The organism is Paraburkholderia sp. RL17-380-BIE-A, from assembly GCF_046028085.1.
GTDB lineage: Bacteria > Pseudomonadota > Gammaproteobacteria > Burkholderiales > Burkholderiaceae > Paraburkholderia.
This window is the reverse complement of sequence record NZ_JARESQ010000009.1, coordinates 1-55,941: the sequence shown is the minus strand read 5'-3', so window position 1 is coordinate 55,941 and position 55,941 is coordinate 1. Positions and strand designations below refer to the sequence as shown.

The 55,941-nt window shown below is 63.0% G+C and carries 56 protein-coding genes (1 of these 56 only partly in view); 43 read left to right on the top strand and 13 right to left on the bottom strand.

The genetic code is table 11. The features are described 5' to 3' along the window. The 9 genes from P0D68_RS16815 to P0D68_RS16775 form a co-directional block, all read left to right on the top strand. Positions 1-84: the 3' end of a hypothetical protein gene (locus tag P0D68_RS16815; RefSeq protein WP_408298555.1), read on the top strand. It extends 252 nt beyond the left edge of the window; only the last 84 of its 336 coding nucleotides appear in the window; its start codon lies beyond the left edge, outside the window; it ends in the stop codon at positions 82-84. Positions 85-97: 13 nt separating this feature from the next. Next, positions 98-883 (top strand): glycerophosphodiester phosphodiesterase, encoded by a 786-nt coding sequence (gene ugpQ, locus P0D68_RS16810; protein WP_408298557.1) that lies wholly within the window; start codon positions 98-100, stop codon positions 881-883. 102 nt (positions 884-985) lie between these two features. Next, entirely contained in the window at positions 986-2,101 is a 1,116-nt protein-coding gene (locus tag P0D68_RS16805; protein ID WP_091796882.1) for an ABC transporter substrate-binding protein, read from the top strand. A gap of 146 nt (positions 2,102-2,247) precedes the next feature. Next, positions 2,248-3,186: an ABC transporter permease gene (locus P0D68_RS16800; RefSeq protein WP_091796881.1), complete on the top strand. Its 939-nt coding sequence runs from the start codon at positions 2,248-2,250 to the stop codon at positions 3,184-3,186. After that, a complete protein-coding gene (locus P0D68_RS16795; protein ID WP_091796880.1) occupies positions 3,183-3,974 on the top strand; it encodes an ABC transporter permease in 792 nt (263 codons plus the stop codon). Before P0D68_RS16800 ends, P0D68_RS16795 begins: the two co-directional genes overlap by 4 nt. A 59-nt stretch (positions 3,975-4,033) precedes the next feature. Continuing rightward, a complete protein-coding gene (locus tag P0D68_RS16790; protein ID WP_408298559.1) occupies positions 4,034-5,104 on the top strand; it encodes an ABC transporter ATP-binding protein in 1,071 nt (356 codons plus the stop codon). A 406-nt stretch (positions 5,105-5,510) separates the two neighbouring features. Continuing rightward, the gene (locus P0D68_RS16785) at positions 5,511-6,791 is read left to right on the top strand and encodes a dicarboxylate/amino acid:cation symporter (RefSeq protein WP_091796878.1); all 1,281 of its coding nucleotides are present in this window, start codon (positions 5,511-5,513) and stop codon (positions 6,789-6,791) included. A gap of 55 nt (positions 6,792-6,846) precedes the next feature. Beyond that, positions 6,847-8,847 (top strand): sensor histidine kinase, encoded by a 2,001-nt coding sequence (locus tag P0D68_RS16780; protein WP_091796877.1) that lies wholly within the window; start codon positions 6,847-6,849, stop codon positions 8,845-8,847. Positions 8,848-8,864: 17 nt separating this feature from the next. Further along, complete coding sequence (locus P0D68_RS16775; RefSeq protein ID WP_177205036.1) at positions 8,865-10,217, top strand: sigma-54-dependent transcriptional regulator; 1,353 nt, start codon at positions 8,865-8,867, stop codon at positions 10,215-10,217. Positions 10,218-10,296: 79 nt separating this feature from the next. On the opposite strand, the gene P0D68_RS16770 is transcribed toward P0D68_RS16775, so the two are convergent. Further along, on the bottom strand, positions 10,297-10,827 hold the full coding sequence (locus tag P0D68_RS16770) for a TlpA disulfide reductase family protein (RefSeq protein WP_408298562.1): 531 nt from the start codon (positions 10,825-10,827) through the stop codon (positions 10,297-10,299). A gap of 182 nt (positions 10,828-11,009) precedes the next feature. On the opposite strand from P0D68_RS16770, the gene P0D68_RS16765 reads away from it, so the two are divergent. Further along, on the top strand, positions 11,010-11,687 hold the full coding sequence (locus tag P0D68_RS16765; protein WP_408298564.1) for a hypothetical protein: 678 nt from the start codon (positions 11,010-11,012) through the stop codon (positions 11,685-11,687). 343 nt (positions 11,688-12,030) lie between these two features. Here the strand turns inward: P0D68_RS16765 and P0D68_RS16760 are convergent, their stop codons facing one another. Then, on the bottom strand, positions 12,031-13,623 hold the full coding sequence (locus P0D68_RS16760; protein ID WP_408298566.1) for a YifB family Mg chelatase-like AAA ATPase: 1,593 nt from the start codon (positions 13,621-13,623) through the stop codon (positions 12,031-12,033). A gap of 123 nt (positions 13,624-13,746) precedes the next feature. Next, entirely contained in the window at positions 13,747-14,001 is a 255-nt protein-coding gene (locus tag P0D68_RS16755) for an accessory factor UbiK family protein (protein WP_012431591.1), read from the bottom strand. A gap of 398 nt (positions 14,002-14,399) precedes the next feature. Between P0D68_RS16755 and P0D68_RS16750 the strand changes: the two genes are divergently transcribed. The 7 genes from P0D68_RS16750 to ptsP (P0D68_RS16720) all read left to right on the top strand — a co-directional run bounded on the left by P0D68_RS16750 (position 14,400) and on the right by ptsP (P0D68_RS16720) (position 22,155). Next, on the top strand, positions 14,400-14,738 hold the full coding sequence (locus tag P0D68_RS16750) for a P-II family nitrogen regulator (protein ID WP_006048089.1): 339 nt from the start codon (positions 14,400-14,402) through the stop codon (positions 14,736-14,738). 44 nt (positions 14,739-14,782) lie between these two features. Further along, positions 14,783-16,291 carry an ammonium transporter gene (locus tag P0D68_RS16745; protein WP_408298568.1) on the top strand — a complete coding sequence of 503 codons (1,509 nt, stop codon included), beginning with the start codon at positions 14,783-14,785 and terminating at the stop codon, positions 16,289-16,291. Between the two features lie 236 nt (positions 16,292-16,527). Next, entirely contained in the window at positions 16,528-17,817 is a 1,290-nt protein-coding gene (gshA, locus tag P0D68_RS16740) for a glutamate--cysteine ligase (protein WP_408161807.1), read from the top strand. Between the two features lie 102 nt (positions 17,818-17,919). Further along, entirely contained in the window at positions 17,920-18,876 is a 957-nt protein-coding gene (gshB, locus tag P0D68_RS16735; RefSeq protein WP_408298570.1) for a glutathione synthase, read from the top strand. Positions 18,877-19,216: 340 nt separating this feature from the next. Continuing rightward, positions 19,217-19,747, top strand: coding sequence for a PTS sugar transporter subunit IIA (locus P0D68_RS16730; protein ID WP_091796871.1), 531 nt, complete (start codon positions 19,217-19,219; stop codon positions 19,745-19,747). 94 nt (positions 19,748-19,841) lie between these two features. Continuing rightward, the gene (locus P0D68_RS16725; protein WP_007179472.1) at positions 19,842-20,111 is read left to right on the top strand and encodes an HPr family phosphocarrier protein; all 270 of its coding nucleotides are present in this window, start codon (positions 19,842-19,844) and stop codon (positions 20,109-20,111) included. Positions 20,112-20,406: 295 nt separating this feature from the next. Continuing rightward, entirely contained in the window at positions 20,407-22,155 is a 1,749-nt protein-coding gene (gene ptsP / locus P0D68_RS16720) for a phosphoenolpyruvate--protein phosphotransferase (RefSeq protein ID WP_091796870.1), read from the top strand. A 65-nt stretch (positions 22,156-22,220) separates the two neighbouring features. Here the strand turns inward: ptsP (P0D68_RS16720) and P0D68_RS16715 are convergent, their stop codons facing one another. The 3 genes from P0D68_RS16715 to gpmA form a co-directional block, all read right to left on the bottom strand. Next, the gene (locus P0D68_RS16715; RefSeq protein WP_091796869.1) at positions 22,221-22,979 is read right to left on the bottom strand and encodes a HesA/MoeB/ThiF family protein; all 759 of its coding nucleotides are present in this window, start codon (positions 22,977-22,979) and stop codon (positions 22,221-22,223) included. A gap of 162 nt (positions 22,980-23,141) precedes the next feature. Continuing rightward, complete coding sequence (locus P0D68_RS16710; protein ID WP_408298573.1) at positions 23,142-24,728, bottom strand: S41 family peptidase; 1,587 nt, start codon at positions 24,726-24,728, stop codon at positions 23,142-23,144. 342 nt (positions 24,729-25,070) lie between these two features. Beyond that, positions 25,071-25,817: a 2,3-diphosphoglycerate-dependent phosphoglycerate mutase gene (gene gpmA / locus P0D68_RS16705; protein WP_091796867.1), complete on the bottom strand. Its 747-nt coding sequence runs from the start codon at positions 25,815-25,817 to the stop codon at positions 25,071-25,073. A 137-nt stretch (positions 25,818-25,954) separates the two neighbouring features. Here gpmA and P0D68_RS16700 point away from each other — a divergent pair, with 137 nt between their 5' ends. The 5 genes from P0D68_RS16700 to P0D68_RS16680 all read left to right on the top strand — a co-directional run bounded on the left by P0D68_RS16700 (position 25,955) and on the right by P0D68_RS16680 (position 28,506). Further along, complete coding sequence (locus P0D68_RS16700; RefSeq protein WP_408298575.1) at positions 25,955-26,380, top strand: rhodanese-like domain-containing protein; 426 nt, start codon at positions 25,955-25,957, stop codon at positions 26,378-26,380. Then, entirely contained in the window at positions 26,377-26,640 is a 264-nt protein-coding gene (grxC, locus tag P0D68_RS16695) for a glutaredoxin 3 (protein WP_007179466.1), read from the top strand. Before P0D68_RS16700 ends, grxC begins: the two co-directional genes overlap by 4 nt. A 151-nt stretch (positions 26,641-26,791) precedes the next feature. After that, positions 26,792-27,262, top strand: a complete 471-nt coding sequence (gene secB, locus P0D68_RS16690; RefSeq protein WP_007179465.1) for a protein-export chaperone SecB — start codon at positions 26,792-26,794, stop codon at positions 27,260-27,262. 22 nt (positions 27,263-27,284) lie between these two features. Continuing rightward, the gene (locus P0D68_RS16685) at positions 27,285-28,283 is read left to right on the top strand and encodes an NAD(P)H-dependent glycerol-3-phosphate dehydrogenase (RefSeq protein ID WP_408298577.1); all 999 of its coding nucleotides are present in this window, start codon (positions 27,285-27,287) and stop codon (positions 28,281-28,283) included. Positions 28,284-28,380: 97 nt separating this feature from the next. Then, positions 28,381-28,506, top strand: coding sequence for a hypothetical protein (locus P0D68_RS16680; RefSeq protein WP_408298579.1), 126 nt, complete (start codon positions 28,381-28,383; stop codon positions 28,504-28,506). Here P0D68_RS16680 and trmL read toward each other — a convergent pair. Beyond that, on the bottom strand, positions 28,479-28,949 hold the full coding sequence (trmL, locus tag P0D68_RS16675) for a tRNA (uridine(34)/cytosine(34)/5-carboxymethylaminomethyluridine(34)-2'-O)-methyltransferase TrmL (RefSeq protein ID WP_408298581.1): 471 nt from the start codon (positions 28,947-28,949) through the stop codon (positions 28,479-28,481). The genes P0D68_RS16680 and trmL overlap by 28 nt on opposite strands. Before the next feature lie 18 nt (positions 28,950-28,967). After that, positions 28,968-29,753, bottom strand: a complete 786-nt coding sequence (locus P0D68_RS16670; RefSeq protein WP_408298583.1) for a phosphoribosyltransferase family protein — start codon at positions 29,751-29,753, stop codon at positions 28,968-28,970. A gap of 84 nt (positions 29,754-29,837) precedes the next feature. Here P0D68_RS16670 and P0D68_RS16665 point away from each other — a divergent pair, with 84 nt between their 5' ends. The 8 genes from P0D68_RS16665 (at position 29,838) to P0D68_RS16630 (ending at position 37,057) form a co-directional block, all read left to right on the top strand. Continuing rightward, positions 29,838-30,803, top strand: a complete 966-nt coding sequence (locus P0D68_RS16665; protein WP_091796863.1) for a methyltransferase domain-containing protein — start codon at positions 29,838-29,840, stop codon at positions 30,801-30,803. Positions 30,804-31,116: 313 nt separating this feature from the next. After that, positions 31,117-31,590 carry a DUF2244 domain-containing protein gene (locus P0D68_RS16660; RefSeq protein WP_091796862.1) on the top strand — a complete coding sequence of 158 codons (474 nt, stop codon included), beginning with the start codon at positions 31,117-31,119 and terminating at the stop codon, positions 31,588-31,590. Positions 31,591-31,656: 66 nt separating this feature from the next. After that, entirely contained in the window at positions 31,657-33,258 is a 1,602-nt protein-coding gene (gene coxB / locus P0D68_RS16655; protein ID WP_408298585.1) for a cytochrome c oxidase subunit II, read from the top strand. A gap of 44 nt (positions 33,259-33,302) precedes the next feature. Continuing rightward, the gene (gene ctaD / locus P0D68_RS16650) at positions 33,303-34,916 is read left to right on the top strand and encodes a cytochrome c oxidase subunit I (protein ID WP_091796860.1); all 1,614 of its coding nucleotides are present in this window, start codon (positions 33,303-33,305) and stop codon (positions 34,914-34,916) included. 115 nt (positions 34,917-35,031) lie between these two features. Continuing rightward, entirely contained in the window at positions 35,032-35,166 is a 135-nt protein-coding gene (locus P0D68_RS16645; RefSeq protein ID WP_091796859.1) for a cytochrome oxidase small assembly protein, read from the top strand. A 42-nt stretch (positions 35,167-35,208) separates the two neighbouring features. After that, positions 35,209-35,823: a cytochrome c oxidase assembly protein gene (locus P0D68_RS16640; RefSeq protein ID WP_091796858.1), complete on the top strand. Its 615-nt coding sequence runs from the start codon at positions 35,209-35,211 to the stop codon at positions 35,821-35,823. A gap of 35 nt (positions 35,824-35,858) precedes the next feature. Beyond that, complete coding sequence (locus P0D68_RS16635) at positions 35,859-36,068, top strand: DUF2970 domain-containing protein (RefSeq protein WP_091796857.1); 210 nt, start codon at positions 35,859-35,861, stop codon at positions 36,066-36,068. A 131-nt stretch (positions 36,069-36,199) separates the two neighbouring features. Then, complete coding sequence (locus tag P0D68_RS16630; protein ID WP_091796856.1) at positions 36,200-37,057, top strand: cytochrome c oxidase subunit 3; 858 nt, start codon at positions 36,200-36,202, stop codon at positions 37,055-37,057. A 163-nt stretch (positions 37,058-37,220) separates the two neighbouring features. Here P0D68_RS16630 and P0D68_RS16625 read toward each other — a convergent pair whose 3' ends face one another. Continuing rightward, the gene (locus tag P0D68_RS16625) at positions 37,221-37,430 is read right to left on the bottom strand and encodes a twin transmembrane helix small protein (RefSeq protein WP_007179452.1); all 210 of its coding nucleotides are present in this window, start codon (positions 37,428-37,430) and stop codon (positions 37,221-37,223) included. Positions 37,431-37,541: 111 nt separating this feature from the next. On the opposite strand from P0D68_RS16625, the gene P0D68_RS16620 reads away from it, so the two are divergent. The 5 genes from P0D68_RS16620 (at position 37,542) to P0D68_RS16600 (ending at position 41,656) form a co-directional block, all read left to right on the top strand. After that, positions 37,542-38,258 (top strand): SURF1 family protein, encoded by a 717-nt coding sequence (locus P0D68_RS16620; protein ID WP_408184542.1) that lies wholly within the window; start codon positions 37,542-37,544, stop codon positions 38,256-38,258. A gap of 69 nt (positions 38,259-38,327) precedes the next feature. Then, positions 38,328-38,990: an SCO family protein gene (locus P0D68_RS16615; RefSeq protein ID WP_091796854.1), complete on the top strand. Its 663-nt coding sequence runs from the start codon at positions 38,328-38,330 to the stop codon at positions 38,988-38,990. 22 nt (positions 38,991-39,012) lie between these two features. After that, a complete protein-coding gene (locus P0D68_RS16610; protein WP_408298589.1) occupies positions 39,013-40,122 on the top strand; it encodes a COX15/CtaA family protein in 1,110 nt (369 codons plus the stop codon). Positions 40,123-40,128: 6 nt separating this feature from the next. Continuing rightward, positions 40,129-41,034 (top strand): heme o synthase, encoded by a 906-nt coding sequence (cyoE, locus tag P0D68_RS16605; protein WP_091796852.1) that lies wholly within the window; start codon positions 40,129-40,131, stop codon positions 41,032-41,034. A gap of 4 nt (positions 41,035-41,038) precedes the next feature. Beyond that, positions 41,039-41,656: an SCO family protein gene (locus P0D68_RS16600; RefSeq protein WP_408184544.1), complete on the top strand. Its 618-nt coding sequence runs from the start codon at positions 41,039-41,041 to the stop codon at positions 41,654-41,656. Between the two features lie 66 nt (positions 41,657-41,722). Here the strand turns inward: P0D68_RS16600 and P0D68_RS16595 are convergent, their stop codons facing one another. Then, positions 41,723-42,013 carry a YciI family protein gene (locus P0D68_RS16595; protein ID WP_091796850.1) on the bottom strand — a complete coding sequence of 97 codons (291 nt, stop codon included), beginning with the start codon at positions 42,011-42,013 and terminating at the stop codon, positions 41,723-41,725. Positions 42,014-42,266: 253 nt separating this feature from the next. Here P0D68_RS16595 and P0D68_RS16590 point away from each other — a divergent pair, with 253 nt between their 5' ends. After that, positions 42,267-44,096: a methyl-accepting chemotaxis protein gene (locus tag P0D68_RS16590; RefSeq protein WP_408298592.1), complete on the top strand. Its 1,830-nt coding sequence runs from the start codon at positions 42,267-42,269 to the stop codon at positions 44,094-44,096. A gap of 253 nt (positions 44,097-44,349) precedes the next feature. Further along, positions 44,350-45,162 carry a MetQ/NlpA family ABC transporter substrate-binding protein gene (locus P0D68_RS16585; RefSeq protein WP_091796848.1) on the top strand — a complete coding sequence of 271 codons (813 nt, stop codon included), beginning with the start codon at positions 44,350-44,352 and terminating at the stop codon, positions 45,160-45,162. Between the two features lie 12 nt (positions 45,163-45,174). On the opposite strand, the gene P0D68_RS16580 is transcribed toward P0D68_RS16585, so the two are convergent. Continuing rightward, positions 45,175-46,101 (bottom strand): GNAT family N-acetyltransferase, encoded by a 927-nt coding sequence (locus P0D68_RS16580; RefSeq protein ID WP_408298594.1) that lies wholly within the window; start codon positions 46,099-46,101, stop codon positions 45,175-45,177. Positions 46,102-46,473: 372 nt separating this feature from the next. On the opposite strand from P0D68_RS16580, the gene P0D68_RS16575 reads away from it, so the two are divergent. The 6 genes from P0D68_RS16575 to P0D68_RS16550 all read left to right on the top strand — a co-directional run bounded on the left by P0D68_RS16575 (position 46,474) and on the right by P0D68_RS16550 (position 55,499). Then, positions 46,474-47,208: a GntR family transcriptional regulator gene (locus P0D68_RS16575; protein ID WP_091796846.1), complete on the top strand. Its 735-nt coding sequence runs from the start codon at positions 46,474-46,476 to the stop codon at positions 47,206-47,208. A gap of 102 nt (positions 47,209-47,310) precedes the next feature. Then, positions 47,311-48,414, top strand: coding sequence for an N-acetylglucosamine-6-phosphate deacetylase (nagA, locus tag P0D68_RS16570; protein ID WP_408184549.1), 1,104 nt, complete (start codon positions 47,311-47,313; stop codon positions 48,412-48,414). Continuing rightward, positions 48,407-49,414, top strand: a complete 1,008-nt coding sequence (locus P0D68_RS16565; RefSeq protein ID WP_408298621.1) for an SIS domain-containing protein — start codon at positions 48,407-48,409, stop codon at positions 49,412-49,414. The genes nagA and P0D68_RS16565 overlap by 8 nt, the downstream gene beginning before the upstream one ends. A gap of 38 nt (positions 49,415-49,452) precedes the next feature. Then, positions 49,453-52,017 carry a phosphoenolpyruvate--protein phosphotransferase gene (gene ptsP / locus P0D68_RS16560; protein ID WP_408298597.1) on the top strand — a complete coding sequence of 855 codons (2,565 nt, stop codon included), beginning with the start codon at positions 49,453-49,455 and terminating at the stop codon, positions 52,015-52,017. A gap of 124 nt (positions 52,018-52,141) precedes the next feature. After that, positions 52,142-53,929, top strand: a complete 1,788-nt coding sequence (gene nagE, locus P0D68_RS16555; RefSeq protein WP_408298599.1) for an N-acetylglucosamine-specific PTS transporter subunit IIBC — start codon at positions 52,142-52,144, stop codon at positions 53,927-53,929. A gap of 247 nt (positions 53,930-54,176) precedes the next feature. Beyond that, positions 54,177-55,499 carry a DUF1996 domain-containing protein gene (locus tag P0D68_RS16550; RefSeq protein WP_408468706.1) on the top strand — a complete coding sequence of 441 codons (1,323 nt, stop codon included), beginning with the start codon at positions 54,177-54,179 and terminating at the stop codon, positions 55,497-55,499. 128 nt (positions 55,500-55,627) lie between these two features. On the opposite strand, the gene cydX is transcribed toward P0D68_RS16550, so the two are convergent. Together cydX and P0D68_RS16540 are read right to left on the bottom strand one after the other, a co-directional pair. Continuing rightward, entirely contained in the window at positions 55,628-55,744 is a 117-nt protein-coding gene (cydX, locus tag P0D68_RS16545; RefSeq protein ID WP_091796841.1) for a cytochrome bd-I oxidase subunit CydX, read from the bottom strand. Between the two features lie 28 nt (positions 55,745-55,772). Next, positions 55,773-55,941: cytochrome d ubiquinol oxidase subunit II (locus P0D68_RS16540; protein WP_408468734.1), on the bottom strand; the 169-nt coding region annotated here is incomplete at its 5' end.

Genomic DNA, 55,941 nt, shown 5'->3' with positions numbered 1-55,941 from the left:
CTAGAGACCTGCGTGGATCATGATGGTCAAGGCGGCAGTGACGGCTGGGAACGTGTCGAGAGCATGGTCAACCGCTCTATCTGAAAGGTAGCGAGACGTGGGAAACGGGATTAATCGCGCTTTATCCGCAGACTGGCCTTATCCGCGACTAGCCGCGCATCGCTGCGGCGGCACGCTGGCGCCGGAGAACACGCTCGCCGGTTTCGACGCCTGCGTGCGCTATGGCTACCGCATGGTCGAGTTCGACGCCAAGCTTTCCGCCGACAACCAACTCTTTCTGCTGCACGACGACACCCTCGAGCGCACCACCAACGGCCATGGCGCCGCTGCGGAACACACTTGGCAGCAACTGGCCGCACTCGACGCCGGTGCATGGTACGGGCCGCAATTCGCCGGCACGCGTTTGCCGACGCTCGCCGAGGCGGCGGGGCGCTGTGCGCGCGACGGCATTGCCGCCAACATCGAAATCAAACCGTGCCCCGGCCGTGACGAGATCACCGGGACTCTGGTCGCAAGCGGCGCGCTGACACTATGGCAAGGCCAGACGCCGCCGTTGCTGTCGTCGTTTTCATTCGAGGCGCTCGCCGCCGCGCGTGAGGCGGCGCCGTCATTGCAACGCGGCATGCTGTTCGACGAGGTGCCGGCGGACTGGCTGCGCGTGGTGCGCGAACTCGACTGCGTGTCCTTTCACGCGAACCACCGGTACCTGACCGAGCCGCTGATCGGGGAGATTCATGCCGCCGGCCTGCGCGTGCTCGCCTACACCGTCAACGATCCGGCGCGCGCGCAACTGCTCGCGCAATGGGGCGTCGACATGATTTGTACAGATCGCATCGATACACTGCGACACGACATGTTCTCCATGCCGGCCAACCCGGCCTGAACATGGCGAGGCCGCGCAAGTGCAAGGGTGCACTGGCGCGTCCTGAGGCTCGAAATAGAAATTTTCCAAACGTAGCAATTTCGGCAGAGGATGGGGAAGACTATGAACCGCACCGCGTTAGCTCGCATACTCTCGATGTCGGCCGTTGCGGGTGTCACCGCCGCCGGCGTCAGCAGCAGCGCTTCGGCCGCGCCGCTCGATGCACTGATCGCCGCCGCCAAGCAGGAAGGCCAACTCACCGTGATCGCGTTGCCCCACGACTGGTGCAACTACGGTGAACTGGTCGCCGGCTTTCAGAAGAAGTACGGCATCAAGATCAACGAACTGAATCCGGATGCGGGTTCGGGCGACGAAGTCGAAGCCATCAAGGCGAACAAGGGCAACAAGGGCCCGCAAGCGCCCGACGTGATCGACGTGGGCCTCTCGTTCGGTCCGTCCGCGAAGGCCGAAGGGCTGCTGCAGCCGTACAAGGTCGCCTCGTGGAACTCGATCCCGAAAGAGTCGAAAGACGCCGACGGCTATTGGTATGGCGATTACTACGGCGTGCTCTCGTTTGAAGTGAACGCCGACATGATCGACAAGGCGCCGTCCGACTGGAGCGATCTGCTCAAGCCGGAGTACAAGAACGCCGTCTCGCTGGCGGGTGATCCGCGCTCGGCCAATCAGGCAATCCAGGCCGTCTATGCCGCGGGCCTCTCGCAAAGCAAGGGCGATGCGAGCAAAGCCGGACAGGCCGGCCTCACTTATTTCGCCAACCTGAACAAGAACGGCAACTTCGTGCCGGTGATCGGCAAGGCCGCCTCGCTCGCGCAAGGCACCACGCCGATCGTCGTGCGTTGGGATTACAACGCGCTGGCCGATCGCGACACGCTGAAGGGCAACCCGAAGGTGCAGGTGGTGATTCCGAAAACGGGCGTGGTCGCGGGTGTGTACGTTCAGGCGATCAGCGCGTATGCGCCGCATCCGAACGCAGCCAAGTTGTGGATGGAATATCTGTACTCGGACGAAGGTCAGATTGGCTGGCTGAAGGGCTACTGCCATCCGATGCGCTACAACGAACTGGTGACCGGCAAGAAAGTGCCGCAGGCATTGCTGGACAAGCTGCCGCCGCCTTCGTCGTACAAGAATGTCGTGTTCCCGACGCTCTCGCAACAGGACGCGTACAAGGAAACCATTACGAAGCACTGGGACGAAACGGTCGGCGCGAACGTCAAGTAAGCGGCGTAGTGGATGTCGCGGCCGCAGGGGAACACGCGCGCCGCGACGCCGAACAGTAGCGTGAAGTTTTGCCGCTCCGGCGCGCCGCTCTTCGTCATGAGCGCGGCGTGCCAGGTGCGTTTGCCAGATTGCCCCAAGGGTGAGCTATGAGCGCTTCATCGGATGCTGGATCGGTGCAGCCGGAATTGCTGGTTCCGCCTGTACCCACCCCAACGCCTCGCGTCGACGGTCCGGGCCGCGCGTCGCAGTTCCTCGCCTGGATCGGCGTGGTGCCGTTTTTTACTTTTGCGCTGCTGTTCCTGATTCTGCCGACCGGCTTCCTGATGGTCGGCGCGTTTCAGGATTCGCAAGGCCACTTCACGCTCGCCAACTTTCGCGACCTGCTCCAGCCGACCGTGCTGGACGCGTACTGGATCAGCTTCAAGGTGAGCGCGGCCTCGTCGCTCGGCGGCGCGGTGATCGGCTCGCTGCTCGCATGGGCGGCGGTGCAGGGCAAGCTGCCCGGCTGGATTCGCCCGACCCTGATGACGTTTTCCGGCGTCGCGTCGAACTTTGCCGGCGTGCCGCTCGCATTCGCTTTCATCTGCACGTTGGGACGCGTCGGGCTCGTCACCGTATTGCTGAAGAAATACCTCGGCTTCAATCTGTACTCGACGGGTTTCAGCATCCTGAGCTTTTCCGGGCTGACGCTGACCTATCTGTATTTCCAGATTCCCTTGATGGTGCTGATCGTCACGCCCGCGCTCGACGGTCTGAAGCGCGAGTGGCGCGAGGCCTGCGACTGCCTCGGCGGGACCTCGTATCAATACTGGCGCTACGTCGCGCTGCCGGTGCTGTGGCCGAGCGTGCTCGGCGCCGCGCTGCTGCTGTTCGCCAATTCGTTCGGTGCGGTCGCCACGGCTTATGCGCTGACCGGCAGTTCGCTGAACATCGTCACGATCCTGCTGTATGCGCAGATTCGCGGCGACGTCATGCATAACCAGAATCTCGGTTATGCACTCGCGCTCGGCATGGTGCTCGTCACCGGTCTGTCGAATGGCGGCTACATCTGGCTGCGCTCGCGCGCTGAAAGGGGGCGTCGATGAAAAGCCAATCGCGCGTGGGTGCGTGGACCGCGATGATCGTCGGTTCGCTGTACTTTCTCATTCCGTTGATCGCGACGTTCGAATTCAGCCTGCGCATGAAGCGCGGTACCTACAGTTTCGAAGCGTATAGCGTCGTACTCGGCGATCCGCGCTTTCAGGCCTCGTTCGGCTACTCGATTCTGATGGCGCTGCTGACGATCGTGGTCGGCGTGCTGCTGGTGGTGCCGACGGCTTACTGGGTGCAGTTGCGCTTGCCGAAGCTGCGGCCGGTCGTCGAATTCATCACGCTGTTGCCGTTGGTCGTGCCGGCCATCGTGATCGTATTCGGTTATCTGCGCATCTATAACAGCAGTTCGATTCTGCCGCTCACCGGCAATGAGCGCGCCACGGATCTATTGCTGGTGTTTGGCTACGTCACGCTCTCGCTGCCGTACATGTACCGCGCCGTCGACGCCGGCTTGCGCGCGGTCGACGTGCGGTCGCTCACCGAAGCCGCCGAGTGTCTCGGCGCGAACTGGCCGACGATTCTCTTCAAAGTGATCTTCCCGAATATCCGCTCGGGCATTCTGTCCGGCGCGTTTCTCACCTTTGCGGTGGTGATCGGCGAGTTCACGCTGGCGAGTCTGCTGGACCGTCCGGCGTTCGGCCCGTATCTGCAATTGATCGGCGCGAACCGCGCGTATGAACCCTCGGCGCTCGCGATCATCGCGTTCGTGATCACGTGGGCGTCGATGGGTTTGATACAGGTGTTCGGCTCGGCCCGCGCCATGAGCGGCCAGAAAGTGTGACCAACGAGTTTGGCCGATAAGTTTGATCCAATGAGTTTGACGGACTGGGGCAGCGAATCATGGCATTCCTGGAAATCGAAAATCTGCATAAGTCCTTCGGGGCGAACACGGCGCTGCATCACTTCGATATGAAGATCGAACGGGGCGAGTTCATCACTTTCCTCGGGCCGTCCGGCTGCGGCAAGACGACGGTGCTGCGCATGATCGCCGGCTTCGAAACGCCCACGCGCGGCATCATCCGGCTGGACAACAAGGACGTCACGCACCTTCGCACGCGGCAACGCAAGGTCGGCATGGTGTTCCAGTCGTATGCGCTGTTTCCGAACATGACGGTGGCCGAGAACATCGGCTTTGGGCTGAAGATTACGCATCGGCCGCAGGCGGAGATCAATCAGCGCGTCGACGAGATGCTGCAACTGATCAAGCTGCCGCACCTGGGCGGCCGTTATCCGTGGCAATTGTCGGGTGGCCAGCAGCAACGCGTGGCGCTCGCGCGGGCGCTTGCCGGCAAGCCGCAAGTGTTGCTGCTCGACGAACCGCTTTCCGCGCTGGATGCCAAGATCCGCATTTCGTTGCGCCAGGATATTCGCGCGTTGCAGCGCGAGTTGGGTATCACGTCGATCTTCGTCACCCACGATCAGGAAGAAGCGCTGTCCATTTCCGATCGCATCGTCGTGATGAACGAGGGCCGCGTCGAGCAGATCGGTACGCCGTCCGAAATCTATAACTATCCGCGCACCCGCTTTGTCGCGTCGTTCGTCGGCACGCTGAACATTCTGGCCGGACATGTGGTCGATCCGGCGACCGGCAAGATGGTGGTGGACGGTCAGGAGTTGATCACCACGCAGGAGTTGCCGTCGGACGATGCGGGCAAGAAGCGTTTGCTCGCGCTGCGTCCCGAGGCCATCGTGCTGGAGCCGGCCGCGCCTGGCCGCAACACGTTGAACGCGACCGTCGAAGAAGTCAATTTCCTCGGCGCGGTGGTGCGCATCAGAACGCGCGTGAAAGACGCCGTGATTTCTCTCGACGTGTTCAACGACCCGAATCGCGGTTTGCCCGAACGCGGGCAGCCCGTGTCGCTGGGGTTCTCGCACGAGAATCTGCTGGTGTTGGAAGAGGGCGCAGTTTAGAGGCCGCACGTTGGACGGCGCGCAGGCTTCTGGCCAGCGCGCGTCGTCGTAGAAAGCCTTACGGGTTATCCCGTAGCCGCCGCCGCGTTCGATTCCGGATTCCCCGACACCCCTCGTCCGGATTTCCGGAATCCCGGACGGCGCATCCCGTGTGGCGCCAAAAAACCCATATAAATCAAAGTCCCGAGCCCGGCTTTGAGCTGGCATCGACCTTGCGAAATAGATATCGCGGCCGCAACGGTCCGACAACTAAAGCAAGGAGACAACGATGTCCGATTTCCCTTCCCGGTATTTCTGAATTCGTCCCTTGTCGCGGCCTAATGCCGTGCTCAGGCGTGACGACTATTCGTTCGCATGATGCGCAGCGTGGCAGGCCATTGAGCTCATCCACATCGCAGGAACCATCGTGAAGAAACCTATCCACAAAGTACTGTACGTCCAGGTGATCGTGGCGATCCTTATAGGTATCGCGCTCGGACATTTCTATCCGAATCTCGCCGTCGACATGAAGCCGCTCGGCGACGGCTTCATCAAGCTGATCAAGATGGTGATCGGACCGATCATCTTCTGTACGGTGGTGACGGGTATCGCCGGCATGGAGGACATGAAGAAGGTTGGGCGCGTCGGCGGCAAGGCGTTGCTGTACTTCGAAATCGTCTCGACCTTCGCACTGGTGCTCGGCCTGATCGCCACGCACGTGCTCAAACCGGGCGTCGGCTTCAACATCGACCCGGCCACGCTCGACGGCAAGGCGGTCGCCTCGTATGCCGCGAAAGCGCACGGGCAGACCACGGTCGACTTCCTGATGCACCTCATTCCGGACACGCTCGTGTCAGCGTTCGCGCAGGGTGAAATCCTGCAGATCCTGCTGATCGCGCTGCTGTTCGGCGCGGTGCTCGCGACCGCCGGTGAGAAAGGCAAGGTCGTAACGAGCTTCATCGACGGGCTCTCGCATGTGCTGTTCGGCATTGTGCGCATCATCACGAAGCTGGCGCCGATCGGCGCGTTCGGCGCAATGGCGTTCACGATCGGCAAGTACGGTATCGGCTCGTTGCTGCCGATGCTCAAGCTGATCGGCACGTTCTATCTGACCTCGATCGTGTTCGTGGTGGTCGTGCTCGGCATCATTGCGCGTGCGGTGGGTTTCAACATCCTGCGCTTCGTTGCGTACATCAAGGAAGAGATGCTGATCGTGCTCGGCACGAGCTCGTCCGAAGCCGCGCTGCCGCAACTCATGCTGAAGCTCGAAAAGCTCGGCTGCTCGCGCTCGGTGGTGGGCCTCGTGGTGCCGACCGGTTATTCGTTCAACCTCGACGGCACCAACATCTACATGACGATGGCCGTGCTGTTCATCGCGCAAGCCACCAACACCGACCTCACCTGGACGCAGCAGCTCACGCTGCTGGCGGTGACCATGCTCACCTCGAAGGGCGCGAGTGGCGTGACGGGCGCGGGCTTCATCACGCTGGCCGCGACGCTTGCGGTGGTGCCGACCATTCCGCTGTCGGGCATGGTGCTGATTCTCGGTATCGACCGCTTCATGAGCGAATGCCGCGCGCTGACGAACATTGTCGGCAACGGCGTGGCGACGGTGGTCGTGTCGGCATGGGAAAAGGAACTGGATCGCAACAAGCTGAACGCCGCCTTGCGTGGCGACGTGGCGATCAAAGAGCCGGCCGGCGTCTGAACCGCGCATCGGCAACGCCTTTTAACGTCATCCTCACAGCCGCGGACACCAGCGTATGAAACCGGTGTCCGCGCGCCAAACCCCCGCCTCGTCGGCCGACGAGGCTGACGCCGGCGACGCGTCGCCTTATGCCACAATAAACGATCCTTACCGATCGGATATTGCCAACGTGACGCGACGCCTGCTGATCCTCTTCGCGCTCGTCGCCGGGCTCGTCGCAGCATGCGGGCTCACGTACAGCATCGCTTGGCAAAGCGGCATCGACCATTTGCGGCGCAACGCCTCAGTGCGGGTCGACCGTACGACCAGCGCGCTGAAGAGCACGCTCGAACGCTACGAATCGCTACCTTATCTGCTCGCGGAACATCCGATCGTGCAGGACGTGCTGGTCAATCCCAGTGCGGCCAATGTTGCGCGCGCCAATCTTTATCTCGAAGACCTGAACCGCCACGCGCGCGCCACGGTCACCTACATCATTCCACTCGACGGCTTTTGCGTCGCGGCGAGCAACTGGCGCGGGCCGGGCAGTTTCATTGGCGCCGGCTATCAGTTCCGGCCGTATTTTCTCGACGCGGTGAAAGGCGGCGTGGGCCGCTTCTTCGGCATCGGCACGATCTCGCAAGCGCCGGGTTATTACATCTCTCAGCCGGTGCGGCGCGACGGCAAGATCGTCGGCGCGGCGGTCGTCAAACTCGATCTCGAATGGTTTCAGGGCGCGGATGCGTCCGAGCCGCTTGTCGTGACCGACGACCACGGCGTGATTTTCCTGTCGTCGATGCCGGCGTGGAAATACCACACGATCCGGCCGCTGTCGGGGCCGGTCGCGGATTCGATCTACCAGGCGCGTCAATACGCGCAGCAGCCGATCGCGCCGCTGCCGGTGACGATCGAACGCACGCTCGAAGGCAACGCGCAGATCGTGCGCATCGGCGGCGGCCGCTATGCACCGCGCTATCTCGCGTCGCGCCGCGGCATGGGCGAGCCGGACTGGCATCTGATCACCATGTCGCCCGTCGATCCGGTCGACGCCGACGCGCGCAAGGCGACCATCGTCACCGGCTTCGGCTACGTGTCGCTCGTGTTGCTGGCGTTCTACTGGAGAATGCGCCGGGCTCGCGTGCGCGAAGTGATGCGCAGCCGGGCGCTGCTGCAAAAAGCCTACGCGGAATTGAACCGGCGGGTCGCCGAGCGCACGGCGGATCTCTCAGAGGCGAACGAACAGTTGCAAAAGGAAGTGGCCGAACGAACCCGCGCCGAACAGGAATTGCGCGCGGCGCACGACGAACTGATTCAGGCGAGCAAGCTTGCCGCGCTCGGTCAGATGGCCGCCGGCATCACGCATGAGCTGAACCAGCCGCTCGCCGCGTTGCGCGGTTTCTCGGACAACACGCGAGTGCTGCTCGAACGCGGCGACCAGGCGTCGGCGCGCGAAAATCTCGAAGCGATCGCGGCGCTCACGGAGCGCATGGGCAAGATCACCAACCAATTGAAGCTGTTCGTCGGACGCGCGCGGCCGCGCAGTGCGCGAGCGCCGATCATGCGGGCGTTGCGCAACGTGGTCGCGCTGTTGCAGAAGCGCCTGGCAGGCGTCGAGGTGGAGTTCGCTCTGCTCGACGCGCAAAGCGGCACGCGCACGCCGCTGAGTCTCGCCGACGACCATCCGGAACTGATTGCGCATTGCGACGATTTGCGGCTCGAACAGGTGCTGATCAACCTGCTCGGCAACGCCCTCGATGCGACGGCCGACATCAGCGCGCCGCGCATTTCGATCGAGATCGAAGTCGCCGATGCGAATCTGTCGTTCGCCGTGAGCGACAACGGCCCCGGCATTGCCGAGGATGTTCTGCCGCGGCTGTTCGAGCCGTTCTTCACCACCAAAGAAATGGGCCAGGGTTTGGGGCTTGGCCTCGCGATATCGTCGTCTATCGCGCGCGACTGCGGTGGCTCGCTGGTGGCGCGCAACGCGCCGCACGGCGGTGCATTATTCGTGTTGACGCTGCGCCGCGCGCGCGTGCAGACGAGCCACACACCGGACCCGCTGACAACGGGCTCCTGAATCACACGGAAAACGCCATGCTGAACCACGGCCTGCAAGTGCTGTATATCGAAGATGACGAACTGGTGCGGCGCGCCAGCGTGCAGAGTCTGCAACTGGCGGGCTTCGACGTGATCGGCCATGCGTCGGCGGAGTCCGCGGCGAAGATGATCGGCGCGGACTTCTCCGGCGTGATCGTCAGCGATATTCGCTTGCCGGGCGCAAGCGGCCTCGAACTGCTTGCGCAATGCCACGAGCGCGCGCCCGATGTGCCGGTGATTCTGGTGACGGGTCACGGCGACATTTCAATGGCCGTTCAGGCCATGCGCGACGGCGCGTATGACTTCATCGAAAAGCCGTTCGCGTCCGAACGTCTGATCGAAACCGTGCGGCGCGCGTTGGAGCGCCGCAAGCTGGTGCTGGAGAACCTCGCGTTGCGCCGCGAACTGGCGGAGCAGAACTCGGTGGCGCCGCGGATCATCGGCAGAAGTCCGGCTATCGAACAGGTGCGGCGGCTAATCGCCAATATCGCGCCGACGGATGCCTCTGTGCTGATCAACGGCGACACCGGCGCGGGCAAGGAGCTGATCGCGCGCAGCCTGCATGAACTGTCGCCGCGGCGTGACAAGCCGTTTATCGCGGTGAATTGTGGCGCACTGCCGGAGCCAATGTTTGAGTCGGAAATGTTCGGCTACGAGCCGGGCGCTTTCACGGGCGCTGCGAAACGGCGCATCGGCAAGCTCGAGCATGCGTCGGGCGGCACGCTGTTTCTGGATGAAATCGAAAGCATGCCGCTCGCGTTGCAGGTCAAGCTGCTGCGCGTGCTACAGGACGGCGTGCTGGAACGGCTCGGCTCGAATCAGCCGATTCGCGTGAATTGCCGCGTGGTCGCGGCCGCCAAGGGCGACATGGCCGAGCACGTCGCGGACGGCTCGTTCCGGCGCGACCTGCTGTATCGGCTGAATGTGGTGACGATCGCACTGCCGCCGCTCGGCGAGCGTCGCGAGGACATCGTGCCGCTCTTCGAACACTTCCTGCTGGACGCGGCGGTGCGTTATCAGCGTCCCGCGCCGATCCTCACCGATCGTCAACGCGCCGGCCTGATGCAGCGCGACTGGCCGGGCAACGTGCGGGAGCTGCGCAATGCCGCCGACCGCTTCGTGCTCGGCGTCGCCGACGATCCCGTCATGTCTTTCGGCGACGACGGCGCGGCCACGCAGCCTTTGAAAGAGCGCGTCGAACAATTCGAGCGGGCGGTGATCGCGGAGGCGCTGGAGCAGGCCGGCGGCGCGGTCGCGGTCGCGGCAGACAAGCTGCAGCTCGGCAAAGCCACGCTCTACGAGAAAATCAAGCGATATGGCCTCGCGGCCAAAGGGGAAGCGGAGCGGTGAGGATATGAAAACGCCGGCGTCGAAGTGCGACGCCGGCGTGTTTGAATCAGTATGAATCCGGTCGGGCGACGCCGCGCGTTCAGGCCGGTTTCAGCGCCTTTTCCAGCAGCTGGTCGAGTTCCGCGAATTGCGGCTCGCCGACATAGCGCTTGAGGATCCGGCCGTCCTTGTCGATCAGGAAAGTGGTCGGCGTGAGCTGGACGTTGCCGAACTGCTTGGCGGCGGAGCCGTCGTCCATGGCAACCTTGAACGGCAACTGGCGGGTTTGCGTGTAGTTGGCCACGTACATGGGCGCGTCGTAGTTCATCGCCACGGCGACGAATTCGAGGCCCTGGTCCTTGAAGCGGTTATATGTCTGGACCATCTGCGGCATTTCCTTCATGCAGGTATCGCAGCTCGTCGCCCAGAAGTTGACGAGGTAGACCTTGCCTTTCAGGTCGGCAGTCGAGACTTTCTGGCCGGACAGCAACGTGAAGGTCGCATCGGGCACACGCTGCTGGCCGGCAAAGGCGAAATAACCGGCGACGGCGATAGCAAGGGCCACGGCGGCAATGATGAGGTAGCGAAGCGGATTCGCGCGCCGCGCTGCGGTGGTCGGAGTGGAACTCATGAACGGAACCTCGAGAGTCGCGCGGAACGCGCGGAACAGTGCGTCGCTTCGGGCTTTCGGCCCTGTGCTGGAGGCGGCGCGACAGCGTCGCTATTGTAGCCCCATTCCGGCGGCACGGCAGGAGCCGCGCCGGGAGCGGATAATAGGGTTTTACGTCCCCGTCCGTCCGATCTTCTGTCCCCATGCTCCAAACCGTTTTTTGCCTTGATCAAATCCGTCCCTTCCTTGCACGAATTCTGTCTCGCAGTCCCCGGGCGGGCCGCTCGCTGAGCCGGCTTTCGAGCCAAGCTGCGGCCGTTGACGCTTCCCGGACGCAAAGCGCGCGGGCAGTGTTGAGCACGCTGGCTTGCAGTATCGCGTTGGGCTGCGCGTTGAGCGCATGCTCGCCGACCTTCGACTGGCGTACCATCACGAACAACGACAACGGCTACACCGTCGACCTGCCGGCGAAACCGGGCAACGATCAGCGTGCCGTCCAGATCGACGGTACGCCGATGCAGATGGCGATGCAGACGGCCGAAGCCGGCGACGCTGTCTTCGCGGTCGGCACGGTGATGTTGCCCAACGACAAGGAAGCCACCCAGCGCGCCGCACTCGAATTCCTGCGCAACGGTCTTGCCCGCAACGTGGGCGCCGCGCCGGAAGCTCGCGCGGTGCAGATCCCACTGGCGGCCGGCGGCCAGGTGCTCGGTCTGGAAATGAAGTTGAGCGGTGAGGCGGGCTCGCAGCATGAAGCCCGCACTGTCTACGCCCGGCTGGTGGCGCGCGGGCGGCATGTCTACCAGGCGGCCATCATTTCACCCAAGCCGATGCAGCAGGAACAGGTCGACCAATTTTTTTCGTCGTTTCAACTGTATTGAGAGCGGTATTTTTGGCCGATTCGGCGCCTGATGGATCGCGGTGCATGCGCGCCGCACAGTGAAAGTTCCTTCGCAGAATTGCACGCTAATTCACGGTTTACGTTGAAGTTTTTCTATTACTCACAGAGCCTGTGGATAACTCTGTTGAGAACTCGCCCGAATCGCTCGGAGATGCCCATTCTATGGGCACTCTGTCAGATTCGCCCGGTTCGACGCCGCTGAAAAAAGCCAGTCAAATCAATGCCTTTTGGATGCTGCTCGCGGTGGACCTTTCAGATGTATCAAAATCTGTCTGGAACGTGAGCATGTGCATAAGTCAAGTCTTGACAGCAAGTTTTTCGCCTCATAGAGAGCCAAAAGCCCGCCGATATTGGATCGCTTCGCCGATCTGCGCGGCGTTCGGCATGGCTGTGCCGGCAAGGTCGGCAATGGTGCGCGCCACCTTCAGAACCCGGTAGTACGCACGCGCGGACCATCCGAAGCGCTCTCCGGCTTCGCGTAGCAAACCTTCGCCCGCTGCGTCGGGGCGGCAGACCTCGTCTACTTCCCGTCCTCCCAATTCCCGATTGGTTTTGCCCTGGCGGCTCAACTGGCGCTCGCGTGCGCGGTTCACGCGCATGGCAATGGCCGCGCTTGTCTCCCCGGCGGCTGTCGAACGGGCGGACAGTTCCGACGGTGTGAGCGCCGGAATTTCGAGTTGGATGTCGATCCGGTCGAGCAGGGGCCCGGAGAGCTTGCGCAAGTAACGCGCGGCGATCTCGGGTGTGCACCGGCAGCGGCCTTGGGGATCGCCGCGCCAGCCGCACGGACACGGATTCATGGCGGCGATCAACTGGCAGGCAGCCGGAAAGTCCACCTGCAAGGCAGCGCGTGAAATCGTGATGCGGCCCGCTTCGAGCGGCTCACGCAGCGTTTCGAGCACGTCGCGGTGGAACTCGGGTAGCTCGTCCAGAAACAGCACGCCAAGGTGCGCCAGCGTGATTTCACCGGGCTGCGGCGGATTGCGCCCGCCCACCAGCGCTGCGGCGCTAGACGAGTGATGCGGAGCGCGAAACGGCCGTCGACGCCATTGCGACGGCGTAAAACCGGCCCGGCTGGCAGACAGCAAAGCGGCGGAGCTGAGCGCTTCGTCGTCGGTCATGGGGGGCAACAGGCTCGGCAGGCGGGCGGCGAGCATCGATTTGCCCGCACCGGGCGGCCCGACCAGCAGCACGTGATGCCCGCCGGCCGCAGCGACTTCGAGTGCCCGGCGCGCGCCGCGCTGACCGATCACGTCGCCCATATCCGGAACGACGGCGGTGGCGCACTCGGCGAGATCCGGCGCGGCGAGCGGATAAAGCCGCGCGTCGGGCGCACCGGCCAGGTGAGCGCACAGCGAAGGCAGATCGGCGGCGCCGTAGACGTCGACGCCGGGCACGAGCGCCGCTTCCGCCGCGCTCGCGGCGGGCAGATAGAGCTGTGGAGTGGAATGAGCAGGCGGCCCGGATGCAGCAAGCTCGCCAGACATACCAGACGAAGTTGCTCCGGCGTGAGCCACGCCGCCGCGCGCGGTTCCGCAGGCCATGGCGAAGGCGCCGCGCATTGGCCGGAGCGCGCCCGTCAACGAGAGTTCGCCCGCGAATTCGCGATGCAGCAAGGACTCCGCGGGAATCTGGCCGCTCGCCGCGAGAATGCCCAAAGCGATCGGCAGATCGAAGCGGCCGGATTCCTTCGGTAAATCGGCCGGCGCGAGATTGACGGTAATGCGCCGCACAGGAAAGTCGAAGTTGCAGTTCTGCAGCGCCGCGCGCACGCGCTCGCGGCTTTCGCGCACTTCCAGATCAGGCAGGCCGACAATCGAAAAAGAGGGTAATCCGTTCGCGAGGTGGACCTCGACGGTTACTTCGGGCGCGCGGCCAGCGGCCGGCGCGCGACTGCGCACCACGGCAAGCGACATGTTTTCTCCCGTCGGACGGCGCGCCAGCGGCGCGCGCAAGTCCCCTAAAACGCTGATGACGTCACGGCTCGCTTGCCTGTGATGTGCAGCACTGCGCGGCGGATGAGCCGCGAGCAGACCTATTTAGGGTGTTTGCGTGACCGGCAGCTTCTGTTCGAGCTCGGCGACGCGCCGCTCCAGTTCTTCGAGGCGCGCGCGGGTGCGCACCAGCACCTGGGTCTGCGTATCGAATTCTTCGCGGGTGACCAGGTCGAGCTTCGAAAAGCCCTGCGACAGCATGGCCTTCACGTTGCGTTCGACATCTTTGGCCGGCGAGTTCTTGAACAGCTCGCTCATGCGGGCCTGAAAGTCGTTAAAAACATCATTCGGTTGTTTCATGGTGTTCCCTTTGTTGCACAAAAAGTGTGCATGTTTCGTTGCGTCTGTGCTTTGTCGCGTTAAATGGGCGCTGTTGGTGCATGACCCGTTGCGCGCCGCGGCCGTATGGGCCCCTTTGGTGCGCGCCCATGCGTTCAGAACCTTCGAACACTCTAGCAACGATCCATAAGCCGCGCCAGCTTGCCCCGCCAGCGCTGGCCTTCCGGCCAGGGCCCTTTGCGCCCCTTTTGCGAGGCCTGCGGTGCGGAGTCTGACACAACATGGCATGCGAGTTGCTGTTACTGCCCCGCGCGCTCTGCCGGCACCTGTTTGCCGGCAGCGAAACGAGACCACGCGAACGGGTTACGGGTACGCAAAACGGGTTACGCAACGGGTTACGCAACTAAGCGAGGGATTTCATGAAACTCATTACCGCAATCATCAAGCCGTTCAAGCTCGATGAGGCGCGCGAAGCCTTGTCGGCCATCGGCGTCTCGGGCATCACGGTGACCGAAGTCAAAGGTTTTGGTCGCCAGAAAGGCCACACGGAGCTGTATCGCGGCGCTGAATACGTCGTCGATTTCCTGCCGAAGGTGAAGATCGAGGCTGCGGTCTCGGACGACATCGTCGACCAGGCGATCGAGGCGCTCGAGCGCGCGGCACGCACCGGCAAGATCGGCGACGGCAAGATCTTCGTCACGCCGATCGAGCAAGTGATTCGGATTCGCACCGGGGAGACCGGCGCGGACGCTCTGTAATACCAAAAGATAGCGACACAGATAGCGACAAGAGGAAACGAAAGATGCGCAAATTAATGATGTCCTTGCTGATGGCCGGTTCGCTGCTCGCGGGCGGTATCGGCGCCGCCCTCGCGGACGACGCTTCCGCCCCCGCAGCCGCTTCGGCCGCTGCTCCCGATACGACGGCGAGTGCGCCGGCGCCGGACGCTTCGGCCGCACCCGCTGCCGCCGCGGCTTCGGCACCGGCCGCGGACGCGTCCGCCGCACCGGCTGCCAGCGCGGCCGCCGCCGCACCTGCAGCATCGGACGCTGCGCCGGCTGCCCCGACCGCGCCGTTCTCGGTCGATTCGTCGAAGATCAACTCCGGCGATACCGCCTGGATGCTGACCTCCACCGCGCTCGTGCTGTTCATGACGATCCCGGGTCTGGCACTGTTCTACGGCGGCATGGTCCGCAAGAAGAGCGTGCTCGCGATCCTGATGCAAAGCTTCGCGATCACCTGCCTCGTGTCGATCATCTGGGTCGTGGTGGGCTATACGCTCGCCTTCACGCCGGGCAATTCGTTCATCGGCGGTTTCTCGCGCTTCTTCATGGCGGGCATGAACTACATCAAGGGCGACAAGGCCACGACGCTGACCGTCAGCCACCTCGCGCCGACGATCCCGGAAACGGTCTATGTCGTCTATCAGATGACGTTCGCGATCATCACCCCGGCACTGATCACGGGCGCGTTTGCCGACCGTATGAAGTTCTCGGCGATGCTCGTTTTCATGACGCTGTGGTCGATCATCGTCTACTCGCCGATCGCGCACATGGTCTGGGAACCGACCGGCTGGCTGGCTAGCGCGGGCGTCCTCGACTTCGCGGGCGGCACGGTGGTGCACATCAACGCCGGTATCGCGGCGCTGGTCTGCGCGCTGGTGCTCGGCAAGCGCGTCGGCTACGGCAAGGAAGCCATGGCGCCGCACAACCTGACGCTCACGCTGATCGGTGGCGCCATGCTGTGGGTGGGCTGGTTCGGCTTCAACGCGGGTTCGGCAGTGGCGGCAGACGGCCGTGCCGGTTTCGCGATGTTCGCAACGCAAGTGGCAACCGCAGCAGCAGCACTCGCATGGATGTTCGCCGAATGGGCAACCAAGGGTAAGCCGTCGGTACTCGGTATCGTGTCGGGTGCCGTGGCCGGTCTGGTGGCGATTACGCCGGCTTCGGGCTTCGTCGGTACGGCGGGTTCGCTGGTGATCGGTATCGCGGCAGGCGTGATCTGCTTCTGGTCGGCAACGTGGCTCAAGCACAAGCTCGGTTACGACGACTCGCTCGACGCGTTCGGCGTGCACTGCATCGGCGGTATCGTGGGTGCGATCCTGACCGGCGTGTTCGCGGTCAAGGACATCGGCGGCGCGGACGGCAGCGTGATCCTGCAGGCCAAGGGCGTGCTGACGACGCTGATCTACAGCGGCGTGGTGAGCTTCATCCTGCTGAAGATCATCGACATGGTGATGGGCATCCGCGTGACGGAAGAACAGGAACGCGAAGGTCTGGACGTGAGCCTGCACGGCGAACACGTCGAGTAAGCAACGTATCGCGAGCCCGCGCTCCCGGGCTCGCCGGTTCAGAAATAAGCACAGCGACTTTGGCCCGCCTTCATGGCGGGCTTTTTTCTTGCGCGCTATCTTGTAAACGGTAGTTTTCCCTGCCTATCATGGCGATAGCGAGAATGCATTCGCGTCCGCTTGCGAATGGAGAAACCGTCCCCAAATGGACAAAGCATTTGCTCTACAATCTTTTTTCTCCAGTCTGCGAGTGATCAATGGTTCCGCACCTAGTTACGGCGTTAAACGGCCCGCTGCTCGATCTTGAGCGGAAGATCCTCGACGCCACACCCGCCATCGAACGCTGGTTCCGGCTCGAATGGCAGGAGCACACGCCGCCGTTCTACTGTTCCGTCGACCTGCGCAACGCGGGCTTCAAGCTCGCGCCGGTCGACACCAATCTGTTTCCTGGCGCATTCAACAATCTGCCGCAGGAAGTGCTGCCGCTCGCCGTGCAGGCCGCCATGGCCTCGATCGAAAAGATCTGCCCGGACGCCAAGAATTTGCTGGTGATTCCCGAGCGCCACACGCGCAACGCGTTTTATCTCGAGAATGTCGCCCGTCTCGCTGCGATCATGCGCCAGGCCGGCTTGAACGTGCGTTTCGGCACGCTCGACGAAACCATCAACGGGCCGGTCACGATCGCGCTTTCCGACGGGCAGAAGCTCGTGCTCGAACCGCTCGAGCGCTCGCAGCGTCGTCTTGGTCTGAAGAATTTCGACCCGTGCTCGATTCTGCTGAATAACGATCTGTCGGGCGGCATTCCGCCTGTGCTCGAAAATCTGCACGAACAATATTTACTGCCGCCGCTGCATGCCGGCTGGGCCGTTCGCCGCAAATCGACGCATTTTTCCTGTTATGACGACGTCGCGAAGAAGTTCGCGAAGATGGTCGAGATCGATCCGTGGATGATCAATCCGTATTTCGCGCATGTGGAAGGTGTCGATTTCCAGGAACGCACCGGTGAGGAAGCGCTAGCGGATGCGATCGACGGCGTGCTGAAGAAGATTGCCAAGAAGTATCGCGAGTACGGCATCTCCGAGAAACCGTACGTCGTCATCAAGTCGGATGCGGGCACTTATGGCATGGGTGTGATGACCGTGCACGACGCGTCGGAAGTTGCCGCGCTCACCAAGCGCGAACGCGCCAAGATGGCGGCGACCAAAGACGGCCTGGAAGTGCACGACGTGATCGTGCAGGAAGGCGTGTACACCTTCGAGCGCATTGGCGAGGAAGTGGCGGAGCCGGTCGTGTACATGATCGACCGATATGTCGTGGGCGGCTTCTACCGCGTGCACGGCAGCCGCGAGCGCGATCAGAATCTGAACGCACCCGGCATGCACTTCGTGCCGCTCGGCTTCGAGCACACGGCGCTGCCCGACGCGCACGCCAAACCCGGCGCGGCGCCGCCGAACCGCTTCTATATGTACGGTGTGGTGGCGCGGCTGGGGCTGCTGGCCGCCTCGGTCGAACTGGAAAAGACCGATCCGGAAGCGATTCAGGTCTAAGCAACCTTGGGTGGTCGATGGCGGCATGCGTGCCGCCATCGCCATTTTCAACGACTATATTTACGATCAACGCCAAGCCCATCAGGGCGCACCGGGACCTTCATGGACATTCTTTTCATCGCCGACCCGCTCTCGCAATTCAAGATCTACAAAGACTCGACCTACGCGATGATGGCCGAGGCGGCGCGCCGCGGTCATGTGGTCTACACGTGCGAGCCTAAGCATCTGGCGTGGACGGGCGGCGACGTCGAGGCGAACGTGCAGCGCGTGGCGATTGTCGGCGACGGCGCCGATCTCCATCGCGACGTCTGGTACGACGCGGAAGCGGCCACCCCGCGCGCGCTCAAGACATTCAGCGCGGTGGTGATGCGCAAAGACCCGCCGTTCGACATGGAATATGTCACGTCGACCTGGCTGCTGGAAATGGCCGAACGCGCCGGCGCGCGCATTTTCAACAAGCCGCAATCGATTCGCGACCACTCGGAAAAACTCGCCATCGGCGAATTCGCGCAGTTCGTCGCGCCTACGCTGGTCACGCGCGACGCGACCCGCTTACGTGCCTTCCACGAGGAACACGGCGACGTGATCCTGAAGCCGCTCGACGGCATGGGCGGCATGGGCGTGTTCCGCGTGAAAGCCGACGGCATGAACCTCGGCTCGATCATCGAAATGCTGAGCCACGACGGCGCGCGTTCGGTGATGGCGCAGAAATTCATTCCTGAAATCAAGGAGGGCGACAAGCGTATTTTGCTGATCGGTGGCGAAGCCGTGCCTTATTCGCTGGCCCGTATTCCTCAGGGTAATGAAGTGCGCGGCAACCTCGCGGCCGGCGGCCTTGGGGTAGCGCGTCCGCTGACCGGGCACGACCGCAAGATCGCCGATACGCTGGCGCCGGTGCTCGCCGCGCGCGGTCTGCTGCTGGTCGGGCTGGACGCGATCGGCGACTGGCTGACCGAAGTGAATGTGACCAGCCCGACATGTTTCCGCGAGATCATGGATCAGACCGGTTTCGACGTCGCCGCCATGTTCATCGACGCATTGGAGCGGGCGGCAGGTTGATGATCTGGGCCGATTTGCGCTCTTGAATGGCCGCCATGATCCCCAAACTGTGTATTAAATCCGCATCAGGCAGCACGCCGGCTTTGGCGCGAAAATGAGCCTGATACAATGCCCGCTCTCGCGCGCCAAGCCGTTTCGATGGCACCTCGACGGTGTCATGGAGATGGATCGCGGGCAATGAGCGGGCAGGTTTTCGCTAGCGTCGGCTCTGTGCCGCGCGGCGGGGCGCTCGTCGATTCACGCGTTCCGGCCCTCATGGCCCACGGCCGGTCGAGGGCGCTGACGAACCGGGCTTCGTCCCGGTCCACGGTTGGGGCCGTTCTTTTGCAGTAAGGCTGACATGGCAGGCATTCTGATCATTGCGCACGCTCCGTTCGCCACCGCGTTGCGCGATTGCATTTCGCACATCTATGGTGGCTTGCCGGCGCGCATCGGCGTGATCGACGTATCGCCGGATTGCGATCCCGCGCAGCAGGTTGCGTTCGCGCACGCCGAGATCGAACGTCTGAAGGAAGAAAACGGCGCGCTCGTCCTTACGGATATGTTTGGCGCCACGCCGGCGAATATCGCCGGCCGGCTCGCTTCAATACCGGATGTGCGCGTGCTGTGCGGCGTCAACCTGCCGATGCTGGTGCGCGCGGTCTGTTATCGCGCCACACCGCTCGACACGTTGGTCGACAAGGCGCTCGCCGGCGCCACCAAGGGCGTGCACGCCATCGGACCGGCCACGCCGGCACCCGTCGCGCCCACCGCGGAGTCCGGCGACTGTTTGCCCGCACTGCCGCCCGATGCGGCATCCGGCGGCGCGTGTTTGCCGGCCTTGCCGGTCGACGCCGATCTGACGCAAAAAGCCGACTCAGCCGGCTTGTAAGCGGATCGCCCGGTTGCCGGGTTTTCGCCCGCAATGCCACTGGTTTGCAGATTCACCTTTCATAACCACACTTACCCGCGCTTCGGACCATCACATGCTGCAACAGGAAACGACTATCGTGAACAAGCTGGGGCTGCACGCGCGCGCGTCGGCCAAGTTGACGCAACTCGCAGGCAACTACCAGGCGGAAATCTGGATGAGCCGTAACGGCCGCCGTATCAATGCCAAGAGCATCATGGGCGTGATGATGCTGGCTGCGGGCATCGGCAGCACGGTGCTGATCGAAACAGAAGGCGCTGACGAAAAAGAAGCGATGGACGCATTGCTGAAACTGATTGCCGATAAATTCGGCGAGGGTCAGTGAGCGCCTCCACGTTGCGATATGCGCAAACGCCGCGGCTGTCCGCGGCGTTTTTTTTAGCGCGTGACAATGGTCGGGCGAAAGCGCGTGAGGGCGCGCACATCGACATTCGCATACGGTTCACGTTGCCGGAACGCGAGTCAGATGAAGGCTCGTTGGCAGCTCGCTTACGGTAATTCGTGCTGCGCTGCACACAGGCCCGACATACCGGCGAAGGGCGCGGAATTTATAATGGCGCAGAGTGTCTGAGAGCATTGCAGCGGTTTGCCGCGGCATCACACAACTAGAGGAGGTGCGCGTGTCCTTCACGCTGCATGGAATTCCCGTGTCACGCGGTATCGCCATCGGGCGGGCTTATCTGATCGCCCCGGCTGCACTCGACGTAGACCACTATCTGATCGAGCCCGCCCAGATCGAAGGCGAGGTCGAGCGCTTTCGCGCGGCCCAGCAACACGTGCATCACGAGCTCGACGCGTTGCGCGCCGATCTCGCCGTCGACGCACCCAGCGAGATGGGCGCGTTTATCAACGTTCATTCAATGATCCTGAACGATGCGATGCTCGTGCAGGAAACCATCGACCTGATCCGCACGCGCCGCTACAACGTGGAATGGGCACTGACCGAACAACTCGAGCGCCTGTCGCGCCATTTCGACGATATCGAAGACGAGTACCTGCGCGAGCGCAAAGCCGACATCGAACAGGTGGTGGAGCGCGTGCTGAAGGCGCTCGCGGGCGCGTCGGTGGCGCTCGTGGACGGCGTGCACGGCGCCTGCGACGAGATGATCGTGGTCGCGCACGACATCGCGCCGGCCGACATGATGCAGTTCAAAACGCAAACGTTTCAGGGTTTCGTCACGGATCTGGGCGGCCGCACGTCGCATACGGCGATCGTCGCGCGCAGTCTCGGTATTCCGGCCGCGGTCGGCGTGCAGCACGCGAGCGCGTTGATTCGCCAGGACGACCTGATCATTGTCGACGGTGATCACGGCATTGTGATCGTCGATCCCGCGCCGATCGTGCTGGAGGAGTATTCGTACCGGCAAAGCGAAAAAGCGCTCGAGCAGCGCAAGCTGCAACGGCTTAAGTTTTCGCCCACTCAAACGCTGTGCGGCACGCGTATCGAGTTGTGCGCGAATATCGAGTTGCCGGAAGACGCGAGCGCCGCGCTCGACGCGGGAGCCATGGGCGTGGGTCTGTTCCGCTCCGAATTCCTGTTCATGAATCACAAGGACCGTTTGCCCGAAGAGGAAGAGCAATTCGCCGCGTACCGTCGCGCGGTCGAATTGATGAACGGCCTGCCGGTCACGATTCGCACGATCGACGTGGGCGCCGACAAGCCGCTCGATTCGATGGGCGGGGGCGATGGTTATGAAACCGCCGCGAACCCGGCCTTGGGTCTGAGAGCGATTCGCTGGAGCCTCTCCGAGCCGCAGATGTTTCTCACGCAGTTGCGCGCGATACTGCGCGCGTCTGCGTTCGGTACGGTGAAAATTCTGATTCCGATGCTCGCGCATGCGCAGGAGATCGATCAGACGCTCGACCTGATTCGCGAAGCCAAACGTCAGCTCGACGACGCCGGCATGGCCTACGATCCGAACGTGCAGGTCGGCGCGATGATCGAGATTCCGGCCGCCGCCATCGCCTTGCCGCTGTTTCTCAAGCGGCTCGATTTCCTGTCGATCGGCACGAACGATCTGATCCAGTACACGCTGGCGATCGATCGCGCGGACAACTCCGTCGCGCATCTGTACGACCCGCTGCATCCGGCGGTGCTGCACCTGATCGCGTTCACGCTGCGCGAGGCGAAGCGCGCGGGCGTGCCCGTCTCGGTGTGCGGTGAGATGGCCGGCGACCCGGCGTTGACGCGTCTCTTGCTCGGCATGGGTCTCACCGAGTTTTCGATGCATCCGAGCCAACTGCTGGTGGTCAAGCAGGAAGTGCTGCGCGCGCATTTGAAGACGCTCGAGAAGCCGGTGGCCGATGTGCTGGCTTCGTTCGAACCCGAAGAAGTGCAGGCTGCGTTAAAGCGCGTGTCGCTGGCCTGAGTTCACGTCTTTGAATGAGAAACGCCGCCTCACGGGCGGCGTTTTTTTAGCCTTACGGCAGCAGATCAAGCCGGGTGCGTCTGCCCACATACCGGGCAATCCGGCTGCCGCGCAATACGCATCGTGTTCCACTCCATGCGCAGCGAATCGAGCATCATCAGGCGGCCGAGCAACGGCGTGCCGATTCCGCCGATCACCTTGAGCGCCTCGGCGGCCTGCATCGAACCGACGATACCGACTGTCGGCGCGAACACACCCATGGTCGAACACGCGACTTCCTCGAACGGCTGGTCTTCGGGAAACACACACGCATAGCAGGGCGACGCTTCGTCGCGGAAGTCGAAGGTGCTGATCTGGCCGTCGAAGCGCAACGCCGCGCCCGACACGAGCGGCACGCCGTGCTTCACGCACGCGCGGTTGATCGCATGGCGCGTCGCGAAGTTATCCGTGCAGTCGAGCACGACCGTGGCATGCGGCACTTGTGCGTCGAGCCACGCGTCGTCCACGCGCTCGGCCACCGCATTCACCACCACCTCGGGATTGATCCGCGCGATTGCCTCGCGCCCGGACTCGACCTTCTTGCGCCCGATAGATGCGGTCACATGCAGGATCTGGCGCTGCAGATTGGTCAGGTCGACCGTATCGGCATCAACCAGCGTCAAACGGCCGACACCCGCGGCAGCGAGATACATCGCGGCCGGCGAACCCAGGCCACCCGCGCCGACGATGATCGCGTGAGCGTCGATAAAGCGCTGCTGAGCCTCGATGCCGATTTCGTCGACGAGGATGTGGCGGGAATAGCGAAGCAGTTGATCGTCGTTCATGGCGGGGCGCGTGAGTGTGTCGCGCGTTGAGATGCAGGACCGAAGGGTCTGCCGTGCGCGGTTTCTTTATTTTAATCGCGCGGGGAGCGGGTGTTCTGGCTGATGCCCGGTATGGCAGCGTGTCTTCGCAGCAGCTTGCGCTGCGAAGACACGCTTTGATGCTTACTTGCTTTGCGTAGCAGGCGTCGAGGCCGGCGCAGGGCCCGACGCGCCCGGCACCGGTTGCGTCGGCTTGACCGCGACCGGCGCGGACGCCGACGCGGCCGGCTTGTTCTGCGCGAGACGACGCTCGGTCAGCGACTTCGATTCCTGCACCGGCTTGCCTTCCAGCTTGTTCAGCGCCTGTTGCAGCATGAAGTCGTCAGTCGAACCGAATTCCACCGGCTTGCGCTCACGATCCTTCTGACGCTGTTCCGGCGTCTTCTTGTCGTTCTGCTCTTCAAGCAGGCGCAACTGGTCCATGCGTTCCTGCTCGCGCTGTTCCGCTTCCTTCTTCTCGTTCGGATCCTGCGTGTTCGCAAGGTGATTCGAGTAGTCGACTTCGCGGGTCACGAGTGCGTCGTCCGGATCGCCTTCCGCGTATTGATCGACCGCGATATCAGGACGGATGCCCTTGTTCTGGATCGAACGGCCGCTCGGCGTGTAGTAGTACGCCGTGGTCAGACGCAGTGCCGTGTCCGCCGTCATGGGTCGCACGGTCTGCACCGAACCCTTGCCGAAGGTGGTCTTGCCGACGATCAACGCACGATGCTGATCCTGCAGCGCGCCCGCGACGATTTCCGACGCCGACGCGGAGTACGCGTTGGTCAGCACGATCATCGGCACGGTCTTGAAGATCGGCGCTTCGTCCTTCAGCGGATCGCTGTCGAAGGACTGCAGGCGGTAGTTGTCGTAGGTGTCGCGATAGACCTGCTTCGAATCCGGAATCTGGCCATTGGTGGACACCACAACCGAATTCGGCGGCAGGAACGCGCCAGCCACGCCGACCGCGCTTTGCAGCAGGCCGCCGCCGTTGTTGCGCAGGTCGAGCACGAGACCCTTCAGATTCGGCTGCTGACGCGCGATATCTTGCAGCTTCGCGGCGAGGTCAGGCGTGGTGCGTTCCTGGAAGCTCGTGATCCGCACATAGGCGTAGCCTGGCGCGAGGATCTTCATCTTGACCGACTGGACCTTGATGACCGCGCGCGTGACGGTGAGCGGGAAGGTGCGGTCGTCGGTCTTGCGGAAGATCGTGAGCGTGACCTTGGTGCCCGGCTCGCCGCGCATCTGCTTGACCGCCTGGTCGAGCGTCATGCCGCGCACGGGCTTGTCATTGATACGCGTGATCAGGTCGCCCGGACGGATGCCGGCGCGGAACGCGGGCGTGTCTTCGATCGGCGAGATCACTTTGATCAGGCCGTCTTCCGACGAAATTTCGATACCGAGTCCGGCGAAGCGACCCTTGGTCTGCTCCTGCAGTTCCTCGTAATCGGTCTTGTCGAGATATGACGAGTGCGGGTCGAGGCTCGACACCATGCCTTTGATGGCGGCGGTGAGAAGCTTTTTATCGTCGACGGGTTCGACGTACTCGTGCTTGATTTGCCCGAACACTTCGGCAAAGAGCCTGAGCTGGTCCAGCGGCAGCGGGGCGACAGCGTTGGACGCTGCGCTGGCCGGTTGCTGCGCCGAAGCGGAAAGTTGCAGGGTGGCAAATACACCGGTAGCAAGGCCCGCGGCAATCAGGCCGATATTTTTCAGGTTCTTTCGCATAGAGTCTGTTGCGGTCGGAAGCGCGTGGCAGCGTCGATAGAGATGGGGACGGACAAGTATAACTGCACACCCGCCGAGTCAGGGCGTAGCGCAGGCAATCGTGATTCGACAGCGCGAGCCGGGCCTGGTTCGTGAGATGCGGCCCGCGACGCTGAAGTAATGTGCGGTAAGGGATTGATGGCGCGAGAATGGCGCGCTTGACAGACTTGACAGGCGCGAGCCGCGCCGACCGGTATGTCTTGCCGGTCGGCGCGGCCATTAGCCGCCATGTGTCACCAATCTGCGCCAGTAGCCGCCGTTGCGCTGTATTGATGGCGGCAGCATGGCGGCGCGATGGCGGAATCAGCCGGCTTTGCCTTGCTTGGCGACTGCGGCTTGCGCCTTGGCGATCGCGTCCTGATCGCCCAGATAGTAGTGCTTGAGCGGCTTGAGATTTTCGTCGAGCTCATAGACGAGCGGCACGCCGTTCGGAATATTCAGACCGACGATGTCGTTGTCCGAAATATTGTCGAGGTATTTCACCAGCGCGCGGATCGAATTGCCGTGGGCGGCGATCACGACCTTGCGGCCCGACTTGATCGCCGGCGCAATCGACTCGTTCCACAGGGGCAGAACGCGCGCCACCGTGTCTTTCAGGCATTCGGTGAGCGGCAGTTGCTCGCGCGGCACCTTGGCATAGCGCGGATCGCTGTAGGGCGCGCGTTCGTCCGTCGGCTCGAGTGCGGGCGGCGGCGTGTCGTAGCTGCGGCGCCAGACCAGCACCTGCTCGTCGCCGAATTTGGCGGCCGTTTCCGCCTTGTTCAGACCCGACAACGCGCCGTAGTGGCGTTCGTTCAGACGCCACGAATGCACCACCGGCAGGTACATGAGATCCATTTTGTCCTGCACGTGCCACAGGGTGCGGATCGCGCGCTTGAGCACCGACGTGTAGGCGATGTCGAACGTGTAGCCCGATTCCTTCAGCAGCACGCCGGCTTGCTGCGCTTCACTGTTGCCCTGCTCGGTGAGGTCGACGTCGACCCAGCCCGTGAAGCGGTTTTCCTTGTTCCACGTCGATTCGCCGTGGCGGATGAGAACGAGTTTGTACATGAGATTGCCGGTCGGTAGTGAGGAAGCGGTAAAGCGTTGCGGGGGTCCTCTGGAGGAGCGCCGCCATCGCGTCAGACGGTTATTTTATAATGGCTGAATTGCCCTTTTCGATTTCTCTCTTTTTCGGCGGATTTTCCGTGAAGTTTTTCACTGATTACACAAACCTTGTACTGATCGCGATCGTCCTCATCTCCGGTGGGTTGCTGCTGTGGCCGACGATCAGCCGGCGCGGCCGCGGTGGCCTGTCGGCCGCTGAAGCCACGCAACTGATCAACCGGCGCAATGCGGCGGTCATCGACCTTCGTTCGTCCGCCGACTACGCCAAAGGGCATTTGCCCGCGGCCCGGCACCTTGAATTTGCGGAGTTGCAGGCGAAAGTCGCACAACTCGTGAAGAATAAGAGCAACCCGGTGCTGCTGGTTTGCCAGACCGGCCAGCAGTCGAACAAGGCAGCGCGTATCGTGCAGGATGCAGGGTATGCGGAAGTCCATGTTCTCGAAGGCGGTGTCGACGCCTGGCAGAAAGCCGGCATGCCGGTTGTGAAACAAGGAGCAGCCAAGTGAACAAAGTGATCATGTACAGCACCCAGGTGTGCCCGTATTGCCAGATGGCCGAACGTCTTTTAAAGTCGCGCGGCGTCGAGCACGTTGAAAAGGTACTGATCGACAAAGACCCGGCCCGTCGTGAGGAAATGATGACCCGGACCGGTCGCCGCACGGTGCCGCAAGTGTTCATCGGCGAGACGCATGTGGGCGGGTACGATGACCTCTCCGCGCTCGATCGCGCGGGCGGGTTGATGCCGCTGCTCGAAGCAACCGCCTGAACTCGCGCGCCCGCGGGTGCGCGATAAGGGCGGCTGAACACCAAGCCGGCGCGGTCTCGCCTCATCAGGGCGGGCGGCGCGCCGCAACGATCTGGCGGCCCATGCAACCATGGGCCGCCGCCATGCATACCTATCAGGGAATCACTTCATCATGTCCGACGAGAATAACCAGCCGTTCTTCAACATCCAGCGTATCTACCTGAAGGACATGTCGCTCGAGCAGCCGAATTCGCCGGGCATCTTCCTCGAGCAGGAAATGCCGTCGGTCGAAGTCGAAGTCGACGTGAAGGCCGAGCGCCTCGCGGACACCGTGTTCGAAATCCTCGTTACGGGCACGGTCACGGCCAAGGTGTCGGACAAGGTTGCGTTCCTGATCGAAGCCAAACAAGCCGGCATTTTCGACATCCGCAACATCCCGGCTGAGCAGATCGACCCGCTGGTCGGCATTGCTTGCCCGACCATTCTGTTCCCGTACCTGCGCTCGAACATCGCCGACGCGATCACCCGCGCCGGGTTCCCGCCGATCCATCTCGCCGAAATCAACTTCCAGGCACTGTACGAGCAACGCCTCGCGCAGATGGGCGGCCAGGACGGCGCGGCGCAAAACGGTGTCACGCACTAACGTGTCGCCAGCAGTGCCGGCTATGAAGGTTGCTGTCCTTGGCGCCGGCGCATGGGGCACCGCCCTTGCCGGCCATCTGGCCGTACGGCACGACACGGTATTGTGGGCGCGTGAGCCCGCGCTCATCGCCGATCTCCGCGCTTCGCACGAAAACGCCCGCTATCTGGCGGGCGTTGCTTTGCCGCCCGCGCTGCGCTACGAGGCGGATCTCAACGCAGCGCTCGAGCATGCGCTCGCCGGCGACGCGTTATGCGTCGTGGCAACGCCCGTGGCCGGACTGCGTAGTCTCTTTCGGGCCATGCGCGATGCGGGCAAAGTGCCGGCGCATGTGGTGTGGCTGTGCAAAGGCTTTGAGGCCGATTCGCAATTGATGCCGCATCAGGTGGTCGCGGCCGAGTTGCCGCAACATGGCAGCAACGGTGTGCTGTCCGGTCCGAGCTTCGCGCGCGAAGTCGCGCAGGGCCTGCCGGTCGCGTTGACCATCGCGAGTGCTTCGGCGGCGTGCCGCGAGCGCACGGTCGCTGCGTTCCATCACGGCGCCATGCGCATCTATACCGGCGACGACGTCGTCGGCGTGGAAGTGGGCGGCGCGGTGAAAAACGTGCTCGCCATTGCAACGGGCATTGCCGATGGCCTCGGGCTCGGTCTGAACGCGCGCGCGGCATTGATCACGCGTGGCCTCGCTGAAATGTCGCGCCTCGGCGTGACGCTCGGCGGGCGCGCGGAAACGTTCACCGGCTTGACCGGTCTGGGCGATCTGATCCTGACCGCAACCGGCGATCTGTCGCGCAATCGTACGGTCGGCCTGCAACTCGCCGCGGGCCGCACGCTCGACGATATTCTCGGCGGCCTCGGTCATGTGGCCGAAGGGGTGCGTTGTGCGCAAGCGGTCCTCGCGATCGCCCGTGCTCATGCAATCGACATGCCGATCACGCAGGCGGTCTGTGCCGTGCTGTTCGACGGCGTGGCGCCTCGCGACGCCGTCAGCGCCCTGCTGCGGCGCGACTCAAAAGCTGAATAAGCCTTGTCTTTCAGCCGTTTAGCGCGCCAAAGCGCTGAACGGCTGCCCGCTGTCGCTGTCCACGTTTTTATCGACGCTTCGCACCAGCGAGGTTCCCATGCTCCGTCTCAATCGTTGCACGCTGGACGAGCGGATGGTGTTCGCCTGTTTCGACGACACCATGTTCGCGCGCTGCGAGGCGGAATTGCAGCGCCGTCAGGCCCCGCCTTCGAAGCCCGTCTGACGCCAGGCCTCGAACACCACGACCGCGACGGTATTCGACAGGTTCAGGCTGCGGTTGCCGGGCCGCATGGGCAGGCGCACGCGCTGCTCGTTGGCGAACTGGTCGAGCACGGAGTCGGGCAGGCCGCGCGTTTCGGCGCCGAACACGAACCAGTCGCCCGACTGAAACGCGTGCTCGTGGAAGCGGCCCGAACCGCGCGTGGTGAAGGCGAACATGCGCGCCGGATCTGGCGATTCCCTGGCGATAAACGCTGCCCAGTCGGCATGCACGTTCATTTGCGCGTACTCGTGATAGTCGAGACCGGCGCGGCGCAGCTTGGCATCGTCGAGCGGGAAGCCGAGCGGTTCGATTAGATGGAGGCGCGCGCCGGTGTTGGCGCACAGACGGATCACGTTGCCGGTGTTCGGCGGGATTTCCGGTTCTACGAGAACGACATTGAACATGGTGAGCTCAGGTTGAGACTAGTTTTTCGGCGTGCGCAGCGCGACGAAGTTGGTGATGCGCCTTGCTCCGGCGGCCTTGAGCGTGCGAGCCAGCGCTTCGAGTGTCGCGCCGGTGGTCATCACGTCGTCGACAATGCCGACGTGCAGACCTTGCACGGATCCGGCGACCTTGAAGGCGCGGCCTACGTTCAGACGGCGGGCGGAGAGATCGAGCCGCGACTGCGGTGCGGTGTGAATCATTCGATGCAGCAGGGTTGCGTCGCTGCGTACATTGAGCGTGCGAGCCAGTGGCCTCGCGATCTGCCAGGCCTGGTTGTAGCCGCGCTCAATGAGACGTTTTTTGGCAAGCGGCACGGGTGCGATCACATCGGGCCATTCAGCCAGCTCTTGCCAGGAATCCCGAGCGAGGCGCGCGAGGCGTTGCCCGAACTCGCGCGCCAGCATCAGCCGGGCGCGGAATTTCAGGCCGACGGCCAGCGTGTCGAGCGGTGCCCGGTAGTCCGCAAGGGCGAACGTGGCGTCGAACGGTGGCGGCTCGCCAATGCAATCCGCACACCGGTATTGCGCGTGGATCGGCGATCGCGTGGTGGATAACGGTACCGCGCAGACAGTGCATCGCAACCGGCCTTCATTCCAGTAGGCCTCGTCGCAACCGGCACAAAGCGTCGCGTGCGACAAATTGCCGCACAACGCGCACAGGTTCGGCAACGCAGCCTGCGCCACCCGCGGCCATGCGGAATTGACAGCACGCGCGAAACGCGCGAACCGGGCGCCGGAAGATGACGAAATGGGTCGGAGTGGCATGGCTGGACCGCCCGCGAAGGCCTTTCACACTGAATGGAGGGGAGCGAGCGAGTATACTTCGGGCTCTACGCCAGTACGACACTCATGTCCTCAACTTCCGCTCAATCAGGCCGTCCGGCCTATGATTCCCAGCGCCTCCAGCGGATCTTCGACCGCCGCGCGGCGACCTTTGGCGACGTCGCGTTCCTGCCGCGCGAAATCGCGCAGCGCATGCGCGAGCGTCTCGACTACATCAAGGTCACGCCGGCGAGCGTGCTCGACGCCGGTTGCGGGATGGGCGAAGACATCCCCGCTTTGCGCGAGCGCTTTCCCGAGGCGCCGGTGTTCGGCTCCGACCTGTCGCACGGCATGCTCACGCGCGCGCTGCAGCACGATTCGGGTGACACGAGCTGGCGGCGCTTTCTGCCGGCCACGCTCGGCAAAGCGCTCGGCGCCCGCGGGCCGCGCTTTGCGCAAGCCGACTTTTCGGCGCTGCCGTTCGCGGCCGGCGCCTTCGAATTCATCTGGTCCAATCTTGCGCTGCATTGGCACTCGCGGCCCGATCTCGTGTTTCCCGAGTGGCAGCGTGTGCTGAAGGTCAACGGCCTCTTGATGTTCAGCACGCTTGGCCCCGACTCGCTCAAGGAGTTGCGCGGCGCCTACGCCGAAGTCGAAGCCGCGCACGGCGTTGCCTCGCGCAAGCATGTGATCGATTTCGTCGACATGCACGACCTGGGCGACATGCTGGTGGAAAGCGGTTTCGAGATTCCGGTGATGGACCAGGAAGTGCTGACCATTACCTATAAGTCGCCCGAGTCGCTGCTCGCCGACGTGCGCCGCTGGGGCGCCTATCCGTTCGAGCGCGAGGCCTCGTCGGGCGCCGTCGCGCGCAGGCTGCACAAGGCTTTGCTGGCAGCGCTCGAAGCCCGTCGGCGCGCCGACGGCACGATCGCGCTGACCTTCGAGGTGATCTACGGGCACGCATGGAAAGCCGTGCCGCGCACGACTGCCGAAGGTCATGGGATCGTGCGGATCGAGGACATCGGGCGAGGTTCGGCGAGGAATCGTTGAGGAATCAGTGAGGCGGTAAAGAGGACATCTGTTATGTCTGAAATTACCGCTTCAAAAGACGCGCAAAAGCTGCGTCAAAACGGCGCGGAGGCTTGTCACGCCTGGGTTGTGGGCCAATTGACGCTTGCTTGTGGATGCTATGGATCGCGCCTATAATGCGTCAGTTTGTCGCCCGGAGTTCCCACATTTGGGGCGGCAGCCCCGAGGCATAGGGCAGCAAGATAAGATGACGCGGCGGTGATCGGGTGACCGGATTAGCGGTCGCAAGAAATGGCCGCAGGCGGCGATTGGAGACAATCGGCGGGAGGCAGCGATGGAAGCATCAGATCTGCTGGCGGATTCAGAACCGGTTCTCAAAGACTGGACGATGAAACGCAACTGTTCGATATCGCCGCGGCAGTTCGTCTGTTTCTACGTGTCGCTTGCGTTGTTCTCGTTGGCAATTGCATTCATGCTGGTTCTGGTCGGCGCCTGGCTGGTGTTGCCGTTCACCGGTGTCGAATTGCTGGCGGTGGGCATCGCGTTTGCCATATATGCGCGTCATGCTGTGGACTACGAGCGCATCCGGCTGTTTCAGAACCGGCTCGTGGTCGAGCAGGTCAGCGCCGAGCAGCTCACGCAGTTCGAGTTCAATCCGCGCTGGGTGCGGATCGAGGCAGGCGCAACGCCACGTGACCGGATCAAACTGGTCTCACGCGGCCAGACGATCATGATCGGGCAACATCTCGCGCAGTATCGGCGCGCGCAGTTCGCGGGCGAATTGCGTATGTGGCTCACACGTTGTTAGACGTGTTGAGAAGCGCGGCGTTCACGGGGAGCGCGAGGTTACCTGCCAGCGGGGTCGAGGGTTTGAATGGAAATTTTGGGTAAGGAAGCTATGAAAACAATCAAGCGAGCCCTCATGGGCGTGCTGGCGATGAGCGGACTGCTTTTCGCCGGTGCCGCCCTGGCAGTGGGCGATGTTCCGGGCGGCCCTGCCGTCAACGAGATCAATCTCCAGCCGCCTGCGACGAAAATCGCTGAGGAGCTCTTCAGCCTCCACATGTTCATGCTGGTGCTTTGCACGGTGATTTTCGTCGGCGTGTTCGCCGTGATGTTCTATTCGATCTTCGCCCACCGCAAATCGAAAGGCCACAAGGCATCGAATTTCCACGAAAGCACCACCGTCGAAATCATCTGGACGATCGTGCCGTTCATCATCGTCGTGTTGATGGCGCTGCCCGCCACCAAGACCGTCGTGGCAATGAAAGACACCACCAACGCCGACGTCACCATCAAGGTCACCGGCTATCAGTGGAAGTGGGGCTACGACTACGTGAAGGGCCCGGGCGAGGGCATCAACTTCCTGTCCACGCTGACCACGCCGCGTGCGGAAACCGATGGCCGCCAGCCGATTTCCACCACGTACCTGCAGGAAGTGGACAATCCGCTGGTCGTGCCGGTCGACAAGAAAATCCGCATCATCACCACCGCGAACGACGTGGTCCACTCCTGGTACGTGCCGGCCTTCGGCGTGAAGCAGGACGCGATTCCGGGTTTCGTGCGCGATACGTGGTTCAAGGCTGACAAGGTCGGCACGTTCCGGGGCTTCTGTACCGAGTTGTGCGGCAAGGAGCACGCGTTCATGCCGGTGGTGGTCGAAGTGCTGTCCGCCGACGACTACGCGAAGTGGGTCGACACCCAGAAGAAGAAAATGGCCGCAGGCCAGGACGATCCGAACAAGACCTACACGATGGCCGAGCTGATGGAGCGCGGCGGCAAGGTGTACGCGGCGAACTGCGCGGTCTGCCACCAGCCGACCGGCAAGGGCGTGGGCGCATTCCCGGCGCTCGACGGCAGCAAGATCGCCAACGGCGCGATTGCCGAGCACGTCAGTCTGGTGCTGAAGGGCAAGAACGCGATGCCTTCGTGGGCGCCTACGTTGAACGACGTCGAAATCGCATCGGTCGTCACGTACGAACGTAATTCGTGGGGCAACCACACGGGCGACATTCTCCAGCCGAAGCAGGTTGCGGACGCGCGCAACGGCAAGCTGCCGGAAGGTGGCAACCATCTGGCCGACGCAGACGCGGCTGCGAGCGGCGCTGAGGCGGCTTCGGGCGCCTCGGGTGCGGCAGCGGACAGCGCGGCATCGCCGGCAACACTTCCGGCCAGCATCTACTTCGACACCGGCAAGAGCACGCTGCCGGCCGACGCGAAAGCGGCGGTCGACGCAGCTGCGGCCTATGCGAAAGCACATCCGGACGCGAAATTCACGCTGTCGGGCTTCACCGACGCCACCGGCTCCGCCGACCTCAACGCGAAACTCGCGAAGAGCCGTGCCGAAGCCGTGCGCGACGCGTTGAAAGCAGCCGGCATTGCCGAAGACCGTATTATTTTGAAGAAGCCGGAAACGATCACGGGCGGCAGCGACGCGAAAGAAGCCCGGCGTGTTCAGATCAGCCCGGCTGCCTGACGTGTTCATGGTCAGCACCGCAGTATTCGCTTTAGGAGATTGTCATGTCTAGCATCGGACACGATGTAGTCGCGGGCCACGAGCACGTGCACGGCGACCATGCCCACGAAACGCCGCATGGTTGGCGCCGTTGGCTGTTCGCAACCAATCACAAGGACATCGGTACGCTGTACCTGATCTTCTCGTTCACCATGTTCCTCTCCGGGGGCGTGATGGCGCTGATGATCCGTGCCGAACTGTTCGAGCCGGGTCTGCAGATCATGCGTCCCGAGTTCTTCAACCAGTTGACCACCATGCACGGCCTGATCATGGTGTTCGGCGCGATCATGCCGGCTTTCGTCGGCTTCGCGAACTGGATGGTGCCGCTGCAGATCGGCGCGTCGGACATGGCTTTCGCCCGCATGAACAACTTCAGCTTCTGGCTCCTGCCGGTGGCGGCTGTTCTGCTGGTCGGTTCGTTCTTCTCGCCGGGCGGCGCGACCGCCGCAGGCTGGACGCTGTACGCGCCGCTGTCCACGCAGATGGGCCCGGGCATGGACTTCGCGATTTTCGCGGTCCACTTGATGGGTGCTTCGTCGATCATGGGCGGGATCAACATCGTCGTGACGATCCTGAACATGCGCGCGCCCGGCCTCACGCTGATGAAGATGCCGATGTTCGTCTGGACGTGGCTGATCACCGCGTACCTGCTGATCGCCGTGATGCCGGTTCTGGCAGGCGCGATCACCATGGTGCTGTTCGATCGCCACTTCGGCACGTCGTTCTTCAATGCGGCAGGCGGCGGCGACCCGGTCATGTACCAGCATATCTTCTGGTTCTTCGGGCACCCCGAGGTGTACATCATGATCTTGCCGGCGTTCGGGATCGTCTCGCAGGTGATTCCGGCGTTCTCGCGCAAGCCGCTGTTCGGCTACAGCTCGATGGTGTACGCAACCTCGTCGATCGCGATTCTGTCGTTCATGGTGTGGGCGCACCACATGTTCGCAACCGGCATGCCGGTGACGGGCCAGTTGTTCTTCATGTACGCCACCATGCTGATCGCCGTGCCGACGGGCGTGAAGGTGTTCAACTGGGTCGCGACGATGTGGCGCGGTTCGCTGAGCTTCGAAACGCCTATGCTGTTCGCAGTCGGCTTCCTGCTGGTGTTCACGTTCGGCGGCCTGTCGGGTCTGATGCTGGCCATGGCGCCGCTCGACATCCAGTATCACGGTACTTATTTCGTGGTGGCGCACTTCCACTACGTGCTGGTGGCGGGCTCGCTTTTCGCGCTGTTCTCCGGCTGGTACTACTGGGCGCCGAAGTGGACCGGCTGGATGTACAACGAAACGCGCGGCAAGATTCACTTCTGGGCGTCGATGTTCTTCTTCAACCTCGCGTTCCTGCCGATGCACTTCGTCGGCCTCGCAGGTATGCCGCGTCGTTATGCTGACTACCCGGCGCAGTTCACCGACTGGAACCAGGTCATCTCGATCGGCGCGTTCGGCTTCGGTCTGGCGCAGGTCTACTTCCTGTTCGCGGTTGCGCTGCCGGCCTACCGTGGCGGCGGCGAACTCGAAAAAGCTGGCGACAAGCCGTGGGACGGCGCAACGGGTCTCGAGTGGACCGTGCCGAGCCCGGCTCCGTTCCACACGTTCGAAAACCCGCCGACCGTCGAGTAATCGATAAGTTGGTGAGATTGCCGGCTCGGGCAGCGCAGCAGTTGGTTACCTGAGCTGGCGATCACGATGGTAGTGGCGGCATCCGTAGTCACGAAAAGTATTCAGAAAGTCGAGCATGACGCGCAATCCTCAAGAAAGACGTACGCCCGAGCAGATTCGCGCAGGTAATCGGCGGATCGGTTTCGTGATGTTGTTGATCGCCGCGGTCTTTTTCGCGAGCGTCATCATTCATCAGAAGTGGTTCTCCTGACAAAGCGGTTCGAGTCAGTTTGCAGTTTTGTTGAGGATTGAGATGTCGACGCAACCGCCGGCTCAGGCCGACCGCTCTTTTAACCGTTCGATGCTGATCAAGCTGTTCATCGTCGCCTTGATGATGTTCGGTTTCGGCTTCGCGCTGGTGCCGATGTACCGTGCGATCTGCCAGATCACCGGCATCAACAACCTCGTGCAGCGTGATGCCACGGCGCGCGAGGCGAAGAATACGCAGGTCGACATGAGCCGCACGATTTCGATCGAATTCGATGCGAACGCGCGCGGCCCGCTGGGTTTCAAGCCGGAGCAGCGTAGTCTCGACGTGCACCCTGGCGAAGTGACAACGGTGATGTACGAGGTGAGCAACGAACAGGCGCGCACGATCCAGGCGCAAGCCATTCCGAGCTACGCGCCGAAGCAGGCCACCGAGTACTTCAAGAAGATCGAGTGTTTTTGCTTCACGCAGCAAACCTTGACGGCGAATCAGACGAAACGGATGCCGGTGGTGTTCGTGGTCGATCCGAAGTTGCCGAAGGACGTCAAAACGATCACGTTGTCGTACACGTTTTTTGAATTGAATACGCCGGCGGCGGCAAAGGCCGGAAACGCAGCACCCACGGCCAATACGGCGGCCACCACCGGCAATCCCGCCTGACGGCTCGTGCCGCAGACGAAGGAAGACGAAACAAGATGAGCGATAACGGCGGCAGCCCGCGCAAGAGCAGCTTTGGTCAGTCGATGCGTGCGGTCTTCTGGTCGTTTTTCGGTGTGCGCAAGCGCCGCGATCTGGAGGCGGACGCCACGCAGCTGAACCCGCTGCACGTGATCGCGGCAGCATTGATCTGCGCGGCCATTTTTATCGTGGCGTTGATTCTGATCGTGCGTGCCGTGGTAGGTTGACGCAGCGGGCGCACACGTAGCACCGGGCGAAGCAGCGCCCAACAATTAGAGCGAAGCGGTGCGGTATCGACGCGCCGCCGAAGATACAGCCGGAGATTCCGGAACAACTGGACTGAAGTGGAGAATCAAGAATGAGCGGTCAAAACGAGAGCCCGTACTATTTCGTACCGCATCCGTCGCGGCATCCGATCAGCGCCGCCGCCGGGTTGCTGGTCATGCTCGGATCGCTTGCGGCCTGGATCAACGAACATGACTGGGCGCCGATCGGCGTCGTCGCCGGTTTGTTGTGGCTGCTCTTTACGCTGTGGCACTGGTTCGGCGACGCGATCGCCGAGTCGGAAGGCGGCATGTATGGCAAGAATGTCGACAAGTCGTACCGCTGGAGCATGAGCTGGTTCATCTTCTCCGAAGTCATGTTCTTCGGCGCGTTCTTCGGCGCACTGTTCTACGCGCGTGAAATCGCGTTGCATCAATTGGGCAGCCTCGATTACAAGCTGATCTGGCCGGACTTCTCGGCCGTGTGGCCGAACAACGGTCCGGCAGCGCTGGTCTCGACCTTCAAGTCGATGCAACCGTGGCCGGTGCCGACCATCAACACGGCGCTGCTGCTTTCCTCGGGCGCGACGCTGACCGTCTCGCACCACGCGCTGCGTGAAAATCATCGCAAGAAGGCGATCGTCTGGCTGGCTGCAACGCTCGTGCTCGGCGTCTGCTTCCTGTTCCTGCAAGGCTTCGAGTACTTCCACGCGTACAACGAACTGAACCTGACGCTGTCGTCGGGCGTGTACGGTTCGACATTCTTCCTGTTGACGGGCTTCCACGGCTTCCACGTGTTCCTCGGCGGCACGATGCTGGCAGTCGTGCTGGTGCGTATGATCCGCGGTCACTTCACGGCGGACCATCACTTCGCGTTCGAAGGCGCGGCCTGGTATTGGCACTTTGTGGACGTCGTGTGGCTCGGGCTGTACGTCGTCGTGTACTGGCTGTAACGCAGTCTGGCCTGCGCCGACCGGCAACCCGGAATGTGCAGGCCGTTCGCGCAACGTCCTTCGGGACGCGGCGCACGAGCAGTATGCAAGGCTTATGCAGCGCCGCCCTCGACCCTGTCAGGGCGGCGTTTTGTTTGGCGGCGTGGGAATCTTTCCGCCGGGCTCAGCGCCCGTAAGGAATGCCGGTCGATTGAATCCAACCCATCCAGTGAGCGAACAGGATGAACAGGAATAGCGAAATCGACAGGCCCACCCGCGTGGCGAGCGACCAGACCATCCGCTTGGTTTTGCCCTTGTCATGCATCATGAAGTACAGCGCCGACACCATGCTGGCGATGATCAGGACGAAGGCGATGGGAACGAGAATGTGCATGGAACCAGCTGAAATCAGGAAGCGCAGGGGCAAGACATTTATTATCGCACCGCGCGCCGGCGTTTGCCGCACGTTCCCCATCGCGCCGCGAGTGGTGGTGGAGCGTGCCCGATGAAGATCCGCCTCGTTCCCGCGCTGTTGATTCTGCTGGTGATCGTGGTGACGGTGCGGTTGGGTTTCTGGCAACGTGACCGCGCGCATCAGAAAGAAGCGCTCGAAGCGCACATCACGCAGTTCGAGAACGCACCCGCCCAACCGGTGAGCGCCGCGCCGGTCGCATTGAAGGACATCGAGTTTCATCGCGTCAAGGCACGCGGCAGTTTCGTCGCGGATAAAGTCGTCTACCTCGATAATCGTCCGTATAACGACCAGCCGGGCTTTTACGTCGTGATGCCTTTTAAACTGGCCGACGGCGGCTACGTGCTGGTCAATCGCGGCTGGCTGCCGCGCAACATGAACAATCGCGAGACCATCGCGCCGTATACGACGCCGCAAGGTGAAATCGAGATCGAAGGCATTGCGCGGGCCGACGCGTCGCGCGCATACGAGTTGGGGCAGGGTGGTTCGGCCGAGCATCAACTGATCCGCCAGAATCTGGATACCGCCGCGTACGCCGCGGAAACCGGTTTGCCGCTGCAGTCGTTCGTGATCCAACAGTTGAGCGACGACGGCGACAAGCTGGTGCGCGATTGGCCCGCGCCCACCAACGGTGTCGAGCGCAACTATGGCTATATGTTCCAGTGGTGGGGCATGGCGGCCGCGGCGCTCGTCTTTGGCCTTTACGCCGCGCGCCGTGCGGCGAAGAAAGAGCACGCGCCGGGCGTGTAACGCAGCACATGCGGCGTCGTGGCCCGAGCAGGGCCGTGGCGCCGCGTAATCATTGAAAGAGGTCCTGTAGTGTCGACGCAATCTCCCCGTTCGCCGCAAGCCGGCAAACCCGCAGCGCCCAAGCCCATGCCTGGCCAACCCAATGGCAAAGGATCGTGGGAGCGCGGCCGCTGGATTCTGCTGCTGCTGGCGATCATCTGCGCGGCACCGATCGCCGTGTCGTATTTCACGTACTACGTGATCAAGCCGACCGGCGGCAGCACGAGTTACGGCACGCTGGTCGAACCGCAACGCCCGATTCCCGATTCGCTCGTGGTGACGGGCGAAGATGGCAAGCCCATCAAGTTCGCAACGCTGCGCGGCCGCTGGCTGCTGATCTCGGTCGACAACAGCGCGTGCGACAAAGCGTGCGCCACCAAGCTCTACTTCATGCGACAAATCCGCGCAGCTCAGGGCCCGGAACGCGAACGCGTCGTGGAGGTGTGGTTGCGTACCGATGCGGGCAACGTCGCAGACGTGATACAAAAGGCCTACCCCGACACCAACATGATGATCGCCGATCCGGCACAGGTGTCCGCGTGGCTGCCCACGGAAAACGGCACGCAAATCACCGACCACATTTACATGGTCGATCCGAACGGCAATCTGATGATGCGTTTCCCGAAAGATCCGAACCCCAGCAAGATCAAGGGCGACGTGACCAAGCTGCTCAAATGGTCGAGCATCGGCTGATGCCGCAACATAGGTAAGAGAGATGTTCGTACTGCAACTGGCCCTGATCGGCTTGTGTATCGCGTTGTTGCCGCTGTCCTACGTGTGGGTCAAGGCAGACGACAACAAATTCCGTAAGCTGGTCTGGCTCACCACCTTCCTCACGCTCGACCTGGTGATGTTCGGCGGCTTCACGCGGCTCACCGATTCCGGGCTCGGCTGTCCGGACTGGCCGGGCTGCTACGGCACGTCGTCGCCGTTCATCGCGCACGCGGCGATCACGGCCGCGCATCAGGCAATGCCTACCGGACCGGTCAGCATGACGAAGGCGTGGATCGAAATGATCCACCGCTACTTTGCGATGGCGATCGGCGTGCTGATCATCGCGCAGACCATCATCGCGTGGACGGCGCGCGTCAAACGGCGTCCGCTGCATGTGTCGCCATGGTGGCCGACCTCGCTGTTGCTGCTGATTCTGGTGCAAGGCGCGTTCGGCGCGTGGACGGTGACGATGAAGCTGCAGCCGATCATCGTGACGACGCACTTGCTGCTCGGCCTCGCGCTGCTGGGCACGCTCGGCTGGCTGGCCGCGCGGCAGACGCCGTTGCCCGCGTTCGAACCCGAAGCCGCGCGCTGGCGCGCGGCCGCGCTCGCGGGCCTCGTGCTGCTGATCGCGCAAATCGCGCTGGGCGGCTGGGTCAGCACGAACTACGCGGTGCTCGCCTGCACGGATTTCCCGACCTGCAACGGCCAATGGGTTCCGCCCATGGACTTCGCGCACGGCTTCCATTTGTGGCGCGCGCTCGGCATGACCGGCAACGGCGACATGATCACCCAGGACGCGCTGGTGGCGATTCACTGGACGCATCGCACATTCGCGATCGTCGTGGTTGCTTATCTGGTCTGGCTGGCGTTGAAACTACGCCGCTTCGAGTCGCTGCGGCGGCCGGCGAACGGCGTGCTGCTGGTGGTGCTGATCCAGTTCATCACGGGGCTGTCGAACATCGTTCTGCAATGGCCGTTGCCCATTGCGGTGGCGCATAACGGTGGGGCCGCAATCCTGCTGCTTCTGCTCGTTATGTTAAACTTTCGGATCGCTTATAGCCGTCGCGGCCGCGCCGTGTTCCCTGCGCGCGATGCCGCGCCAGCGTGACTCCACATGGACAGCACAACACTTTCCCAAACGCCCGGTAGCCGGGTCTCCCAGTACATCGCCCTGACGAAGCCGCGCGTCACGCAACTCGCCGTGTTCTGCGCCGTCATCGGCATGTTCCTGTCGACGCCCGGCATGGTGCCCTGGACTCCGCTGATCGGCGGCACCGTCGGCATCTGGTTGCTGGCCGGCGCGGCGTTCGCCATCAATTGCCTCGTCGAACAGAAAATCGACGCGAAAATGCGCCGCACTTCGTGGCGGCCGTCCGCGCGCGGTGAAATCACCACCGCGCAGATTCTGCTGTTTTCGGCCGTGCTCGGCGGCCTCGGCATGTGGACGCTCTATACGTTCGCCAATCCGCTCACCATGTGGCTCACGCTGGCCACGTTTGTCGGCTATGCAGTCATCTATACGCTGCTGCTCAAGCCTGCCACGCCGCAGAACATCGTGATCGGCGGCGCCTCGGGCGCCATGCCGCCTGCGCTCGGCTGGGCCGCGGTCACCGGCCACGTGCCGGGCGATGCCTGGATTCTGGTGCTGATCATCTTCGTGTGGACGCCGCCGCATTTCTGGGCGCTTGCACTGTATCGCCGCAAAGACTACGAAAACGCCGGCCTGCCGATGCTGCCGAACACGCACGGCGAGAAGTACACGCGCCTGCATATTCTGCTGTACACGGTGATTCTGTTCGCGGTCACGTTGATGCCCTTCGTCTCCGGCATGAGCGGTGTGGTGTACCTCGTGGCGGCCGTGTTGCTGGGCGCCGTGTTCCTCGCCTATGCGTGGAAGATCTACCGCGAGTACTCGGACGACCTCGCGCGCAAAACCTTCCGCTATTCGATCGTCTACCTGTCGCTGCTGTTCGCCGCGCTGCTGATCGACCACTATGCGCGCGTCGTGATCGGCGCGTAAAACCATGCTCAATAACCGCTTCGCGCGTACGGCGCGTGCTGCCGTGATAGCTTGCGCGCTCGGCGGCGCCTTGCTGGTGGCAGGCTGCGGCAAGCAGCCGCCGGCATTCCAGAATCTCGACATCACCGGCAATACGCAGTTCGGGAGCAACTTCTCGCTGCCCGACACGTCTGGTCATTTGCGCACCATGGCGGACTACAAGGGCAAGGTCGTGGTGCTGTTCTTCGGCTACACGCATTGTCCGGACGTTTGTCCGACCACGATGGCCGAATTGTCGCAAGCGTTGCAGCAACTCGGCCCGGAAGACGCAAAGCGCGTGCAGGTGCTGTTCGTTACCGTGGACCCCGAGCGCGATACGCCGGCTCTGCTCGCGCAATACGTGCCGGCATTCAATCCGACGTTCGTCGGCTTGCGCCCGGCCGATCAGGCGCAACTCACCAAAATCACGAAAGACTTTCGCGTCTACTACGCGAAGGTGCCGGGCAAGACGCCCGATAGCTACACGATGGATCACACGGCAGCAAGCTATGTGTTCGACACGGACGGCAAGCTGCGCCTATTCGCGCGCGACGGCCAGGGCGCAACGCCGTGGGTGCACGATATCAAGCTGCTGCTCGACTGACGCACCGATCCATGGCGGGCGCCCGCCACATCGCGCCCGTTTTCAACGCCCCTCGCTTTACTCCTCTCAGGTCGGAATCGGCAGATTCAACCCCGGCGCAAGCCGCGTCGTCTTGAACTCCGTCACCTCGTAGCGCGCCAGCTTCTGCTGCGCGAACGGGTCGCTGGCGAGAATCTCATCCAGCTTATCGCGCTCGATGCGCACCGCCAGAATGATGCCGCCGTCGCGCGGCACTTTCGGTCCGGCGGCGACGAACACACCTGCTTCAAACTGCCGCGCCAGAAATGCGCGATGCGCTTCCAATGCGTCGTCGATACGTTCGAGCGATGCGGTGTAGATGAGGTCGATAACGTACATGGTGTCTTCTCGAGCAAGGGAATGCGCCGCCAGAACGCGATCGCAGCTTCGGATTATCGTTCAGAGCACGATTCGTTGCGCGCGATCAACCTGCGTGCAGACCGCCGGACCCTGCCGGCGCTCCCCTTACAACGTCTCTCAAGTTGTCGGTAAATCATGCCGTTATCTCGCTAGCAATCGTTTGCGCGCGACGCGAAACCGTGTGCTTGCGACTGCGAACGAAACACGAATCACACGAAGAGAGACCACAACAATGAGCAGGATGAGTTTGAATCGCAAACTATGGCTGTCGCTCGCGCTCGTCTGGCTGGGACTGCTGGGTGTCGGGCTGTGGAGCGCGGTCGAAACGCGCAGCACGATGCTGGCCGAGCGCAAGGCCGGCATGGTGAATCTGGTCGATGCCGCGCAAGGCGTCGTGAACGGCTATTACGCGCTGTCGCAGAGCGGCAAGATGAGTGCGGCCGATGCGCAGCGCGAAGCGCTCGCCCGCCTTGCGACCATGCGCTACGGCGAGTCCGGCTATCTGTTCGTGATGGATTCGAAGCCGGTGGTGCTGATGCATCCCACGCTGCCGCAAATGACCGGCAAGGCGGTCGGCGACTTCAAGGATCCGGACGGCAAGCTCCTGTACGTGGCGATCGTCGACGCGGCCAAGGCAAGCGGCCGCGGCTTCGCGCAGTATCGCGGGCGCCTGCCGCACACCGAAACCGCCGTGCCGAAACTCAGTTATGTGGTGCGCTTCGCGCCTTGGGACTGGAACATCACGAGCGGCGTGTTCATCAAGGACATCGATACGGCGTACTACGAAACGCTGCTCGGCCACCTCGTCGTCGTACTGGTGATCGGCGCGATCATCTCGCTTGCGATGGTGCTGATCATCCGCAACGTGCGCGCGAGTCTCGGCGGCGAGCCGGACCAGGCGGCGCGGCTCGCGGCAAGTATCGCGCAAGGCGATCTGACCCAAGTGGTCGACGTTCGTCCGCACGACAAGACCAGCATGATGGCGGCCATGCATGAAATGCAGAACCGTTTGCAGCGAACCATCGGCGAGATTCGTCGCTCGGCGGAATCTATCGCGTCGGCTACGCAGCAGATCGCCGCGGGCAACGGTGATCTGTCGCAGCGCACTGAGCAGCAGGCCGCGTCGCTGCAGGAAACGGCGGCGAGCATGGAAGAACTCACCGCGACGGTCAAGCAGAACGCCGACAACGCGCGGCAGGCGAGCGGACTCGCGCATAACGCGTCCGAAATCGCAACGCGTGGCAACGTCGTGGTGAGCCGCGTGATCGGCACGATGGGCGAGATCAACGACAGCTCGCGGCAGATTGCGGACATCATCGGCGTGATCGAAGGCATTGCATTCCAGACCAACATTCTGGCGTTGAACGCCGCCGTGGAAGCTGCGCGCGCCGGTGAGCAGGGGCGCGGTTTCGCGGTCGTCGCCGGTGAGGTGCGCAGCCTCGCGCAGCGCTCGGGAACGGCGGCCAAGGAGATCAAGCAATTGATCAGCGCATCGGTCGAGCGCGTGCATAACGGCTCGACGCTCGTGCAGCAGGCCGGCACGACGATGGGCGAGATTCTGCAAGCCGTGCAGCGCGTCACCGACATCATGGGCGAGATCGCGGCGGCATCCGAAGAGCAGAGCAGCGGTATTTCCCAGGTCGGCCGCGCCGTCACGCAAATGGACGAAGTGACGCAGCAGAACGCGGCGCTGGTCGAACAGGCTGCGGCTGCGGCGGCTTCGTTGCAGGATCAGGCGGGACGTTTGCGCGACACGGTGAGCGCATTTCGCTTGAGCGGCACGGACGGTGGTTCGCAGAGTTCGGCTGCGCTCGCGGCGCGCAGAGTGACGGCTACGACGCACACGGCGGCTGCTCGCGAAGTCAGCGCGGCTGCCCAGTCTGCGCCGGCATCGTCGCGCGCAGAACCGAAGCTGCCGGTGCCAGTGAAAGCGGCTGCGGCGCCGGCGCCGGCTCCGGCACCAGCAGCCGCCGTTGCGAGCGCAAAGCCGGTTGGCAAGCCGCGCGCAGCGGCCGAAGCAGCCAAGGCCACGCCGCGCGATGATGAATGGACCACCTTCTGATTTTCATGCGCCGCCGACCGTTTGCCGCTTTCACGCGCAGGCGGTCCAACGCCGTTCAACGCGCATAACCATATGCGATCGCGGTATTTCCCATCTCGCCGGGCATATGAGACCATTTGAGGTCCAGTTGGCGGCGCATTGCCAGAAGCAATCTTTGCCGCCGGCTTCCAACCGAATCTGACATCGATCAGAACTCGATAGGTCGTCGATGAAATCGTCGGCCAGGTCATTGATTAGAAACAGCGAGAATCACATGCAGCGCAGAAACATCCTCAAAGCCCTCTCGGCAGTCATCGCCGGTGCGGCGATCGTTACCAGCTTCGGCGCGCACGCCGACGACAAAGTGATCAAGGTCGGCACGATCGGCGGCCCGGATGCGCAAATCTGGGAAGTCGTCACGAAAGTGGCGAAGCGCGAAGGCCTCAACGTGAAGGTCGTCGAATTCAACGATTACGTGCAGCCGAACGCCGCACTCGACGCAGGCGACCTCGACGCGAACAGCTTCCAGCATCAGCCGTACCTCGATAGCCAGATCAAGCAGCGCGGCTACAAGATCGTCAGCGCCGGTCTCACTTACATCTCGCCGCTCGGCATCTACTCGAAGAAGCTGAAGTCGCTGAAGGACCTGCCGCAAGGCGCGAAGGTCGCGGTGCCGAACGATCCGTCGAACGAAAATCGCGCGCTGCTGTTGCTGCAAACGCAAGGCGTGATCAAGCTGAAGGCCGGTGCGGGCGCGAACGGCAATAACGCGACGGCGCTCGACGTTGCCGAGAATCCGAAGAAGATCAAGCTGGTCGAACTCGATGCCGCGCAACTGCCGCGCTCGCTGTCGGACGTCGATGCCGCCGCGATCAACACGAACTTCGCGCTGGCCGCCGGCCTGCAACCGACCAAAGATGCGATCGCGCTCGAAGACGTGCATAGCCCGTACGCGAACCTGATTGCCGTGCGCACGCAGGACAAGGACAAGCCGTGGGTGAAGAAGCTGGTTGCCGCGTATCAGTCGGAAGACGTGCGCCAGTTCATCAAGACGCAGTTCAAGGGTTCGGTGGTGCCGTCGTTTTAAGAGCGACGCGTTCTACAGTTCCAGTTCCCATCGCTCGATCGTCAGATCCTTGCCAAAGCGGCACTCAGCCGCCGCGCTGGCAAGCCTGAAACCGGCGCGCTCGCACAGGCGCCGCGGTTGTTCCAGCGAGGTGGCCGTTGTTAGCGTGAGCTTCGTGTAGCCCGCGCGCCGCGCGAAACGCACGCATTCGCTCAGCAATTGGGTGCCGACGCCGAGGCGCTGCACGTCGGGCTCGACCCATAAGAGCCGCACGCCCGCCACCGTCGTCGACACCCCGACGACACAGACCGAGCCGACCACGACCCCTTCCTGATCGGCGACCCAGCACATCTCCCGCACCGGATCGTTGCGTTGCGTGTAGTCGGCGACGACCCGCGCGAGCAATCCTTCGAACGACTGATTCCAGCCGTATTGCGCGGCGAACCACTGCGCCTGCCGATGCACGAGCCAGCCGCATTCACCTGGGCGTGGCGGGCGGAGCATCACGAGTTCGTGCTTAGGCTCCTTACCGAGCAGCCGTTCGATGATTTTCATCGCGGCGATCAACTGATCCTGGGAGAGCGCCGGGAGGCCGGCTAGTAACGCAGACACTTCTTCGATCGCCGCGGTATCGAGCGGCGCGTAGGCGGCGTGGCCGCTGTCGGTGAGGGCGATCAGCGACTGGCGCGCGTCCGTTTCAGACGGGCGGCGCGTGATCAGACTGCGCCGTTCGAAACTGGTCAACAGGCGGCTGAGATACCCGCTGTCGAGACCGAGCGCGCGCCCGAGCACCGAGGCCGTTTGCGCGCGTCCGCGGTAGAGTTCGTGCAACACACGCACCTCGGTCAGAGAGAACGCGCTCTTTGCCAGGTGCTCGTGGAGTGCGCCAATGTGCTGGGTGTAGAAGCGGTTGAAATGGCGGACGGCCTGAGCGCGCCGCAGCGCCTCGGAATCGGTCAAATGCTGCTCCCCGGGGGAATGTTATGGCTTGCTTCCCAGCACTATATTGGAACGCCTCTCTTTTGCAAAAGCCACACCGGTAAAGGGTTGATTGAACTGGTATTAAAAAGGTATCGATAGGGTCCTGTTTCTTACGCGGAAAAGACGGTGCTCCGGCCACCCAGCCGCCTTCTCACGCTCGGATACGGGTAAGTCCTGGGCTCCAGAAACCGCGTTCCAACTGCTCCTCAGATCCCTTCCGGCCTTATCCGGCAAGGCTTTGCGCCTCGTCATGCCAGTATAGAACCAGTCGATTGACTGGTATTATGTTGGTTATATAATGGGCTCTCATTTTTCGTAGGCCTACCTTTCCGCGTCGGCCGCCGGAGTCCCATGGAAACTCGCTGGTCCGCACTGATGCCTGACGCCCGCAACGTCACGCCGCTCTATTTGCAGCTCGCGCGCAATCTCGCGACGGCGATTCATTGCGGCGTGTGGTCAGCGGGTGAGGCGCTGCCCTCGGAGCGCACGCTCTCGGACGCGATCGGCGTGTCGCGCATTACGGCGCGCAAGGCGATCGAGTTGCTGGTCGAGCAAGGCTTGATCCGGCGCGCTCGTGGCGCGGGCAGTTTCATCACGCCGCGCGTCGAAGATCCACTCTCGCGTCTCACCGGTTTTACGAAGAAGATGCAGCAGCGCGGCTTCCGGCCAGATTCGGTGTGGCTCGAGCGCGATATGCGCGCCGCCAACCGCGAAGAGCTGGTGCATCTCGGACTCTCGCCAGGCGCGGCGGTGGCGAGTCTGCGGCGCTTGCGGCGCGCGGACGGCATTGTCATGGCAGTCGAGCATTCCGCGCTGCCGGCCGCCATCGTGCCCGACCCGCAAGCCGTCGGCGACTCGCTTTACAGCTATCTAGAACATCGTGGCGCGGCCGTGGTGCGCGCCTTGCAGCACTTTCGCGCGGTCAACGCGTCGAGCGAGATCGCAGCGTTGATGGATATCGAACCGCGCTCGGCGCTGCTGGTCATTACCCGTATCGGCTATAGCGCCGATCAGCGCGCGATCGAGCTGACCGACACCTATTGCCGCGATGATTACTACGACTTTGTCGCTGAATTGCGCACCTGAGCGGCTCGACTGAGCCACGCGCGAAGTCCGCGAGTTCAGGAGCACGGCCGCCGTCAGGCCTCATTCAGTCACGCCCCGTATCACGCCTTACCAGAGAGACTCATGCTGACCGGAAACATACTCACCACCGATGGGTGGATTCACGGCACGCTCGAATTCGAAAACGGCCGCATCACGGCGCTCACCGGCGAACGTGTCGACCCGTCGACCAACGACGCGCCCTACATCCTGCCTGGCTTCATCGATCTGCACGTGCATGGAGGCGGCGGCGCCGACGTGATGGAAGGCGACAACGCGATCGAAACCATCACCCGCACGCATGCGCGTTACGGCACGACGAGCCTGCTCGCCACCACCATGACCGCGCCGCGCGATGAACTGATGAGCGTCGTCGCGGGTCTGGGCAACAACGCGCGGATTCGCACGCCCGGCGGCGCGCGCGTGCTCGGCGTGCATCTGGAAGGGCCGTACATCAATCCCGGCAAGCTCGGCGCGCAACCGGACGCGGCGGTCTCGGCGGTGATGGACGAAGTGCTGAAGTATCTGTCCATCGCACCGATTCGCGTGGTCACGCTGGCGCCGGAAATTGCCGGCCACATGGAGATCATCTCCGAGATGGCGGCGCGCGGCGTGCGTGTGCAGTTGGGCCATTCGCTCGGCACCTACGACGACGCCGTCGCCGCGCTCAAGCACGGCGCCTGCGGCTTCACGCACCTGTTCAACGCGATGTCGCCGCTGCACCATCGCAATCCCGGACTCGTCGGCGCGGCGCTCGCGCACGCCGAGTTCGCCGAAATCATTCCCGATCTGCTGCACGTCCATCCTGGTGCGATCCGCGCGGCATTGCGCGCGATTCCGCGTCTCTATGTGGTGACGGACAGCACCTCGGCCACCGGCATGCCCGACGGCGAATATCGCCTCGGCAGCCAGCATGTGACGAAGTGCCTCGGCGGCGTGCGTCTCGCCGACGGCACGCTCGCCGGCAGCACCCTGACCATGGATCAGGCGCTGCGCAATCTCGTGTCGATCGGCTTGCCGATCGCCGATGTATCGAACCGTTTGTCGCGCTACGCCGCCGACTACCTGGGCATCGAGGACCGCGGCCGCATCGCGCGCGGTGCATGGGCTGACGTGGTCGTGTTCGATCGTGAACTGGCGTTGAGCGCGACTTACGTCGAAGGAGAAGCAATTGTCGAATATGCTTAAAGAGGCGCTGGCGTCCGCTGAAACGGTCGCTGCGCAACTCACGGATACCTCGCGCGTCGAGGCCCTCGCGGCAAAGCTTGCACAGCAGCCGCGCCATGTCGCGCTGACGGTCGCGCGCGGCAGCTCGGACCATGCGGCGAGTTACTTCGCATGCCTGACGATGAGCCGACTCGGCGTGCCGGTTGCCTCGCTGCCGATGTCGGTCGCGACGCTCCAGCAAGCGCCGCTGCAGGTGCGCGATCAGCTCGCGCTGGCGTTCTCGCAATCGGGCAAGAGTCCGGATCTGGTCGGCACGATGGAAGCATTGCGCCAGGCAGGCGCGTTGACGGTCGCTGCCGTGAACGTGTCGGGCTCACCGTTGGCCGATGCGTGCGAATTCGAGTTGCCGCTGGAAGCCGGTCCGGAACTGAGCGTTGCGGCCACCAAGAGCTACATCGCCATGCTGTCGATTTCCGCGCAACTCGTCGCGCATTGGCAGAAAGACGCCGAACTGCTCGCGGCGTTGAAGACACTCCCCGAAGCCCTGCGAGCCGCGGGCAAGCTCGACTGGTCGAATGCCGTGGAGGAATTGCGCGGCGTGGAGCGCATGATCGTGATCGGCCGCGGTCTGGGTCTGGCCATCGCGCAGGAAGCCGCGCTGAAACTGAAGGAAACCTCCGGCATTCAGGCCGAAGCGTTTTCGAGCGCGGAAGTGCGTCACGGTCCGATGGAACTGATCGACCGCGACTACCCGCTGCTGGTGTTCGCACCGCGCGGTCCGGAACAGGCGGGCTTGCTGCAACTCGCTCGCGACATGAAGGCGCGCGGCGCCCGTGTCCTGCTCGCGGCGCCGGCCGACGTGCCGGAAGCCACGCTGCCTCTCGCTACCACCGCTCATGCGGCGCTCGATCCGATCGCCGCGATCCTGTCCTTTTACGTGATGGCCGCCGGCCTTGCCGCCGCGCGCGGGCGCAATCCCGATGCGCCGCGCCATCTCAACAAAGTCACCGAAACTCACTGACGAGAAATCAGATGCGACGTGTCGAGGAGTCCCGCTTGATGAGCCATTCTGAAGGCCATATTGTTTTGCTCGCGCCGATGACCGGTCCGGTCGTGCCGCTCGCGAACGTGCCCGACCCTGTGTTTTCGGGCGGTATGTTCGGCGACGGTATCGGTATTGATCCGCTCGAGGGCCGACTCGTCGCGCCGTGCGACGGCACGGTGACGCATCTCGCGCGCACCGGTCACGCAGTGACGCTGGCCACTGCCGAAGGTGTCGAGATTTTGCTGCACATCGGTATCGACACGGTCGCGCTGAACGGCAAGGGCTTTGCGCCGATGGTCGCGCAAGGCGCTCACGTGCGCGCCGGCGACGTGCTGATCGAGTTCGATCAGGACCAGGTCGCGCTCAAAGCGCCGAGCCTCGTGTCGGTGGTGGCGATTGCCAATTCCGACGCGTTCGAGATCGTCGAGCGCGTGCAAGGCGGCCTGCTGAAGGCCGGTGAAACGCCGCTGCTGGTGCTGCGCGCGCGCAGTGGCGCGGCGGCCGAGGCGTCGCGCCAGGCCGGTGTCACGAACGTGACGGAAGAAGCCCGTCAGCAAGTCACGCTGGTCCACGCAGGCGGTCTGCATGCACGTCCGGCGGCGCGGGCCCGTGAAGCGGCGCGCGGTTTCGACGCACGCGTCGAAGTGCGTTACGAAGGGCGCAAGGCGGCGATCGAAAGCGTGGTGGGTTTGCTCGGACTCGGCGCGGGTGAGGGCGCGACCGTCGAGTTGCTCGGCGTCGGCCCGCAAGCGAGAGCCGCGATCGAAGCCATTGCTCACGAACTGACGCGCGAAGCGCATGGCGAAGTCGAAGAAAAACCGGCACGCCAAAGTTCGCCGGCGCCGCAAGCCGTGGTGCGTCCGGCGGGCGAAGCGCTCGCTCCGAATACGCTCGCCGGCGTGTGCGCCGCACCGGGCATCGCGGTCGGCAAACTGGTGCGCTGGGACGACGCGGACATCGATCCGCCGGAGAAGGCGACAGGTACGTCCGCTGCGGAGAGCCGCCTGCTCGACAAGGCGATCGCCACGGTCGATGCGGACCTCGGCACGACCGTGCGTGACGCATCGCAGCGCGGCGCGGTCGGCGAAGCGGGCATTTTCGCGGTACACCGCGTGCTGCTCGAAGATCCCACGCTGCTCGACGCGGCGCGCGATCTGATCAGCCTCGGCAAGAGCGCCGGCTTTGCATGGCGCGAAGCGATCCGTGCGCAGATCGCGATCCTTTCGAAAATCGAAGACGCGTTGCTCGCGGAACGCGCTGCTGACCTGCGCGACATCGAGAAGCGCGTGCTGCGCGCGCTCGGTTATACGAACGCCGCGGCGCGCACGTTGCCGGAAGAAGCCGTGCTCGCGGCGGAAGAGTTCACGCCCTCCGATCTCTCGACGCTGGATCGCTCGCGCGTTACCGCGCTGGTGATGGCGCGCGGCGGCGCGACTTCGCACGCGGCGATTCTGGCGCGTCAGGCGGGCATTCCCGCACTGGTGGCAGTCGGCGACGCGTTGCATGCGATTCCCGAAGGCACGCAAGTGGTGGTGAACGCCACGACCGGCCGCCTCGAATTCTCGCCGACCGGGCTCGACGTTGAACGCGCACGTCTGGAACGCACCCGTCTCGCCGGCGTGCGCGAAGCCAATCGCCGTACCTCGCAGCAAGCCGCCGTCACGTCCGATGGCCGCGCGATCGAAGTGGCCGCGAACATCGCCACGCTCGACGACGCGAAGACCGCCGTCGAAAACGGCGCCGATTCCGTCGGCCTGTTGCGCACCGAACTGCTGTTCATTCACCGCGCCGCTGCGCCGACCACGGACGAACATCGTCAGAGCTACCAGGCAATCGTCGACGCGTTGAGCGGTCGCACCGCGATTATCCGCACGCTGGATGTCGGCGCGGATAAGGAAGTCGACTATCTGACGCTGCCGCCCGAGCCGAATCCCGCGCTCGGCTTGCGCGGCATCCGCCTCGCGCAAGTGCGCCCGGACCTGCTCGACGACCAGTTGCGTGGTCTGCTCGCGGTCCAGCCTCTCGGCGCCGTGCGCATCCTGCTGCCGATGGTGACCGACGTCGGCGAATTGATCCGGATCCGCAAACGCATCGACGAATTCGCTCGCGAATCGGGCCGCACGGAGCCAATCGAAGTCGGCGTGATGATCGAAGTGCCGTCGGCGGCGCTGCTTGCCGATCAACTCGCGCAACACGCGGATTTCCTCTCGATCGGCACCAACGATCTGACGCAGTACACGCTCGCCATGGATCGTTGCCAGGCCGACCTCGCCGCCCAGGCGGACGGCTTGCATCCGGCTGTGCTGCGGTTGATCGCAGCCACCGTGCAAGGTGCCGACAAGCACGGCAAATGGGTCGGTGTGTGCGGCGCGCTGGCGGGCGATCCGCTCGCCATGCCGCTGCTTATCGGCCTTGGCGTGACCGAGCTTTCGGTGGACCCGGTGTCGGTGCCGGGCATCAAGGCGCGCGTGCGTAACCTCGATTATCAGCTGTGCCGTCAACGCGCGCAGGATGCACTGGCGCTCGAATCGGCGCAGGCGGTAAGAGCAGCAAGTCGCGAAACCTGGCCCTTGGACTGAACCCCACACGGTCCGCAGCCGGCTTCGCTCAATTATTAACCCGAGCTACAAGACTCAACGACGACGTTCGACAACGACGTTCGACAACGACGTTCAACAAAGAGACAAAGGATTGGAGGTATCAATGGATGGGAATCCGTTTCTGAAAATTCAGCGGCTGGGACGCGCGCTGATGCTGCCGATCGCGGTGCTGCCGGTTGCCGGCCTGCTGCTGCGACTCGGCCAGCCCGATGTGTTCAACATCAAGATGATCGCCGACGCCGGCGGCGCGATCTTCGACAACCTGCCGCTGCTGTTCGCGATCGGCGTGGCGGTCGGTTTCGCGAAAGACAACAACGGCGTGGCGGGTCTGGCTGGCGCGATCGGTTATCTGATCGAAGTCGCCGTGATGAAGGACATCAACGACAAGCTCAACATGGGCGTGTTGTCCGGGATCGTGGCGGGTATCGTCGCGGGCTTGCTGTACAACAGGTACAAGGACATCAAGCTGCCCGATTACCTCGCCTTCTTCGGAGGGAAACGCTTCGTGCCGATTGTCACGGGGGTAGTGTGCCTCGTGCTCGGCATAGCGTTCGGCTACGTGTGGCAACCGGTGCAAGCCGTGATCGATACGGCTGGCCACTGGCTGACCACCGCGGGCGCGCTCGGCGCGTTCGTGTTCGGCGTGCTGAACCGTTTGCTGCTCGTCACGGGTTTGCATCACATCCTCAATTCGCTCACATGGTTCGTGTTCGGCACCTTCACGCCGCCGGGCGGCGCCGCGGTGACGGGCGACCTGCATCGCTTCTTCGCGGGCGACCCGACTGCGGGCACCTTCATGACGGGCTTCTTCCCGATCATGATGTTCGGCCTGCCGGCTGCCTGTCTTGCGATGTTCCATGAAGCGCCGAAGGAGCGCCGCGCGGTGGTCGGCGGCCTGCTGTTCTCGATGGCGCTCACGTCGTTCCTCACGGGCGTGACCGAGCCGATCGAATTCAGCTTCATGTTCCTCGCTCCGGTGCTGTACGTGATCCACGCGCTGCTGACGGGTCTCTCGCTCGCCATCTGTTCGGCGCTCGGTATTCACCTCGGCTTCACCTTCTCCGCGGGCGCAATCGACTACGTACTGAACTACGGCCTGTCGACGAGAGGCTGGTGGGCGATTCCGATCGGCCTCGTGTATATGGTGGTGTACTACGGCCTGTTCCGCTTCTTCATTCGTAAGTTCAACATGGCGACGCCGGGCCGCGAGCCGGCCGCAGCCGACGAACAGGCCGACTCGTTTGCCGCTGGCGGTTTCGTTTCGCCGGTCGCCGGTGCGGCCGTGCCGCGCGCGCAGCGTTATATCGCCGCGCTCGGCGGTGCAGCGAATCTGTCGGTGGTGGATGCGTGCACGACGCGTCTTCGTCTGTCGGTAGTGGATTCGAACAAGGTCTCCGAAAACGAACTGAAGACGATTGGCGCACGCGGCGTGCTCAAGCGCGGGTCGACCAATGTGCAGGTGATCATCGGACCGGAAGCGGACATCATCGCGGACGAAATCCGCACGGTGATCGCGCAAGGTGGCGGCGATGCGGTGAAGCAGGTGGCTGCTGCTCCGGCTCCTACTATGGCGGCTGCGCCGGTTACGCCGGCTATGGCATCGGGCGCGCAAGGCGGCCCGCTCGATCCGGATCCGTTGCGCTGGCTCGCCGTGTTCGGCGGCGCGGGCAACGTAGTGTCGCTGGATGCGGTGGCGGCAACTCGTCTGCGTATCGTCGTGCGTGACCCGTCGGCGGTCGATCGTCAACGTCTGGCGACGCTCGACACGGCATGGGTCGCGGCGGACACATTCCATATCGTCGTCGGCGATGCCGCGCAGCGCTACGCAGAAAAGCTGGCGACGCGTCTGTCGCCGGGTACGGGCGCCGGTGCGGCGCCGCTGCCCGCGTAATTTTATCGACGCTTCGAACCGCGCTGATTTCGGTCTATCGGGCGGTTCGGTTCGCAAGCCACGATGTTCGGTAAGCCTCCGTTAACCCCGGAGGCTTTTTCTATGCACGGCAGTTACCGATATACAGCGGTGCGGCGCAGTAGCGCAGAGACGGTTTATTCTGAAAATAATTGGGTAAGCTAACTAATGACATTCGAGCGCCTTGTCATGCCGGCAAGGCGTTTTCGTTCAAGCTCAGGAGTTACCCATGTCAATGCGAGCGGCAATCTGCCTCTTGTTCTTGCTGCCAGCTGGCGCTGCGTACGCCGGTGGCCAGTTCAATGTTCAATGCGCATATTCGCACACGCTGCCGGACGATGCGATCGTTTTTCCGGGGCAGCCTGGCAGGGCCATGGTGCACGACTTTTTTGGCAACACGGGCGCCGATGCATACAGTACCTACTACTCCCTGAACGACAACAAGGTCACCACCTGTAATGTCGCGGCGGACCCTTCCTCGTACTGGGTTCCGCAATTGAAACGCGCGTCGGGGATTGTCGTGCCGGGCTATCAGAAGACCTACTACAAGAACGATCAGCCGGTGGTGCCGCTGCACACGATTCCCGATGGCCTGGAAATGCTGGCTGGCGATCACCGTTCATCCGTGCCCAAACCGCAGATCAACTATCTGTGCCGCGGCGGCTCCTACACCCAGATCGCGCCGACCAACTGCCCGGTCGTAACGGACAGCAGCGGCACTTACGCGCAGCTCGATATCTCGGTCCATTTTCCGGATTGCTGGGACGGCCGCACTCTTGTGCCGAACATGGCCAGCCACATCATGAACATGGCCTACCGGCAGGCGGACGGAAAATGTCCGGCCGCCTATCCCGTCAAGATTCCGGAACTGCAACTCAATGTTGCGTACGACCTGGGGCAGGATCCTGACCTCTCCACCGCGCAATTGTCGATGGATCCGATTTTCGTGAATGGCACGTGGGTGCCGCAATGGGGAAGCCTGTATACCGCGCATGCGGACTTCATCAACGCGTGGAAGACCGATTCGCTGCAGTACGCCGTGGACAACTGCTCGAATGCGAACATTGCGTGCAGCAACAGCATCCCGACGTACTACTCGAAAGCCAGCGCCGATGTGTGGGTGGATGGCCGCGGCGTCACGCATGCGAGCGATAGCACGATGACCTCGGACGCAGGAAGTGTCGTGCTGATCAAAGTCCCGACGCCCACCAATCTGAAGGATTATCCGTACACCAACTCGTATCTGCAGACGCTTGCGCAGAACGTCACGGACACGAGTGCGGTGACGCTCGATATCTACGCTGCTTCCACGAACTGGGACGATGTCGCCAACCTGCCAACGGCGGCCGCCTGCAACACGAACCAGCGAATCGGCGGCATCTACCTGGATAGTGCATTGCAGCCGCGCATCAACGACATCACGCGATACGTTGCATCGCAAGTCGCTGCGGGGGCGTCGCAAATCGGCGTGTGCATTCGCAACGCAACTGGCCGCACGATTCAGATCTCTTCACGCGACGGGACACGAACACCTGCGCTGTTCATGAAGTAATGTGGGCGGCGTGAGAGCGGGCGGGGCCGCTTCTCATCTAGCCACGCAAAAAAACGGCACCTTGAATTTCGAGGTGCCGTTTCTCTTTGCGCGCCTATTTGACCGGCACGCGGCCGGTCGAACATGCATCAATGAGTCTTATGCTTGCCTGCTTCCACCGGCCGGCGCGATTCCAGCCACATCACGTTGATCATGCCGAACGCTAACGCCACGCCGATGCCGAGAATCCAACTGAAATACCACATCACAAACTCCTGTTAAGCGTATTGGCGATCAATACATCGAATGGTGATTCTCTTCGAGCGCTGCCGCAGTCACCTTGCCGCGCATCACGCGATACACCCAGCTCGTATAGATCAGGATGATCGGCAGGAACACGATCACGGCGATCAGCATGATCTGCAACGTTATGCGGCTCGAGGTCGAATCCCACACGGTGAGA

Coding starts and splice junctions, on each gene's coding strand:
- P0D68_RS16805 (WP_091796882.1), top strand. CDS start 986: ATGAACCGCACCGCGTTAGCTCGCATACTCTCGATGTCGGCCGTTGCG.
- P0D68_RS16800 (WP_091796881.1), top strand. CDS start 2,248: ATGAGCGCTTCATCGGATGCTGGATCGGTGCAGCCGGAATTGCTGGTT.
- P0D68_RS16795 (WP_091796880.1), top strand. CDS start 3,183: ATGAAAAGCCAATCGCGCGTGGGTGCGTGGACCGCGATGATCGTCGGT.
- P0D68_RS16790 (WP_408298559.1), top strand. CDS start 4,034: ATGGCATTCCTGGAAATCGAAAATCTGCATAAGTCCTTCGGGGCGAAC.
- P0D68_RS16780 (WP_091796877.1), top strand. CDS start 6,847: ATGAAACCGGTGTCCGCGCGCCAAACCCCCGCCTCGTCGGCCGACGAG.
- P0D68_RS16775 (WP_177205036.1), top strand. CDS start 8,865: ATGCTGAACCACGGCCTGCAAGTGCTGTATATCGAAGATGACGAACTG.
- P0D68_RS16770 (WP_408298562.1), bottom strand. CDS start 10,827: ATGAGTTCCACTCCGACCACCGCAGCGCGGCGCGCGAATCCGCTTCGC.
- P0D68_RS16765 (WP_408298564.1), top strand. CDS start 11,010: ATGCTCCAAACCGTTTTTTGCCTTGATCAAATCCGTCCCTTCCTTGCA.
- P0D68_RS16760 (WP_408298566.1), bottom strand. CDS start 13,623: ATGTCGCTTGCCGTGGTGCGCAGTCGCGCGCCGGCCGCTGGCCGCGCG.
- P0D68_RS16755 (WP_012431591.1), bottom strand. CDS start 14,001: ATGAAACAACCGAATGATGTTTTTAACGACTTTCAGGCCCGCATGAGC.
- P0D68_RS16750 (WP_006048089.1), top strand. CDS start 14,400: ATGAAACTCATTACCGCAATCATCAAGCCGTTCAAGCTCGATGAGGCG.
- P0D68_RS16745 (WP_408298568.1), top strand. CDS start 14,783: ATGCGCAAATTAATGATGTCCTTGCTGATGGCCGGTTCGCTGCTCGCG.
- gshA (WP_408161807.1), top strand. CDS start 16,528: ATGGTTCCGCACCTAGTTACGGCGTTAAACGGCCCGCTGCTCGATCTT.
- gshB (WP_408298570.1), top strand. CDS start 17,920: ATGGACATTCTTTTCATCGCCGACCCGCTCTCGCAATTCAAGATCTAC.
- P0D68_RS16730 (WP_091796871.1), top strand. CDS start 19,217: ATGGCAGGCATTCTGATCATTGCGCACGCTCCGTTCGCCACCGCGTTG.
- P0D68_RS16725 (WP_007179472.1), top strand. CDS start 19,842: ATGCTGCAACAGGAAACGACTATCGTGAACAAGCTGGGGCTGCACGCG.
- P0D68_RS16715 (WP_091796869.1), bottom strand. CDS start 22,979: ATGAACGACGATCAACTGCTTCGCTATTCCCGCCACATCCTCGTCGAC.
- P0D68_RS16710 (WP_408298573.1), bottom strand. CDS start 24,728: ATGCGAAAGAACCTGAAAAATATCGGCCTGATTGCCGCGGGCCTTGCT.
- gpmA (WP_091796867.1), bottom strand. CDS start 25,817: ATGTACAAACTCGTTCTCATCCGCCACGGCGAATCGACGTGGAACAAG.
- secB (WP_007179465.1), top strand. CDS start 26,792: ATGTCCGACGAGAATAACCAGCCGTTCTTCAACATCCAGCGTATCTAC.
- P0D68_RS16685 (WP_408298577.1), top strand. CDS start 27,285: ATGAAGGTTGCTGTCCTTGGCGCCGGCGCATGGGGCACCGCCCTTGCC.
- P0D68_RS16680 (WP_408298579.1), top strand. CDS start 28,381: ATGCTCCGTCTCAATCGTTGCACGCTGGACGAGCGGATGGTGTTCGCC.
- trmL (WP_408298581.1), bottom strand. CDS start 28,949: ATGTTCAATGTCGTTCTCGTAGAACCGGAAATCCCGCCGAACACCGGC.
- P0D68_RS16670 (WP_408298583.1), bottom strand. CDS start 29,753: ATGCCACTCCGACCCATTTCGTCATCTTCCGGCGCCCGGTTCGCGCGT.
- P0D68_RS16665 (WP_091796863.1), top strand. CDS start 29,838: ATGTCCTCAACTTCCGCTCAATCAGGCCGTCCGGCCTATGATTCCCAG.
- P0D68_RS16660 (WP_091796862.1), top strand. CDS start 31,117: ATGGAAGCATCAGATCTGCTGGCGGATTCAGAACCGGTTCTCAAAGAC.
- coxB (WP_408298585.1), top strand. CDS start 31,657: ATGGAAATTTTGGGTAAGGAAGCTATGAAAACAATCAAGCGAGCCCTC.
- ctaD (WP_091796860.1), top strand. CDS start 33,303: ATGTCTAGCATCGGACACGATGTAGTCGCGGGCCACGAGCACGTGCAC.
- P0D68_RS16645 (WP_091796859.1), top strand. CDS start 35,032: ATGACGCGCAATCCTCAAGAAAGACGTACGCCCGAGCAGATTCGCGCA.
- P0D68_RS16640 (WP_091796858.1), top strand. CDS start 35,209: ATGTCGACGCAACCGCCGGCTCAGGCCGACCGCTCTTTTAACCGTTCG.
- P0D68_RS16635 (WP_091796857.1), top strand. CDS start 35,859: ATGAGCGATAACGGCGGCAGCCCGCGCAAGAGCAGCTTTGGTCAGTCG.
- P0D68_RS16630 (WP_091796856.1), top strand. CDS start 36,200: ATGAGCGGTCAAAACGAGAGCCCGTACTATTTCGTACCGCATCCGTCG.
- P0D68_RS16625 (WP_007179452.1), bottom strand. CDS start 37,430: ATGCACATTCTCGTTCCCATCGCCTTCGTCCTGATCATCGCCAGCATG.
- P0D68_RS16620 (WP_408184542.1), top strand. CDS start 37,542: ATGAAGATCCGCCTCGTTCCCGCGCTGTTGATTCTGCTGGTGATCGTG.
- P0D68_RS16610 (WP_408298589.1), top strand. CDS start 39,013: ATGTTCGTACTGCAACTGGCCCTGATCGGCTTGTGTATCGCGTTGTTG.
- cyoE (WP_091796852.1), top strand. CDS start 40,129: ATGGACAGCACAACACTTTCCCAAACGCCCGGTAGCCGGGTCTCCCAG.
- P0D68_RS16600 (WP_408184544.1), top strand. CDS start 41,039: ATGCTCAATAACCGCTTCGCGCGTACGGCGCGTGCTGCCGTGATAGCT.
- P0D68_RS16595 (WP_091796850.1), bottom strand. CDS start 42,013: ATGTACGTTATCGACCTCATCTACACCGCATCGCTCGAACGTATCGAC.
- P0D68_RS16590 (WP_408298592.1), top strand. CDS start 42,267: ATGAGCAGGATGAGTTTGAATCGCAAACTATGGCTGTCGCTCGCGCTC.
- P0D68_RS16585 (WP_091796848.1), top strand. CDS start 44,350: ATGCAGCGCAGAAACATCCTCAAAGCCCTCTCGGCAGTCATCGCCGGT.
- P0D68_RS16575 (WP_091796846.1), top strand. CDS start 46,474: ATGGAAACTCGCTGGTCCGCACTGATGCCTGACGCCCGCAACGTCACG.
- nagA (WP_408184549.1), top strand. CDS start 47,311: ATGCTGACCGGAAACATACTCACCACCGATGGGTGGATTCACGGCACG.
- P0D68_RS16565 (WP_408298621.1), top strand. CDS start 48,407: ATGCTTAAAGAGGCGCTGGCGTCCGCTGAAACGGTCGCTGCGCAACTC.
- ptsP (WP_408298597.1), top strand. CDS start 49,453: ATGAGCCATTCTGAAGGCCATATTGTTTTGCTCGCGCCGATGACCGGT.
- nagE (WP_408298599.1), top strand. CDS start 52,142: ATGGATGGGAATCCGTTTCTGAAAATTCAGCGGCTGGGACGCGCGCTG.
- P0D68_RS16550 (WP_408468706.1), top strand. CDS start 54,177: ATGTCAATGCGAGCGGCAATCTGCCTCTTGTTCTTGCTGCCAGCTGGC.
- cydX (WP_091796841.1), bottom strand. CDS start 55,744: ATGTGGTATTTCAGTTGGATTCTCGGCATCGGCGTGGCGTTAGCGTTC.